This is a genomic window from Nocardia neocaledoniensis, from assembly GCF_003182135.1.
GTDB classification, from domain to species: domain Bacteria; phylum Actinomycetota; class Actinomycetes; order Mycobacteriales; family Mycobacteriaceae; genus Nocardia; species Nocardia neocaledoniensis.
Map to the genome: position 1 here is coordinate 170,208 of NZ_QGTL01000009.1, position 56,115 is coordinate 226,322.

General features: G+C 69.9%; 55 protein-coding genes and 1 tRNA gene (1 of these 56 cut by a window edge). 29 read left to right on the forward strand and 27 right to left on the reverse strand.

What is annotated here, in order from left to right:
* The 3 genes from DFR69_RS23195 to DFR69_RS23205 form a co-directional block, all read right to left on the reverse strand.
* Window positions 1-73, reverse strand: the beginning of a protein-coding gene (locus DFR69_RS23195; protein ID WP_110039729.1) for an SAF domain-containing protein. The gene continues 599 nt to the left of window position 1, outside the view; only the first 73 of its 672 coding nucleotides appear in the window; its start codon is at window positions 71-73; its stop codon lies beyond the left edge, outside the window.
* Window positions 74-161: 88 nt separating this feature from the next.
* A complete protein-coding gene (locus tag DFR69_RS23200) occupies window positions 162-443 on the reverse strand; it encodes an FmdB family zinc ribbon protein (RefSeq protein ID WP_110039730.1) in 282 nt (93 codons plus the stop codon).
* Between the two features lie 69 nt (window positions 444-512).
* Window positions 513-1,100, reverse strand: a complete 588-nt coding sequence (locus DFR69_RS23205) for a 5-formyltetrahydrofolate cyclo-ligase (RefSeq protein WP_110039849.1) — start codon at window positions 1,098-1,100, stop codon at window positions 513-515.
* An 89-nt stretch (window positions 1,101-1,189) separates the two neighbouring features.
* Here DFR69_RS23205 and DFR69_RS23210 point away from each other — a divergent pair, with 89 nt between their 5' ends.
* The 6 genes from DFR69_RS23210 (at window position 1,190) to DFR69_RS23235 (ending at window position 5,725) form a co-directional block, all read left to right on the forward strand.
* Complete coding sequence (locus DFR69_RS23210; RefSeq protein WP_110039731.1) at window positions 1,190-2,116, forward strand: UTP--glucose-1-phosphate uridylyltransferase; 927 nt, start codon at window positions 1,190-1,192, stop codon at window positions 2,114-2,116.
* A gap of 46 nt (window positions 2,117-2,162) precedes the next feature.
* A complete protein-coding gene (gene glp / locus DFR69_RS23215) occupies window positions 2,163-3,422 on the forward strand; it encodes a molybdotransferase-like divisome protein Glp (RefSeq protein ID WP_110039732.1) in 1,260 nt (419 codons plus the stop codon).
* Between the two features lie 12 nt (window positions 3,423-3,434).
* Window positions 3,435-4,085 carry a GNAT family N-acetyltransferase gene (locus tag DFR69_RS23220; protein ID WP_110039850.1) on the forward strand — a complete coding sequence of 217 codons (651 nt, stop codon included), beginning with the start codon at window positions 3,435-3,437 and terminating at the stop codon, window positions 4,083-4,085.
* A gap of 136 nt (window positions 4,086-4,221) precedes the next feature.
* Window positions 4,222-5,244, forward strand: coding sequence for a divisome protein SepX/GlpR (gene sepX / locus DFR69_RS23225; protein WP_110039851.1), 1,023 nt, complete (start codon window positions 4,222-4,224; stop codon window positions 5,242-5,244).
* A gap of 98 nt (window positions 5,245-5,342) precedes the next feature.
* Window positions 5,343-5,415: transfer RNA gene (locus DFR69_RS23230), tRNA-Ala, on the forward strand.
* A 103-nt stretch (window positions 5,416-5,518) separates the two neighbouring features.
* Entirely contained in the window at window positions 5,519-5,725 is a 207-nt protein-coding gene (locus tag DFR69_RS23235; protein WP_110039733.1) for a hypothetical protein, read from the forward strand.
* On the opposite strand, the gene DFR69_RS23240 is transcribed toward DFR69_RS23235, so the two are convergent.
* Window positions 5,726-6,472 carry a helix-turn-helix domain-containing protein gene (locus tag DFR69_RS23240; RefSeq protein WP_110039852.1) on the reverse strand — a complete coding sequence of 249 codons (747 nt, stop codon included), beginning with the start codon at window positions 6,470-6,472 and terminating at the stop codon, window positions 5,726-5,728.
* A gap of 237 nt (window positions 6,473-6,709) precedes the next feature.
* Here DFR69_RS23240 and DFR69_RS23245 point away from each other — a divergent pair, with 237 nt between their 5' ends.
* Together DFR69_RS23245 and DFR69_RS23250 are read left to right on the forward strand one after the other, a co-directional pair.
* Window positions 6,710-7,477 carry an alpha/beta fold hydrolase gene (locus DFR69_RS23245; protein WP_244198414.1) on the forward strand — a complete coding sequence of 256 codons (768 nt, stop codon included), beginning with the start codon at window positions 6,710-6,712 and terminating at the stop codon, window positions 7,475-7,477.
* Between the two features lie 111 nt (window positions 7,478-7,588).
* Window positions 7,589-8,440 (forward strand): alpha/beta fold hydrolase, encoded by an 852-nt coding sequence (locus DFR69_RS23250; protein WP_110039735.1) that lies wholly within the window; start codon window positions 7,589-7,591, stop codon window positions 8,438-8,440.
* Between the two features lie 131 nt (window positions 8,441-8,571).
* Here the strand turns inward: DFR69_RS23250 and DFR69_RS23255 are convergent, their stop codons facing one another.
* Window positions 8,572-9,195: a hypothetical protein gene (locus tag DFR69_RS23255; protein ID WP_110039736.1), complete on the reverse strand. Its 624-nt coding sequence runs from the start codon at window positions 9,193-9,195 to the stop codon at window positions 8,572-8,574.
* Window positions 9,196-9,270: 75 nt separating this feature from the next.
* Between DFR69_RS23255 and DFR69_RS23260 the strand changes: the two genes are divergently transcribed.
* Window positions 9,271-10,095, forward strand: coding sequence for a helix-turn-helix domain-containing protein (locus tag DFR69_RS23260; RefSeq protein ID WP_110039853.1), 825 nt, complete (start codon window positions 9,271-9,273; stop codon window positions 10,093-10,095).
* 46 nt (window positions 10,096-10,141) lie between these two features.
* Here the strand turns inward: DFR69_RS23260 and DFR69_RS23265 are convergent, their stop codons facing one another.
* The 7 genes from DFR69_RS23265 to DFR69_RS23300 form a co-directional block, all read right to left on the reverse strand.
* Entirely contained in the window at window positions 10,142-11,287 is a 1,146-nt protein-coding gene (locus DFR69_RS23265) for an RNA polymerase sigma factor (RefSeq protein ID WP_110039737.1), read from the reverse strand.
* Window positions 11,284-11,691, reverse strand: coding sequence for a YciI family protein (locus DFR69_RS23270; RefSeq protein WP_110039738.1), 408 nt, complete (start codon window positions 11,689-11,691; stop codon window positions 11,284-11,286). The genes DFR69_RS23265 and DFR69_RS23270 overlap by 4 nt, the downstream gene beginning before the upstream one ends.
* A gap of 116 nt (window positions 11,692-11,807) precedes the next feature.
* Complete coding sequence (locus tag DFR69_RS23275; RefSeq protein ID WP_110039739.1) at window positions 11,808-12,338, reverse strand: MarR family winged helix-turn-helix transcriptional regulator; 531 nt, start codon at window positions 12,336-12,338, stop codon at window positions 11,808-11,810.
* A gap of 62 nt (window positions 12,339-12,400) precedes the next feature.
* Window positions 12,401-13,918, reverse strand: a complete 1,518-nt coding sequence (locus tag DFR69_RS23280; protein ID WP_110039740.1) for an MFS transporter — start codon at window positions 13,916-13,918, stop codon at window positions 12,401-12,403.
* Window positions 13,919-13,927: 9 nt separating this feature from the next.
* Window positions 13,928-14,500, reverse strand: a complete 573-nt coding sequence (locus DFR69_RS23285; protein ID WP_110039741.1) for an NADPH-dependent FMN reductase — start codon at window positions 14,498-14,500, stop codon at window positions 13,928-13,930.
* Window positions 14,497-15,390: an EamA family transporter gene (locus DFR69_RS23290; protein WP_110039742.1), complete on the reverse strand. Its 894-nt coding sequence runs from the start codon at window positions 15,388-15,390 to the stop codon at window positions 14,497-14,499. The genes DFR69_RS23285 and DFR69_RS23290 overlap by 4 nt, the downstream gene beginning before the upstream one ends.
* Before the next feature lie 282 nt (window positions 15,391-15,672).
* On the reverse strand, window positions 15,673-18,807 hold the full coding sequence (locus DFR69_RS23300) for a BTAD domain-containing putative transcriptional regulator (protein WP_110039854.1): 3,135 nt from the start codon (window positions 18,805-18,807) through the stop codon (window positions 15,673-15,675).
* A gap of 168 nt (window positions 18,808-18,975) precedes the next feature.
* On the opposite strand from DFR69_RS23300, the gene DFR69_RS23305 reads away from it, so the two are divergent.
* The 3 genes from DFR69_RS23305 to DFR69_RS23315 all read left to right on the forward strand — a co-directional run bounded on the left by DFR69_RS23305 (window position 18,976) and on the right by DFR69_RS23315 (window position 21,225).
* Window positions 18,976-19,617: a DUF4097 family beta strand repeat-containing protein gene (locus DFR69_RS23305; protein ID WP_110039743.1), complete on the forward strand. Its 642-nt coding sequence runs from the start codon at window positions 18,976-18,978 to the stop codon at window positions 19,615-19,617.
* Window positions 19,618-19,804: 187 nt separating this feature from the next.
* Window positions 19,805-21,025 (forward strand): cytochrome P450, encoded by a 1,221-nt coding sequence (locus tag DFR69_RS23310; RefSeq protein WP_110039744.1) that lies wholly within the window; start codon window positions 19,805-19,807, stop codon window positions 21,023-21,025.
* Window positions 21,022-21,225: a ferredoxin gene (locus DFR69_RS23315; protein ID WP_110039745.1), complete on the forward strand. Its 204-nt coding sequence runs from the start codon at window positions 21,022-21,024 to the stop codon at window positions 21,223-21,225. The genes DFR69_RS23310 and DFR69_RS23315 overlap by 4 nt, the downstream gene beginning before the upstream one ends.
* A 251-nt stretch (window positions 21,226-21,476) precedes the next feature.
* On the opposite strand, the gene DFR69_RS23325 is transcribed toward DFR69_RS23315, so the two are convergent.
* The 9 genes from DFR69_RS23325 to DFR69_RS23360 form a co-directional block, all read right to left on the reverse strand.
* Entirely contained in the window at window positions 21,477-22,232 is a 756-nt protein-coding gene (locus tag DFR69_RS23325) for an ESX secretion-associated protein EspG (protein WP_110039746.1), read from the reverse strand.
* A gap of 24 nt (window positions 22,233-22,256) precedes the next feature.
* Window positions 22,257-23,459 carry a WXG100 family type VII secretion target gene (locus DFR69_RS23330; protein WP_110039747.1) on the reverse strand — a complete coding sequence of 401 codons (1,203 nt, stop codon included), beginning with the start codon at window positions 23,457-23,459 and terminating at the stop codon, window positions 22,257-22,259.
* A gap of 9 nt (window positions 23,460-23,468) precedes the next feature.
* Window positions 23,469-23,924, reverse strand: a complete 456-nt coding sequence (locus DFR69_RS23335) for a hypothetical protein (protein ID WP_110039748.1) — start codon at window positions 23,922-23,924, stop codon at window positions 23,469-23,471.
* 44 nt (window positions 23,925-23,968) lie between these two features.
* Window positions 23,969-24,520 (reverse strand): DUF3558 domain-containing protein, encoded by a 552-nt coding sequence (locus DFR69_RS23340; protein WP_244198415.1) that lies wholly within the window; start codon window positions 24,518-24,520, stop codon window positions 23,969-23,971.
* A 423-nt stretch (window positions 24,521-24,943) separates the two neighbouring features.
* The gene (locus DFR69_RS34170; protein ID WP_146229405.1) at window positions 24,944-25,297 is read right to left on the reverse strand and encodes a DUF6086 family protein; all 354 of its coding nucleotides are present in this window, start codon (window positions 25,295-25,297) and stop codon (window positions 24,944-24,946) included.
* Window positions 25,298-25,307: 10 nt separating this feature from the next.
* Entirely contained in the window at window positions 25,308-26,609 is a 1,302-nt protein-coding gene (locus tag DFR69_RS34175; protein ID WP_146229406.1) for a hypothetical protein, read from the reverse strand.
* A 122-nt stretch (window positions 26,610-26,731) separates the two neighbouring features.
* On the reverse strand, window positions 26,732-27,034 hold the full coding sequence (locus DFR69_RS23350; protein WP_110039751.1) for a WXG100 family type VII secretion target: 303 nt from the start codon (window positions 27,032-27,034) through the stop codon (window positions 26,732-26,734).
* Window positions 27,034-27,372: a WXG100 family type VII secretion target gene (locus DFR69_RS23355; protein ID WP_146229407.1), complete on the reverse strand. Its 339-nt coding sequence runs from the start codon at window positions 27,370-27,372 to the stop codon at window positions 27,034-27,036. The genes DFR69_RS23350 and DFR69_RS23355 overlap by 1 nt, the downstream gene beginning before the upstream one ends.
* 270 nt (window positions 27,373-27,642) lie before the next feature.
* On the reverse strand, window positions 27,643-29,115 hold the full coding sequence (locus DFR69_RS23360) for an MDR family MFS transporter (RefSeq protein ID WP_110039753.1): 1,473 nt from the start codon (window positions 29,113-29,115) through the stop codon (window positions 27,643-27,645).
* Between the two features lie 329 nt (window positions 29,116-29,444).
* Here DFR69_RS23360 and DFR69_RS23365 point away from each other — a divergent pair, with 329 nt between their 5' ends.
* Window positions 29,445-30,374, forward strand: a complete 930-nt coding sequence (locus DFR69_RS23365; protein ID WP_244198416.1) for an alpha/beta hydrolase — start codon at window positions 29,445-29,447, stop codon at window positions 30,372-30,374.
* 16 nt (window positions 30,375-30,390) lie between these two features.
* Here DFR69_RS23365 and DFR69_RS23370 read toward each other — a convergent pair whose 3' ends face one another.
* Window positions 30,391-32,616: a glycosyltransferase family protein gene (locus tag DFR69_RS23370; protein ID WP_110039755.1), complete on the reverse strand. Its 2,226-nt coding sequence runs from the start codon at window positions 32,614-32,616 to the stop codon at window positions 30,391-30,393.
* A 186-nt stretch (window positions 32,617-32,802) separates the two neighbouring features.
* Here DFR69_RS23370 and DFR69_RS23375 point away from each other — a divergent pair, with 186 nt between their 5' ends.
* From DFR69_RS23375 to DFR69_RS23400, 6 genes are all read left to right on the forward strand, one after another.
* Window positions 32,803-33,246, forward strand: coding sequence for a GyrI-like domain-containing protein (locus DFR69_RS23375; RefSeq protein ID WP_110039756.1), 444 nt, complete (start codon window positions 32,803-32,805; stop codon window positions 33,244-33,246).
* Window positions 33,243-33,683: an AraC family transcriptional regulator gene (locus tag DFR69_RS23380; protein WP_110039757.1), complete on the forward strand. Its 441-nt coding sequence runs from the start codon at window positions 33,243-33,245 to the stop codon at window positions 33,681-33,683. Before DFR69_RS23375 ends, DFR69_RS23380 begins: the two co-directional genes overlap by 4 nt.
* 308 nt (window positions 33,684-33,991) lie before the next feature.
* Complete coding sequence (locus tag DFR69_RS23385) at window positions 33,992-36,136, forward strand: Rv1355c family protein (RefSeq protein ID WP_110039758.1); 2,145 nt, start codon at window positions 33,992-33,994, stop codon at window positions 36,134-36,136.
* A gap of 68 nt (window positions 36,137-36,204) precedes the next feature.
* Window positions 36,205-38,022 (forward strand): putative bifunctional diguanylate cyclase/phosphodiesterase, encoded by a 1,818-nt coding sequence (locus DFR69_RS23390; protein WP_110039855.1) that lies wholly within the window; start codon window positions 36,205-36,207, stop codon window positions 38,020-38,022.
* A complete protein-coding gene (locus DFR69_RS23395) occupies window positions 38,019-39,017 on the forward strand; it encodes a GAF domain-containing protein (RefSeq protein ID WP_110039759.1) in 999 nt (332 codons plus the stop codon). Before DFR69_RS23390 ends, DFR69_RS23395 begins: the two co-directional genes overlap by 4 nt.
* Window positions 39,018-39,095: 78 nt before the next feature.
* Window positions 39,096-40,223 (forward strand): glycosyltransferase, encoded by a 1,128-nt coding sequence (locus tag DFR69_RS23400; protein ID WP_110039760.1) that lies wholly within the window; start codon window positions 39,096-39,098, stop codon window positions 40,221-40,223.
* Between the two features lies 1 nt (window position 40,224).
* Here the strand turns inward: DFR69_RS23400 and soxR are convergent, their stop codons facing one another.
* The gene (gene soxR / locus DFR69_RS23405; RefSeq protein WP_110039761.1) at window positions 40,225-40,710 is read right to left on the reverse strand and encodes a redox-sensitive transcriptional activator SoxR; all 486 of its coding nucleotides are present in this window, start codon (window positions 40,708-40,710) and stop codon (window positions 40,225-40,227) included.
* A 131-nt stretch (window positions 40,711-40,841) separates the two neighbouring features.
* Here soxR and arcA point away from each other — a divergent pair, with 131 nt between their 5' ends.
* Both arcA and DFR69_RS23415 read left to right on the forward strand, forming a co-directional pair.
* Complete coding sequence (gene arcA, locus DFR69_RS23410) at window positions 40,842-42,083, forward strand: arginine deiminase (RefSeq protein ID WP_110039762.1); 1,242 nt, start codon at window positions 40,842-40,844, stop codon at window positions 42,081-42,083.
* A complete protein-coding gene (locus tag DFR69_RS23415; RefSeq protein ID WP_110039763.1) occupies window positions 42,084-42,443 on the forward strand; it encodes a GntR family transcriptional regulator in 360 nt (119 codons plus the stop codon).
* Here the strand turns inward: DFR69_RS23415 and DFR69_RS23420 are convergent.
* Both DFR69_RS23420 and DFR69_RS23425 read right to left on the reverse strand, forming a co-directional pair.
* Window positions 42,440-43,990: a dolichyl-phosphate-mannose--protein mannosyltransferase gene (locus tag DFR69_RS23420; protein ID WP_110039764.1), complete on the reverse strand. Its 1,551-nt coding sequence runs from the start codon at window positions 43,988-43,990 to the stop codon at window positions 42,440-42,442. The two genes, DFR69_RS23415 and DFR69_RS23420, sit on opposite strands and share 4 nt — an antisense overlap.
* Before the next feature lie 96 nt (window positions 43,991-44,086).
* The gene (locus tag DFR69_RS23425; RefSeq protein ID WP_244198418.1) at window positions 44,087-44,653 is read right to left on the reverse strand and encodes a TetR/AcrR family transcriptional regulator; all 567 of its coding nucleotides are present in this window, start codon (window positions 44,651-44,653) and stop codon (window positions 44,087-44,089) included.
* A 109-nt stretch (window positions 44,654-44,762) separates the two neighbouring features.
* Between DFR69_RS23425 and DFR69_RS23430 the strand changes: the two genes are divergently transcribed.
* The 3 genes from DFR69_RS23430 (at window position 44,763) to DFR69_RS23440 (ending at window position 48,036) form a co-directional block, all read left to right on the forward strand.
* Entirely contained in the window at window positions 44,763-45,662 is a 900-nt protein-coding gene (locus DFR69_RS23430; protein ID WP_110039766.1) for an alpha/beta hydrolase family protein, read from the forward strand.
* Window positions 45,663-46,231: 569 nt separating this feature from the next.
* Window positions 46,232-47,059, forward strand: coding sequence for a 16S rRNA (cytidine(1402)-2'-O)-methyltransferase (rsmI, locus tag DFR69_RS23435; protein WP_110039856.1), 828 nt, complete (start codon window positions 46,232-46,234; stop codon window positions 47,057-47,059).
* Window positions 47,060-47,283: 224 nt separating this feature from the next.
* The gene (locus DFR69_RS23440) at window positions 47,284-48,036 is read left to right on the forward strand and encodes an isocitrate lyase/PEP mutase family protein (RefSeq protein ID WP_110039767.1); all 753 of its coding nucleotides are present in this window, start codon (window positions 47,284-47,286) and stop codon (window positions 48,034-48,036) included.
* 216 nt (window positions 48,037-48,252) lie between these two features.
* Here the strand turns inward: DFR69_RS23440 and metG are convergent, their stop codons facing one another.
* Window positions 48,253-49,824 (reverse strand): methionine--tRNA ligase, encoded by a 1,572-nt coding sequence (gene metG, locus DFR69_RS23445; protein WP_110039857.1) that lies wholly within the window; start codon window positions 49,822-49,824, stop codon window positions 48,253-48,255.
* Between the two features lies 1 nt (window position 49,825).
* Between metG and DFR69_RS23450 the strand changes: the two genes are divergently transcribed.
* From DFR69_RS23450 to rsmA, 5 genes are all read left to right on the forward strand, one after another.
* Window positions 49,826-50,680 carry a TatD family hydrolase gene (locus DFR69_RS23450; protein WP_110039768.1) on the forward strand — a complete coding sequence of 285 codons (855 nt, stop codon included), beginning with the start codon at window positions 49,826-49,828 and terminating at the stop codon, window positions 50,678-50,680.
* A gap of 172 nt (window positions 50,681-50,852) precedes the next feature.
* The gene (locus tag DFR69_RS23455) at window positions 50,853-51,977 is read left to right on the forward strand and encodes a resuscitation-promoting factor (protein ID WP_110039769.1); all 1,125 of its coding nucleotides are present in this window, start codon (window positions 50,853-50,855) and stop codon (window positions 51,975-51,977) included.
* Between the two features lie 126 nt (window positions 51,978-52,103).
* A complete protein-coding gene (locus DFR69_RS23460) occupies window positions 52,104-53,252 on the forward strand; it encodes an alpha/beta fold hydrolase (protein ID WP_110039770.1) in 1,149 nt (382 codons plus the stop codon).
* 182 nt (window positions 53,253-53,434) lie between these two features.
* On the forward strand, window positions 53,435-54,598 hold the full coding sequence (locus DFR69_RS23465) for a lipase family protein (RefSeq protein ID WP_110039771.1): 1,164 nt from the start codon (window positions 53,435-53,437) through the stop codon (window positions 54,596-54,598).
* A gap of 34 nt (window positions 54,599-54,632) precedes the next feature.
* On the forward strand, window positions 54,633-55,514 hold the full coding sequence (gene rsmA / locus DFR69_RS23470; protein ID WP_110039772.1) for a 16S rRNA (adenine(1518)-N(6)/adenine(1519)-N(6))-dimethyltransferase RsmA: 882 nt from the start codon (window positions 54,633-54,635) through the stop codon (window positions 55,512-55,514).
* Between the two features lie 266 nt (window positions 55,515-55,780).
* On the opposite strand, the gene DFR69_RS23475 is transcribed toward rsmA, so the two are convergent.
* Complete coding sequence (locus tag DFR69_RS23475) at window positions 55,781-55,984, reverse strand: heavy-metal-associated domain-containing protein (RefSeq protein ID WP_110039773.1); 204 nt, start codon at window positions 55,982-55,984, stop codon at window positions 55,781-55,783.
* Between the last annotated feature and the right edge of the window lie 131 nt (window positions 55,985-56,115).

Here is a 56,115-nt window from a genome sequence, read left to right on the forward strand (position 1 = left end):
CCCAGGCCGGGCGGTTACCGAGGGCGAAGCGCCAGGAGCTGCCACGCCCCAGATCGGCAAGACTGCGAGTCATGCCGCGAGCCTAGGAGCGCGGCGACGGGAGACAGCCCCGAAAGTCCTGGTTGTGGACAACTAGGGGGCTGTGGAGAACTCCGTGAGGGTCAGCTGGCGGCCGCGGGCGCGGTGCTCGCGCTCGGCGCGGGGGTGCCGCTGCTGCCGTTGGACTCCGAGGACGACTTCGCGGGCTCGCTCGCGGTGGACGCGCCACCACGGCTGTCGGTGCGGTAGAAGCCGCTTCCCTTGAAGACGATGCCGACCGAGTTGAACAGCTTCCGCAGCTTTCCGGAACACTGCGGGCATTCCGTCAGCGTGTCGTCGGAGAAGGACTGAACGATGTCGAAGCGGTTGTCACACTCGGTGCACGCGTACGAATAAGTTGGCACAGGATCCTCCGCAGGTCTCGTCGATCTAGCACTCTACCGCCGACAGTGCCAACCTCGCCAATCGCGGTTTCATTCCGGGGAAAGCCCCAGCTCGCGCAAACCGCCGCCGGGCGTCAGCGCCCAGCCCATCCGCAGGTCGTGCGGTTCCTCCGGCAGGCGCTCGACCAGCTCGGTGTCCCGGACCACCGCGATCAGGCGCGCGGCGGGATCGGCCGCGTCGAGGGTGCGGTCGTAGTAGCCCGCACCGCGCCCGAGCCGCACCCCGCGCAGATCCACCGCCAGCGCGGGAACCAGGATCGTCGTGGCCTCGGCCACAGTGGCTGGCGGCAGGGTCGGCGTGGTGGGTTCGAGCAGACCGAAGCGGGCCTTGCGCAGCGAGTCCGGCCCCTCGTAGCGCGCCCAGCTCAGCGGTCCCGGTTCGCCGGTCACCGGCAGCAACACCGTGGCTTCGCGCTCGCGCAGCGCGTCGAGCATCCGCAGATCGCCCGGTTCGCGCCGGATCGGGACGTAGGCGCACAGCACGACGTCGGGCCCGGCCAGCGCGGCGATCCGCGCGGCCAGCGCCGCCGCCTCCGCGGCGTGCTCGGCGGCCCCGAGCTGGGCACGTTCGGCCAGGATGTGATCGCGCCACGCATATTTGGTGCGCTCACCGGGCATCTCCACAGCGACCACCCTAAGCTCTTGCCGACGCCGGATCGTCGCGACAAGGCGATCGGACGCCCACGCAGAATGGATAGGGTATACGCATGACAGACAAGACTTCCGGTTTCCGCACTGCGGTGGTCCCCGCGGCCGGACTCGGAACCCGGTTTCTGCCTGCCACCAAGACGGTGCCCAAGGAATTGCTGCCGGTGGTCGACACCCCCGGCATCGAACTGGTCGCCGCCGAGGCCGCCGACTCCGGCGCCGACCGGCTGGTGATCGTCACCTCGCCGGGCAAGGACGGCGTGGTCGCGCACTTCGTCGAGGATCTGGTGCTGGAGAGCACGCTGGCCGAGCGCGGCAAGTTCGCGCTGCTGGAGAAGGTCCGCAAGGCCCCGGCCCTGCTCGATGTGACCTCGGTCGTGCAGGAGGAGCCGCTGGGCCTCGGCCACGCGGTCGCCCAGGCCGAGGCGGTCCTCGACGACGACGAGGACGCCATCGCGGTCCTGCTGCCCGACGACCTGGTGCTGCCGTGCGGCGTGCTCGAGACCATGAGCCGGGTGCGCCGGGAGCGTGGCGGCTCGGTGCTGTGCGCCATCGACGTGCCGAAGTCGCAGGTCAGCGCGTACGGCGTCTTCGATGTGGAAGACCTCACCGAGGGCGCGGAGGCCGATGTGCTGCGTGTGCGCGGCATGGTCGAGAAGCCGCAACTGGCCGACGCGCCGTCGACCCTGGCCGCCGCCGGGCGCTACCTGCTCGACCGCGTGATCTTCGACGCACTGCGCCGCATCGAGCCGGGCGCGGGCGGAGAACTGCAGATCACCGATGCCATCGCGCTGCTGATCGCCGAGGGACACCCGGTCCATGTGGTCGTGCACCGTGGGTCGCGCCATGATTTGGGCAACCCGGGCGGCTATCTTCGAGCTGCCGTGGATTTCGCCCTCGAGCGGGAGGAATACGGTCCGCAACTGCGTGAGTGGCTGAACTTCCGGTTGAGCCCGGAGTGGGACCCCCAGGCCCCGAACGCGTAGCGACAAGCACAACAGGCAGGCAGACGCCGATAGACACAGGAGCTCGATGCGCTCGGTTGAGGATCAGCTGATCAAGGTCACCGCGGCCGCGGTCGCGCCAAGGCCGGTCCGGGTCGCGATATCCGAGGCCCAGGGTTTGCTGTGCGCGGAGGACGTCGTCACCGAACGACCGCTGCCCGGCTTCGATCAGGCCGCCATCGACGGCTACGCGGTGCGCAGCGTCGACGTCGCCGCCGCGGGTACCGACGTGCGCGACGAAGAGGGCGAGCTCATCGACCTCACCCTGCCGGTCGTCGGCGAGGTGGTCGCCGGTTCGCGCCAGCCCATCCGCTTGCAGCCCCGCCAGACGGTGCGCGTCGACACCGGCGCGCCGCTGCCGACCCTCGCCGACGCCGTGCTGCCGCTGGACTTCACCGACGGCGGCCGCGCCAGGATCAAGGTCTTCGAGCCGGTTCGCTCGGGCGATTACGTGCGCCGGATCGGCGACGACGTGCAGCCCGGTGACGTGGCGGTGCGCGCGGGCACCATCATCGGCGCCGCGCAGGTGGGTTTGCTCGCCGCGGTCGGTCAGGACAAGGTGCTCGTGCATCCGCGGCCGCGGCTGTCGGTGATCTCCATCGGCGGCGAGCTCATCGACATCGATCGCACGCCGGGGCCTGGTCAGGTCTACGACGTGAACTCCTACGCGCTGGCCGCGGCCGCGCGCGACGCGGGCGCCGACGTCAACCGGGTCGGCATCGTCAGCGCCGATCCGCGCAGGCTGCGCGATGTGGTCGAGGGCCAGCTGGTGCGCTCGGAGGTCGTGGTGATCGCCGGCGCGGTCGGCGGCTGGGCCTCGGAGCAGGTGCGCGAGGCGCTCGACGGGCTCGGCGAACTCGAGGTCGACCGGGTGGCGATGCATCCCGGCTCGGTGCAGGGCTTCGGGCGGCTCGGCCGCGACGAGGTGCCCACCTTCCTGCTGCCGTCGAATCCGGTGAGCGCGCTGGTGGTCTTCGAGGTGATGGTGCGTCCGCTGATCCGGATCGCGCTGGGCCGCAGGCAGCCGATGCGCCGAATCGTCAACGCGCGCACGATCACTCCGATCACCTCGATGCCCGGCCGCAAGGGGTACCTGCGCGCGCAGCTGTTGCGCGACGAGGCCACCGGCGACTACCTGGTGCAGCCGCTGGGCAACGGCAACGGCGGGTCCTCGCACCTGCTGGCGACGCTGGCCGAGGCGAACAGCCTGATCGTGGTCGATCCCGACGACACCGAGTTCCGCACCGGCGACGAGGTCCGAGTGGCATTCCTGGCGCAGCGCGGCTGAAACGTGGAGTCGATGAACGTATTCCGGTCGGGGCAGCATCCCGGCTGGCCCGCACGGCTAGGCCCGGTGAACGTGGCGGCGGGTCAGGTGACCCTGCGCCCGGTGCGCTTTCGCGACGCCGCGGCCTGGAGCCGCATCCGGCTGCGCGACCGCGACCATCTGGAGCGCTGGGAGCCGACCGGACGCGGCAGCTGGGAGGCGCGCAACCACGCGTCGAACTGGCCCTCGCTGTGGACGAGCCTGAAGGCCGAGGCAAGGCGCGGCGCGATGATCCCCTTGGTCATCGAGGTCGACGGGCAGTTCAGCGGGCAGCTGACCATCGGCAACATCGTGCGCGGCGCGCTGCGCTCGGCCTGGATCGGCTACTGGGTGGCCAAGGATCTCGGCGGGCAGGGGGTGGCGACAGCCGCGCTCGCGCTCGGCCTCGACCACTGCTTCGGGCCGGTCGGCCTGCACCGGGTGGAGGCGACGGTGCGGCCGGAGAACCTGGCCAGCCAGGCGGTCCTGCGCAACGTCGGGTTCCGCGAAGAGGGCATGCTGCGCCGCTACCTCGATGTGGACGGCGAATGGCGCGATCACCTGCTGGTGGGCTTGACGGTTGAGGAAGTCCTGAGCACGGTGGTGGACCGCCTGGTCAGAGAGGGTAGAGCGGCGCTGCCGTGAAATTTCTGTTACTCATGTGGCAGGTGTGCACGGCGCGCCTGCCGCGCGGGCAGGCGCGCCCGAATTAACCTACGGACGTCGGTAGTGCGTCCACAGACGGACAACACGCAGGCGGGGACGGGAGGTGAAGACCGCGATGCCGAATTCGATCTTGTGGATCGGGCTTGTCGTGCTGTGGGTCTTCGTCCTGTTCCCCATCCTGGCGGACCGGCATCCCCGGATCCGCCGCACCACCGATGCCGCACTCGCCACGCGCGTGCTGCACCGTGGCGGGGCTGAACGACGAATTCGCATCGGGGCTGCGGGCGGTCACGACAGTGACCCCGACTACCGCCCCCGTGTGCTCACCAAGCGCCCCCACCGTACTGATTCGGAGGATCGGATGACGACATCGGCCGACGAGCCCGTCACCGAAGCTGACGACGAGTTGCTCACCCCCGCACCGGAACTCGAAGCCGCGTCCGAGGCGGGCCGCGACGACGCCGAGGACCGCGACGAAGAACGTTCCACGGCAGCCGATTCCGCGGTCGACGATGCCGAAGGCGCTGCGACCGAACCGGATTCGTCCGACGACGCGGAGCCCGCCGACCCCGCAGTCGCCGCCCGGATACCGCCGGCCCCGCCCGCCCGGCTCGAAGACGTCCCCGCCCCGGAGGGCGATGCCGACGACGAGGACTTCGTGCCCAACCGGCGCGGCCGCGGCGGCTACGACCCCGAAGCCGACGCCATCGCCCGCGCCGCCCGCTACAGCTTCCGGCAGCGCGCCGTGCTCGGCCTCATCATCGCCACCATCCTGTTCGCCGCGTTCGGCCTGCTGCTGAACTCGATGTTCTGGTGGGCGTGCGGCCTGTCCACGGCGGTGCTCGTCGGCTACCTGGCCTACCTGCGCAAGCAGGTCCACGTGGAAGAGGAGATCCGCCGTCGGCGCGCGGCCCGCCTCACCCGCGGCAAGCGCCGCGAGGAAACCGCCACCCCCGAAGCCGCCACCACCCGCCGCACCATGGACCGCGACACCGCGCGGGCCCTGCGCCGGCGCTCCAGCCTGCTCGACACCGACGACGAGGACCCGATGTTCGAGCACCTGGAAACCTTCGATCCAGCCACCGCGCGCGCCCTCCGCACCCGGGTCGAAGACCTCGGCAGGGCAGTCGGCGAATAACTGGTCGAACCACGCTAGAACAGCAGGTCAGAGTACCGATTCGGTATCCGGGCGCAACGCCTGATACAGTGTCACAGCGCGGTTCGCCAGAGCCGCACGGGGCTATAGCGCAGTTGGTAGCGCGTCTCGTTCGCATCGAGAAGGTCAGGGGTTCGATTCCCCTTAGCTCCACAAGAAGTACGGGTCAGGCCGGATTCCGAGAAGTCATCGGAGTCCGGCCTGATTCGTTTCCGGACGATATCTCGAACAGCGAGCAGGGTGTGATAATCGCCCGATGGACGACTACACCACCCACAAGCAGAGGGCCGAGGCGCTGCTGGAGGAGCTCACCGCCGGGGCGGAGATCAGCGAAGCGGAGCGACGGAACGTGATCGCGCAGGCGCAGGCGCACGCCGCTCTCGCGCAGGCAGAAGCCCAACGGGAGACCGCGGCGGCGATACGGGCGATCGGGGCGTTGTCGGTGCAGCGCGCGGAAGTGTAATCAGATTGTCGGCCAGGCGACTTCGTCGATCGCAAGCCATGGGGCTCTGGCCACGCCGGTGGGGGTCAGATCGACAATCGACTTGATTCGACGGTGCAGATGGGACTGGTCGGCGTAGCCCGCCTCGGCGGCCACCTCCGCGGGTGGGCGTCCGGCCGCCAGGAGACGGGCGGCGTGATCGAAGCGTACGAGTTCGCACGCACGCTTGGGCGAAACGCCGAGATGAGCGCGGAAGCGCGACCACAGGCGCTGGCGTGTCCAGCCGGTCTCCACGGAAAGGTCCTCGACGCGCAGTAGCCCTCTGGCGCTGACGGTCTGATTCCAGGCGTAGGCGACCTCGGGCGCGACACCGAATCGGCGGGTCGCCCGCCCGTGCAGGAACTCCGCGGCGAGTGCGAACCGATCGTCCCATGACGGCGTCGCACGCAGCCGTTCGCGCAGGGCCGCAGCGCAGCTGCCCCACAGTTCCCGCACCGGTGTCACCGTGCCGCCGATGACGTCGGTGTCGCGCAGAATCGCCGCGGCGACGACGGGAGACATTCGGATCTGCAAGACCTCGCCGACGCCTGCGCCGGCCACGCGTACGGCACCCGCGTCGAGGCCGACGATCGTGTCACCCGTGACCGAGCGCCCGAGCGGGTCGTAGACGACTACCTGCTCGCTGAGATCGAACAGGAGGGTGACCATCGGATGGGGAATCATCGTGATGTCGACCGAGGCATTGTCGTTGTATCGGAAGCCCGCCATCCACACTCCCGGAGCTGGGCGTCGGACCGGAACCGCGACATCGACCCGGCTCCAGTCCAATCTGCCGGTTGCGGTCATGCCTCGAGATTAGCCGGTCTTCCGGATGATCAGCAGACGTGCGGACCGCGGCCGCAAGCGTGACATTCGTTCAATACGGCGTGGCCGCCTGCGACGATGCTTTCGGGTATGACCAAATCTACTCCAGCGCAGGCACGACGCTCGACGACAGTGCGCGGGTTGCACATAGTCATGGACGGGAACCCGGCGGCGCCGCCCTTGTTGCTCATCCACGGCTCGGGCGCGACCGGTTCCACCTGGGCAGGGGTGGTGCCAACCCTGGCCAGGGAACATCGAGTGATCGCGATCGACCTCCCCGGATGCGGCCGGTCCGAGTCGGCTTCGACGTATGCCGTTGCGGAGCAGGCGGATCGGATAGCCGCCGCATTGGACGAACTCGGCATCCGAAATCTGGACGTTGTCGGTCACTCCAGCGGAGGCTATGTCGGCACCGCCCTCGTAGAGCGTCGTCCCGACCTGGTCGGCAGGTTGATCCTGGTGAGCACCGGGCCGAGCCCCGCGGCCCTTCTCCCCGAACCGGCCATCCTGCGGGTGCTCGTCGCCCCACCGCGCGGGCCGCTCATCTGGTCGATCCGTAACGACTCGATGATCCGCCGCGGACTGGCGGCGACCGCGGCGGCCCCGATCACGGTGCCCGACGAGGTGGTCGCCGACCTGCGAAGGACACCCTATCGAGCGTTCCGCGCGATTCTCGCCGCCAACATCGACTACATCACCGCCCGGTCGGTACCACAGCGCCTCATCGACGCCGGAAAGCCCGTCTTCGTGATCTTCGGCGACTCCGACCCACGTTGGGACCCGGCGTCGGCGCGCCAGTACACGGCGGTGCCGGGCGCCGAGCTCGAGTACCTCGCCGGAGTCGGACACCTCGCGATGCTCGAGGACTGCGATGCGTTGAGCCTTAGTCTCGCCCGCGCACTCGAGTAGACGTCCGAGGTCATGCCCGCGTCGCCCCGAATCGCGTTGTTCCGGGGTTGCCGATGAATTTCGGAGGAGGCTGCCGTCGGTATTCGTGGAGCCGATGGACAGGAGTACTGGATGGTTGGGGTAGCGGGTTCGGTGCGGGTGAACGGGGTCGAGCTGGGGGTCGAGAGTTTCGGGCGGGGGGATGATCCGCTGGTGTTGCTTGTCGGGGGGACCACGATGTTGTCGTGGCCCGAGGCGTTGTGTGAGCGGCTCGCGGCGGGTGGGCGGCGGGTGGTGCGGTACGACCTGCGGGACTCGGGAACGTCGACGACGGTCGATCCGGAGCACCCGGAGTACGGCCTGCGGGATCTCGCGGCGGATGCGGCGGGGCTGGTCGAGGCGCTCGGGGTGGGGAGTGCGCACCTCGGTGGGGTCGGGGTCGGGGGGATGGTGGCGCAGGTCGCCGCGCTGGATCATCCGGGGGTGGTGTCGGCGCTGACGCTGGTCGGAACCAGGGCGGTGGCGCCGGGGCCTGTCGACGCGGATCTGCCCGATCACGATCACGCGGTCCTGGGGGCGCTGTTCTCGCAGCCGATGCCGGACTGGGCCGACCGGGCGGCCGTCGCGGAGTTCGCGGCGGCGGGAGCCGAACTGCTGGGGAACGATCCGGTGGAGGCGCGGGAGAGGGCGGCGCGGATCTGGGATCGCACGCCCTCGAGCGATCCGGCGGTGCACGAGGCGAATCAGCTGGGCATGGTGTTCTCCCGGATCGACTGCGCGCCGCGCTGGCGGGAACGGCTCGGCGAACTCGACGTCCCCACGCTCGTGGTGCACGGGCGCGCCGACCCGTTCTTCCCGGTCGGCAACGGCGAGGCCCTCGCCGCCGAGATCCCGGGCGCGCGGCTGCTCGTCCTCGACGACATGGGTACCGCCCTGCGCACCACCTCAGCCGACCGAGTCGCCGCCGCCATGCTCGCCCTGTGACGCGGACGGTCACTCCGCCGAAACGGTAGGTGATCGACGATTCGATGCCGCCGCGGTGGGTGTCGAAGTCCAGGTGCGATGTCATCGCGTCCGATCGGTTCGGTAGTTCGACGGCGCGGCGCGGGCGAATGTCAGGCGACGGCCAGGTCGTGCTGGGTGGCGTAGGCGTTTCGGCAACCGCGTGAACAGAATCCGACGGTCTCGCCGGCGTGGTCGAGGGTGATCGCGTGCGGGCCGACGGTGACCGTCATGCCGCAGATCGGGTCGAGGAGTTTGCCCTCGGGGACGGTGTATTCGCCTGTGGCGAGCTGGGCCTGGAAGTCGGCGGTGAGGTAGGCCATCACGCCGTCACCGTCGGTGAGTTTGCCGTCGAGGCCGATGCGGCCGTTGGGGACGCCGACGACGTTCACCCACAGGTCGCCGCCGTCGCGGGTCCAGCCGTGGGCACGGTCGACGCGGCGGACGGCGGCGCGGACGGTGCCCATCATGTGCGCACCCGATTCGTCGCACCAGTCCTCGGGCAGGGTGATGGTGGCGAGGACGGGCGGCGCGGCCGACGCGCCGACCGGGCCGTCGCCGGTGTGCCAGTCGCGCAGTTCCCGGAACGCGACGTGGGTCATCCGCCGGGCGCGCCGCATCGTCGCCTCGGGCGCATCGTCGGTGCTGGTCATCGCCTTGACGATGGCGGCGGCGATGGTGGCGTGGTCGTCGGCGGTGTAGGTGCCGGCCGGGTGCGAGATCTCGATGAGGAACATGGTTCCATCGTGGATTCGCGCGGGCCCGCAGTCGATTACGCCGGAGGTAAGGCGGCGAACCCTAGAGTGGCCGGCATGGGTGAGCAGGCGACCGTGGGATCGCTGGTACGGCAATGGCGGGAGCGTCGGCGGCGCACCCAGCTCGACCTGTCCCTGGCCGCCGGGCTGTCGGCGCGCCATCTCAGCTTCATCGAAACCGGTCGCGCCGTGCCGAGCCGCGAGATGATCGAGCGCCTGTGCGACGAACTCGACGTGCCGTTGCGTGCCAGGAATCAGCTCTACCTTCGTGCCGGGTACGCGCCGGTACACACCGAACGACCGTTGCGCGACCTCGGCCGGGTGCGGACGGCGGTCGAGGCCGTGCTCGCCGGCCACGAGCCGAATCCCGCCGTGGTGGTCGACGCGCGCTGGGACCTGTTGTCCGCCAACCGAACCATGGCGGGCTTCCTGGCCGCCGTGCCCGCGCGGCTGCGCGCACCGCGCACGAACATGCTGCGCGCCACCCTGCATCCGGACGGTCTGGCCGGGCAGATCCGCAACCACGCGCAGTGGCGGCGGCACACCCTGCGGCGGGTACGCAGGCAGCTCGACCGCACCGCCGACCCGGCCTTGGCCGATCTGCTCGCCGAACTGGAGAGCTACCCGGCGCCCGCGGATCCGGGCGAACTCGTCGGCGACTTCGACGCCGACCTGTGCACCCCGATGCTCCTCGACACGGAGGCGGGGCCGATGTCACTGCTCTACGCGGTCACCGTCTTCGGCTCCCCGCGCGACGTGACGCTGGACGAGATCGCCGTCGAGATGTTCTTCCCCGCCGACGAGGGCACCCGCCGGATCCTGGCCGCGCTGTCCGAGGCCAACGAGGCGCAGGGACAGCGGCTTTCGCATACCGTGCCGTGACAGGGCAGGGGGCAGGTCATCTCCATCGCACCGAGACCCGGGGCGATCACGAACCTCGCGCGGACCGCACCCTGGCCGATTCCCGGGTCAGATGATCGCGTTCGGGCACGCTCGTGGCCTCCCCGGCCGCCACCGCGTACAACTCGGCGGCCCGGTCCAGGTCACCCGCGCGTTCGAGGAGATAGGCGCGAACGGCATTGTGGCGCGGAATGTTCGGGTCCACCTTGTTCAGTTCGGCGAGACCCGCCTGTGGCCCGTCGGCCTCGCCGACCGCCACCGCGCGATTGAGGCGGACCACCGGGCTGTCGGTGCGGGCGAGGAGTTCGTCGTACCACTCCACGATCTGGACCCAGTCGGTGTCGGCGGCGGTCGGTGCGTCGGCGTGCAGGGCGGCGATCGCGGCCTGTGCCTGGTATTCGCCCAGGCGGTCGCGGGCAAGGGCCGCTTGCAGGATCGCCACGCCCTCGGCGATCAGCCCTGTGTCCCAGCGGGATCGGTCCTGCTCGGCGAGGGGGATCAGGCGCCCACCCGGTCCGGTGCGGGACGCGCGACGGGCGTGGTGCAGCAGCATCAGGGCGAGCAGGCCGGCGACTTCGGGATCGTCGCTCGCGGAGGCCAATTGGCGGGTGAGCCGGATCGCCTCGGCCGCCAGGTCGAGATCGCCACCGTAGCCCTCGTTGAAGACCAGGTAGAGCACGCGCAGGACCGTGGACAGGTCGCCGGGCCGATCGAGCGGGAGTCCCTCGATGCGGCGCTTGGCCCGGCTGATGCGTTGCGCCATGGTCGCTTCGGGCACCAGGTACGCCGTCGCGATCTGGCGGGTGGTCAAGCCGCCGACCGCGCGCAGGGTCAGCGCCACCGCCGAACCGGGCGAGAGCGAGGGGTGCGCGCACAGGAAGAACAGCCACAGCGAATCGTCGGTGCCGGGCACCGGGCCGCGTGGTGGTTCGTACTCGACGGTGAGTTCCCTGCCCCTTCGGGCACTCTCGGCCCGCGCGGCGTCGACGAACTTGTGCCACGCGGCCGCGACGAGCCAGGCCTTCGGGTCGCGGGGCGGTTCGTCGGGCCAGCTCTCCAAGGCGCGGATCAGGGCCTCCTGCACGGCATCCTCGGCCGCCGCGAACTCCGCTCCGCGCCGGACGAGGATGCCGATCACCGCGGGCACGAGCTCCCGCAGCAGTGACTCGTTCACTCGGTGGTCGTCGGCGTCGCCGTGAGGAACGGGCGCAGCTCCAGCCATTCCTGCACCGGCTTCCCGCCCGCGCCGGGCGCGGCCGACAGCTCCGCGGCCAGTTCGAGCGCGCGCTCGTAGGTGTCGACGTCGATGATCATCCACCCGGCGATCAGGTCCTTGGTCTCGGCGAACGGACCGTCGGTGACCGGCGGGCGGCCCGCGCCGTCCGAGCGGACGAAGGTGCCCTGCGGCGAGAGTGCCTGGCTGTCGACGTACTCGCCGGTGGACTCCAGCTTGTCGGCGAAGTCCTGCATGTACTGCACGTGCGCGGTGACCTCCTCGGGGGTCCACCGGTCCATCGGCACGTCGTTGACCGACGCCGGTGCGCCGCGGTAGTGCTTGAGCAGCAGATATTTGGCCATGATCGTCGCCTTTCGACTGTGGTCGGTGTGTGCGAGCGGGCCGTTCCCGGCGGCTCGTACCCCTGGGACGGAGCCGCGTCGCCGTTCTCGACATCCACGATGACAATTCTCGAGAATTATTTCTGGCGGCCCGTGGCGCGGTCGCGGTCGAGGCGGTCGCCGAAGTGCTCGAGCAGCCTGCGGAGCTCGCCGGTGAGGCGCTGGTAGTCCTCGGGCGAGTACTCCGGGAGCAGCTGGGCCTCCTTCGCGAGGTGCTCCCGGAACACCCGGTCGACCACGTCGAGACCGTGCGGAGTGAGCCGCACGCGGATCGAGCGTCGGTCGCTGGTGTCGCGGACCCGTTCGACCAGGTCCTTGGCCTCCATCCGGTCGATGCGATTGGTGACCGTGCTCGAGGTGATCATCGCCGCCTCGAGCAGCGCGCCGGGGGTGAGCTCGTACGGCGGGCCGGACCGGCGCAGCGTGGTGAGGACGTCGAACTCCCACACCTCGAGGCCGTGCGCGGCGTAGACCTCCTTGAGCGCGCGGTCCAGCAGCCGCGAGAGCCGCTGCACCCGGCCGACGATCGCGACCGGCCACAGATCCTCGCCCAGCTCGGGCGCCTCCTGCCGCCACAGCTCCATGATCACATCGACGGTATCGGTCATCTGTCCTCCCTCGGTCTGCCGCCGAGCGTATCTCGATGTCGAGAATTCGCCCGGATCCGTGCTCAGCGACGAGCGCGCAGGACCGTCAGCGCGATGACGGTGCTGAGCGCGGCGGCTACGGCGCAGGCCAGGCCGACGGCGTTGAGGCCGCTGGTATAGGCCTGGCGCGCGGCGTCGAGGACAGCACCCGCCATGTCGGCGGGCAGGGATCGCGCGGCGACACCGGCATTCTCGATGCTGGCGGCCGCCGTCCCCGCGACCTCGGCCGACAGACCGGCCGGTGGGGCGAAGGCGCCGGTGTAGACCGCCGAGCCGAGGCTGCCCAGGGTGGCGATGCCGAGCGCGATGCCGAGATCGCCGCTGATCGAGGCGAGCGCGGCCGCCGAACCGCTGCGTTCGGGCGGCACCGCTGCGACGACGAGGTTCGTGCCCAGTGCGCTGAAGGCGCCGACGCTGGTGAAGATCAGGACGAAACCCGTGATCAGGATCGGCAGCCCGCCCACCGGATCGACCAGGGTGAGCAGCAGGTACCCCACCATGCCGACCAGCAGCGCGCCACCGAGCACCGCGCCCGTGGGAAACCGCCTGGTCAGGATGGGCGCCAACTGGGCGGCGAGAATCGAGGCGAGCACCGCGGGGATCATCCACAGCCCGGCGGTCAGTGGCGGGAGGCCGTGGACGAACTGGAGGAATCCGGTGATGAACAGATACGCGCCGCCGTTGCCGAACATCGAGACGAGCTGGATCACCAGCGCCGCGGTGAAGGCGGCGACGCCGAACAGCCGCAGGTCGAGCAGCGGGTCGGCCAGCCGCCGCTGCCTGCGCACGAACACTGCGCCGAGGCCGAGACCGAGCACGACGGCCAGGACCGGCCCGGCGCCGAGACCGTATCTGGCGGCCTCCTTCACGCCGAAGACCAGCGCGAGCACCGCGACCAGAGACAGCGCCGCGCTGGGCAGGTCGAGGCGCCCGGCGTCCGGATCACGGTATTCGGGCAGCACCAGCGGCCCCGCGAGGAGCAGCACGAGCATCACCGGAACGCCGAGCAGGAACACCGAACCCCACCAGAAGTGTTCCAGGAGCGCGCCACCGACGACCGGCCCCAGCGCGGTGCCGCCCATGAAACAGCCCGCCCACACCGCGATGGCGCCTGCCCGCTGCCGCGGGTCGCGGAACAAGGTGCTGATCAGGGCGAGGGTCGAGGGCATCAGCGTGGCCGCCGCGATCCCGAGCAGGGCCCTGGCCAGGATCAACGCCTCCGCGCTCGGCGCGAAGGCGGCCGCGACCGAGGTGAGGACGACGGCGACGGCGCCGATGTGCAGCAGTTTGCGGCGCCCGATCCGGTCACCGAGGGTGCCCATCGTGATGAGGAAGACGGCGATCATGAAGCCGTAGATGTCCATGATCCACAGCGTCTGGGTTCCGGTGGGCCGCAATCCTTCCGCGAGGTGCGGGAGCGCGAGGTACAGCACGCTCTGGTCGATCGCGATCAGCAGGGTCGGCAGGGCGAGGACGGCGAGGCCGAGCCACTGCCTGGCGCCGGCCCTGGCCGGGCTGGGTTCGATGATGCTGGTGGACATGGCGATTCCTCACTGGCGCCGGGAGGCGATCCGGCGGGTCAGCGCGCCGGTCAGCTCGATCAGCAGGGTTTCGGTGTAGTCGTCGGTCAGGGTGCCCGCGTCGTCGAAGCGCTCGTGCGCCTGGAAGACGATGACCTCCGGCTTGGCGAGCACGTCGGCGCCCACGCTCGCGAGGATCTGGCGCAGCGCGAGCTGCGCGCGGACCGATCCGAGCGGGCCGGGCGAGGCGCCGACGACGGCGGTGGGCTTGCCCGCGATCTCGGCGCCGTCGGGCATCCGGCTCATCCAGTCGATCGCGTTCTTCAACGCGGCCGGGATCGAGGCATTGTGCTCGGGAGTTGCGATCAGCAGCGCGTCGGCACGCAGCACGCGCTGATGCAGCTCGCGTACCGCCGCGGGCAGCCCGCCCGCCTCGAGATCCTGGTTGTAGAGCGGCAATTCGCCGAGGCCGGGATGCAGGTCGATGCGCACCGTGCCCGTGCTCAGCTTGGCGGCGGCCCGCAGCAACGCGGTGTTGTAGGAGTCGGCGCGCAGGCTGCCCGAGAGGGCGAGGACGCGGAATTCCGGTGCGGTGGTGCTCATGTGGTGCTCCTGTTCATGGACTGGCCGACGACGAGGGCGACGAGGGCGATGGCGAAACCCGTGCTCTGCCACGGGCCGAGGGTCTGGTGGAAGAGCAGAAGGCCTGCGACGGTGGCCACCAGCGGATTGACGGCGGTCAGCAGCGACACCGAGGTGGCGGGCAGTCGCTGCACGCCGCGGAACCACAGCGCGTAGGCGAGAACGGTGGCGACGAGCCCGATGTAGGCGTAGCCGAGCAGGTTGGTCGCGGTGATGGTGGGCGGTCGGCCTTCGACGACGAGGGTCAGCGGCAGCAGCATCAGCCCGCCGAGGGCGAGTTGCCAGCCCGCCATGGTCAGCGCGGGGACCGGCGAGCCCCACTTCTTGCCGAGCACGATCGCGGTGCCGATCAGCGCGGTCGCGGCCAGCATGGCGGCGATGCCGAGCGGGTCGGGCAGGACCGGCCCCGCACCGGCCATCACTGTCACCCCGAGGGCGACGGCCACACCGGCCAGCACGACAGCGCGCGGCGTGCGGACCCCCAGCAGCGGCACCGACAGAGCCGCGACGAGGAGCGGCTGCACCGAGCCGAGCGCGGCGGCGATCCCGCCCGGCAGCCGGTAGGCCGCCACGAACACCAGCGGGAAGAACGCGCCGAAGTTGAGCACGGCCAGCACGGTGGTCTTCCACCACCACGCGCCGCGGGGCAGTGTTCTGGCGAACGCCACGATCAGCAATCCCGCGGGCAGCGACCGTACGGTCGCCGCGAGCAGCGGCCGATCGGGCGGCAGCAAAGTCGTTGCGGCGTAGACGGTTCCGAAACTCGCCGGGGCGACGGCGGTGAGCAGCGCGTCGCGCACCCGCCCGGCCCGGACGACCGGAGCGACCGGCTTCATAGCGATGGTCGACATGTCCCTCCCTTCATCAATCTCGACATCGAGATAGTTGCAGAGCAATAATGACGATGTCAAGTATCTCGATGTCGAGATTGATGAGATGCGGGCATGCCAGGTGCCCGCCGAGAAGAGGGGTCCCGGCGGGCGTCAGTTCGCCGAGTGCCGGTCGTTCGCGCCGATCATCGGAGACGGTGCGCGGGTTTCTGGCAGGCAGTCCGTCCGGTGGTCACACGGCGGCGGCGCCGGCCTGGGGCGCCGGGTTCGCCGTCGTCGGTTACGTGTGGTCGCGCGCCACGTTCACCCGGCGAGCGTGAGTGCGGCCAGTTCCGGTCCGTTCGCCCGCGTCCCCGTCCGCAGCGCCTCGGTGAAGCCCGCTTCGCCGAGGTGCTCTCGCGTCCGCGACTCGATGCGGGTCGCGTCCGGGAGCGAGTGGTCGGGCAGCCCGCGGGTCGCGGTGCCCGCCCCGAGCAGGCCCGCGGCCCGCTCGTACTGCTCGGCGCGCAGAGCCAGATCGGCGATGCCGACGAGGATCTGGGCGAGCAGGGGTGCGTGACCCGCGGTCGAGGCCGCGCGGAGGGCGAGCGCGTGGTGTTCGCGCGCCGCGTCGAGATCGTCGGCGAGATAGCCGAGCAGGTCGTGCACCATGGCGGTGACGGTCGGTTGGTCGGCGTCGGCGCCCAGGAGCGTGCGGGCGAGTTCGATCCGCTCGCGGGCCACGTCGGTGTCGCCCTGCCAGCGGGCCAGTTCCGCGCCGACCAGCGCGACCTCGGCCAGCGAGGTGGGCCAGCCCGACTGGTCCGCGCACCGCTGCGCCCGCGCCAGGGCCGCCGCGCTGGCTTCCGGATCGTCGAGCAGCCAGTACAGCTGAGCCTGCCGCGCATGCATGCGGACCAGGTCCTCCAGCGCGCCGACCTGGGTGACCACGGCGATGCCCTCGTCGAAAAGCTTCACCGCCGTGGCGAATTCGCCACGCATGGCGGTCCGGTTCGCCAGTTCGGTGAGCGCGAAGGACATACCCCAGCGTTCGCCGATCGCGCGGAATTCGGTGAGCGCCTGCTCGAAGTACTCGTCGGCCGCCGACCCTTCGTGGCCGAGCACGGTGCGCAGCTTGCCCAGTTGCAGCCGGGCCAGCGCCCGCACCCACGGATCCTCGTCGGCGAGCAGCGATTCGAACGCGGGCAGGTATTCGTCGGGGCCACGCAGCATCCGCTCCAGCGCGCCGCTGAATCGCAGCGCCGGATGGCCGCCCGTGGTCCGGCTGCCGTGGTGATACGCCTGATGGATCCAGTCCTCCACGCGGTGCTCGTCGTTGCGGCCCGCCGTGAGGAAGTGCACGACCAATCCGTACACCGTCGCTCTGGTCTCGTCGTCCACCTCGCCGGGCACCGCGGCGGCCGCGAGCACGAATTCGGTGCCCTCGGCCTTGTATCCGGCCAGCCACCAGTACCAGCCCGCGGCGGCCGCCAGCCGCATCGCCGCGGCGGCGTCGGCCTTCGCGAGCGCCCCCCGCATGGCCGTGGCGATGTTGTCGTGCTCGGCGCCGAGCACGCCCAGCCAGGTCAGCTGCTCGGCCCGGCGCAGGTGCGGTTCGGCGGTGGCGGCCAGTTCGGTGAAGTACGTCAGGTGCGCGCGGCGCGTGGCGTCGGTCTCGCCCGCCTCGTCGAGCCGGGCGGCCGCGTACTGCTTGATGGTCTCGAGCATGCGATAGCGTGGGTTCTCGTCCTCGGTCACCACCAGCAGCGACTTCTCGGCCAGCGCGGTGAGCAGGTCGAGCACCTCCCACTCCTCGACCTCGGTGCCGTCGGCGCAGATCTGTTCGGCCGCTTCGAGGTTCGCGCCGCCCGCGCACACCGAGAGTCGGCGCAGCACCGCTTTCTCGGCGTCGGTGAGCAGTTCCCAGCTCCAGTCGACCACCGCGCGCAGCGTGCGATGCTGGGCGATCGCGGTGCGGCTGCCGCCGGTGAGCAGGCGGAACCGGTCGTCGAGGCGGTGCGCGAGCTGATCCGGCGACAGCGTGCGCAGGCGGGCCGCGGCCAGTTCGATCGCCAGCGGAATCCCGTCCAGCGCCCGGCAGATCCGGGCCATGGTCGCCAGTGTGGCCGCGTCGGTCGCGAGATCCTTGCGGACCGCGCCCGCCCGGTCGCGCAGCAGGGCGACGGCGGGGGAGGACTCGATCGCGGCGGAGTCGGCGTCCGCGGCGGGCACCGCCAACGGTTCGACCTGCCACAGCGCCTCCCCGGTGATGCCGAGCGGCTCCCGGCTGGTGGCGAGGATCCGCAGGCGTCTGCACTCGCCGAGCAGGCGGTGGGCGAAGGCGGCCACGGTGTCGATGACGTGCTCGCAGTTGTCGAGGATCAGCAGCGTCTCGCGGTCGCGGATCGCGGCGACGAGCCGGTCCATCGGATCGGTGTTCGGGGCGTCGCCGAGCAGCGCGTCGCGCAGGCCGAGCGCGGCGAAGGCGGTCTGGGCCAGGTCGCCACCGCTGTCGGTGGCCGCCAGCTCCACCAGCCAGGCGCCGTCGGGCAGGTCGGCGAGCATGGTCCGGGCGGTCTCCACCGCGAGGCGGGTCTTGCCGGAGCCGCCGGGCCCGGTGACGGTGGTGAGCCGGTGCGCGGCGATGAGTTCGCGCACGGCGGCGATGTCGGCGTGCTTGCCGACATAACTGGTCAGTTCCGCGCGCAGGTTCGTCGTGCGCTCGGTCGGGCGCGCGCCGATCTCCCCGCGCAGCAGCGCCACGTGCAGCTCGGACAGCTCCGGTGACGGGTCGACGCCCAGTTCGTCGGCCAGTGCCTCCCGCGCGTTCTGGTACACGACCAGCGCCTCCGCACCGCGCCCCGCGGCGCCCAGCGCCCGCATCAGGGCGCCGACCAGCCGTTCCCGCACCGGGTGCGCGGCCACGAGATCGGTGAGCTCGGCGACCAGCCCGGCGCCGCGGCCGAGGCGGATCTCGGCCTCGTAGCAGTCCTCGGTGGCGGCCAGGCGCAGTGCGTCGAAGCGCGCGATGACCGCGTCGAAGGTCTCGTTCTCGCCCACGTCCTGCAGGGGCGCGCCGCGCCACAGCCCGATGGCCTCGCGCAACAGCTCGGCCTGGCGTGCGTCGTCACCGCCGCGGGCCCGGTCCAGCAGCTGTTCGAAGCGCACCGCGTCGACCGCGTCGGGCGCGACGGCCAGCTGGTAGCCGCCCGCCCGCACTTCGATCGCGCCGTCGGGCAGCAGCCTGCGCAGCCGGGAGACCAGGGCCTGCAGGGCATTCGCCGCGTCGGCGGGTGGCTGTTCGCCCCAGATCAGGTCGACCAGTCGCGACTTCGCGATCGCGCGGCCCGGCTCGAGCGCCAGGGCGATCAGCAGCGTGCGCAGGCGAGCGCCCGGTATCGCTGTCGACCCACCGTCCTGCGTCCGGATCTCCAGCGGTCCAAGCATTCCGATCTGCACCCGGCCCATTGTGCCCTGCACGTCAACGGCTCGCGCGCCGTGGTGGACAGCTGTCCGAGTCGGGCCGAACCGGTGTCAGCGGAGGCGTCAGGTTCGTGTCAGGCCGGTATCAGCGGGGGCCGCGACAGTAGTGCCATCAACCGAACAGCACCCACCGAGGAGCCCACGATGTACACCTTCCCGACCGCCGCCCCGATCACCGTCGCCATCGATGTCCTGTCCGCGGGCATCACTGTGATCGCCTCCGATCGGGCCGACGCCGTCGTCCAGGTCGCGCCCGCCGACCCCGCCAAGAAGGCCGACGTGCGCGCCGCCGAACAGACCGTGGTCGACTTCGCCGACGGCGTCCTCACGGTGGTGACCCCGAAGTCCTGGCGCACCAGCACCCCGTTCGGCGGCAATCCGTCGATCGAGGTCAGCATCGCCGTCCCCACCGGCTCCCGGCTGACCGGCACGGCCGGCGTCGGCCAGGTGCTCGGCATGGGCGAGCTCGGCGCGTGCGACCTGTCGGTCTCCCTCGGCGACATCGTCATCGAGCGCCCGCTCGGCTCGGTGACCGCCAAGACCGCCAAGGGCGACATCCGTATCGGCGAGGCGGCGCGCGGCGAACTGCGGCTGGAAGCGGCCGCGGGCGAGCTCGAGGTGGGGATCCGCCCCGGCAGCTCGGTGCGCCTGGAGACCACCACCGCGCTGGGCACCGTGCGCAATCTGATGGACGCGGTCGTCGCCGCGCCCACCGACGACCTGGTCCGCGTCATCGCGCGCACCTCCTCCGGCGACATCACCATCCGGCACACCGTCGCCGCGTGAGCCCCGCCGCCCGACCGACACCGGGCCGCGCCGGACCTCGCGCGGCCCGTGTGCTCGCCTGGCCCGCGCCGGACCTCGCGCGGCCCGTGTGCTCGCCCGGCCCGCGCCGTGTCAGCGCCGTATCAGGTCGGTGTCAGTCCCGCGGCCCACAGTTCTCGACAACACTCCACTCGGCAAAGGATCGCTCATGAACGCCACCCACCCTGTCCCGCACGGCCTTCCGCAGGATCGCGATGCCGGGCCGTTCGACCCGCCCAGCGCGATCACCGCATTGCGCGCGGCCCGCCCCGTCAGCCCGCTGCGTTTCCCCGACGGCCACGAGGGCTGGCTCGTCACCGGTTACGAGGCGGTGCGCGCACTGATGGCCGACACCCGGTTCAGTTCGCGCCAGGACCTCGGCATCGTCCACGTGCCCTACGAGACGCCGGGCATGCCCGCGCAGACCGAGCCGTCGCCGCAGATCCCCGGTCTGTTCATCGCCATGGACCCGCCGGACCACACCCGGCTGCGGCGCAAGCTCACCGGCACCTTCACCGTCCGGCGGATGCGCCAGCTCGAGGAACACATCGCCGAGATCGTGGAACGCCAGCTCGACGAGATGGCCGCGATGGCACCGCCGGTCGACCTGGTAACCGCGTTCGCGCTGCCGGTGCCCTCGCTGGTGATCTGCGAATTGCTCGGTGTCCCTTACGAAGACCGCGCCACCTTCCAGGACAACACCGCCAAGTTCCTCGTCCGCGACCAGGAGCTGGGCGAGAAGATGGCCGCCTACGGCGCGATGACCACCTATCTGGCCGGCCTGGTGACCCGCAAACGCGCCGAACCGACCGAGGACATCCTGTCCGACCTGGCCCGTGACGAGGACCTGGGCATCGAGGAACTGGTCGGCATCGCCTTCCTGCTGTTGCTCGCCGGCCACGAGACCACCGCGAACATGTTGGCGCTCGGCACTTTCGCGCTGCTAGAGCATCCCGACCAGCTGGCCGCACTGCGCGCCGACGCCGAGCTGATGCCGGGCGCCGTCGAGGAGCTCATGCGCTACCTCTCGGTCGCCGACATCTTCTACCGCTACGCCACCGAGGACATCGAACTGTGCGGGGAGACGATCCCCGCGGGCTCGACCGTCGTCGTCTCACTGCTGGCCGCGAACCGCGATCCGCTGCGCTTCGACGACCCCGACGCCCTCGATGTGCGCCGCACCGCCCGCGGTCACGTCTCGTTCGGCCACGGGGTGCACCAGTGCCTGGGCCAGCAGCTGGCCCGCATCGAGATGCGCGCCGGTTTCGCCGGCCTGCTGCGCCGCTTCCCGACCCTGGCACTGGCCGTTCCCGCCGACGAGGTGCCGCTGCGCTCCGACATGAACATCTACGGCGTCCACGAACTTCCGGTCACCTGGGACAGGTCATGAGCGGGCTCCGCATCGCGGCCGACCGGGACCGCTGCATCGCCGCGGGCATGTGCGCCCTGCTCGCGGGGGCGGTCTTCGATCAGGACGACACCGACGGCAGAGTGCTCCTCCTGGACCCCACCCCGGGCACGAACCACACCGCGGTCCGCGAAGCGGTGGAAACGTGCCCGTCGGGCGCCCTCACCGTCGACGAATCCTGACTCTCACCAATCCCGGTGCAGCCGACTCGGTCAGCGCGAGTCGGCGGCCACCTGGGTAGCGGGCACGGTTATTCGAGCTGTGCGATCCCCTGAGCGAGGCGCGCGGCGTTGGCAGGCGAGCGCATCAAATACAGCGTCTCCCGGAGTGAGTCATCGGTTGCTCCTCTCCACCCCTGCAATCAATGGTGTGGGATTGCTGTACCAGTGTCGATCGTGAGGCACTCCGTCGGGCCGCGTGCCTTCGCCGAGGTTCACCAGTCGGCCGGTTCGGCTTCGCGGAGGCGGCGGTGGGTGCGGTCGATCCAGCCGGTGAAGCCGGCGGTGAGGTCGGGGGTGGTGGCGGGGCGGACGGTGACCCGTTCGGGGGTGCGGACCACCAGGTAGCGGCCGTCGGCGGTGACGTCGATCCACTGGGTGGTGTACCAGGGCGCGGGCCGGTCCAGGATGTGGCCGACGAACAGGCTCGCGTGGCCGCTGCCGTCGATCGGGCGGCGGGCCAGCGCCTCGAACTGTTCGCGGGGAGTGCGCTTGGCGTAGGACTGCGGGCCCGGCGGTGCCTGGAGCTCCGCGGCGGGCACCGCGAGCACCGGGTGCGTGCCCGGCTTACAGGTCGGGATACGGGCCGAAAGACGCTGGGGGAGTTGGTCGGCGGGGAACAGGCGGGCGTGGATCGGACCGTCGACCTCGTCGACCGTGGCCTGGGCCAGCACCACCGCATGCTGATGATGCTGCGCCCCGACGATGCGGTACTGGCGCAGCGCACCCTGATCCGTCGCGGTCGACGCGCCCTTGATCTCGACCCGGAACTGCCCGAACGTCAAGGTGTGCAGGGCCAATCGGATCAGCTCGTCCTGGCCGAGGGTGGCGCGGACCCGCGCGCGGTTGGCCTCGTACTCCTCCAGCGTGCGGAACTTGCTCAGCAGATGCAGCGGACGAGGGAATCGGTCGATCCCCTCGCTGTACCACAGTGCCGCGAAATCGTCTGGCTCCCAGACCCATTCGGTCATGGTCGGGCGGTTCTCCTACTTCGGTCAGTGCTGCTGCGGTGGCGTCGTCGCGGCGGGCGCGTCGCCACCGATCACTCCGCCCGCGATGGTTCGGGGCTGCTCGCCGAGCAACTCGTCGGTGTTCTCGGCGGTGATCAGATAGTCCGGGATCTTGTGCTCGTCGTCGCCCTCACCCTTGCCGCGACCGGCACCGGGGGCGCCCATCATGCCCGGCATGCCCGCGCGTCCGGTGCCGCCACGGTTGGCGGCCGCCGCGGCCGCCGCCGAAGCGGGCGTTCCGGTGGTCGGCGCGCCCGCCACGCTGCGGCCGGGGTTGGGGGAGAGCAGGCCGGTGCCCGGCGCGCCCGAACCGCCTCCGCCGCCACCGGTTCCGCCGCCGCCCGTGCCGCCGCCGGGCGCGCCGGTCGAGGGCGATCCGGTGGTCGGCGTGGTCGCGGCCGGGGTGGTGTCGGTCGGCGTGGCGCTGGTGGGAGTGGTGTCGTCGTCGCTGGCGTCGTCGGTGGACTCGTCGTCGTCGGTCGTGTCGTCGGTCGACTCGTCCTCGGTCGTCGGGTCCTGCTCCTCCGTCGGCGTCTCCGTGGTGGCGGCGGGATCGGTGGCGCTGCCCTGGTCGTCGCCGCCACCGTCGCTGGTGCCGTCGGAACCCCCGTTGTCGGTGTCGTTGCCGCCGCCGGTGCCCTCGTCGGTGTCGCCGTAGAGCGGATTGGTCGGGCTCACGGGCGTGGACAGCCGCGGCACCGCCTGGTCGGTGGCGACGAACGGGTTGAGGTAGTTGGTGTCCATCACCTCCCTGGCCTTCTCCTCCGCCTCTTCGCGGTCGTCGTCCTTCCAGCCGAACCAGGTGCTCGGCGACGTCCAGCTGAAACTCTCGACGTTCTCGGGCAGGTTCTGCTTGGTCAGGGTGATCGCCTGTGCGGTCTCGGCGACCCGGTTGGCCAGCGCGTCCAGCTCCGGGGTCAGATCCGTCGCGCGCTGGGTGTAGTTGGTGATCGCCGTGCGCGACTTCTCCGCCGCCGGGCCCTCCCACGCCGCGGCGCTGGCGCGATTCATCCGCGCCGCGAACGTGGTGACGCCCTCGCGCCACTTCTGCGCGATCTGCGAATACTGCGCGGCCGCCGCCGTCGCATTGTCGGTGGGCTGCAACGGATCGAACGCGTTGAGGATCTGGTCGAGCTTGAACTCCTTGGTGAGTTCTCTCGTGACGATCTGCGGATCTTCGAAAGCCATGTCGCGTCCTCAGGCTCGGTCGTCTCGGGGGGCGCCCGGGGTGCCGGGTTGCGGTGCCTGGGCCATCAATTCGTTGTAGCGGGAGGCGAATTCGGAGTCGGTCTCCTGGTACTTCTGCGCGATCGTGCGATGCAGGACCTGGAGGTCGTCGACGATCTGGTAGTGCTGTTCGAGGACGGCGTGGACGCTGTTCTCCGAACCCTGGCCCTTCTCGCGGAAGCGGCGGACCAGGGTTTGCGCCGAGGTCAGCTCGGCGACCGCCTCGCCGATGCCCCAGACTTCGCGTAGCGAGATGTCGCGTGCGGTTCGCTGGAGCTCGATGATCAGATCTTTGAAGGTCTGGCATTCCCGTTCGATGTTGACGAACTCCTCGGCATCGACACGTATCGAGCCGCCGAAGCTCATCGACAGCTGGCCCGCTTGGGCCTCATCGAGCAGGTCCTGCAACGGACGTTCCCCGGTCACAGCCTATTTCCCCCTGTTTCTCCCGCTGAGCAGATATGTCCCGGTCACGCGCCTGCGGGGATCAACGGAACGATCTTCTCCGCGAGGCCGCGGGCCAGCGCGCACGTGTCCATATGGCCGGTCTTCCGGCGGGAATCCGGATTGTCCAGCGAGAACTCGATGCTCCCGCCCTGCATGTCGACGTTCAGCGTGCAGACCGACCGTGGGTTCTTCTCATCAGCTCGGCTGGTGGCCAAGGCGGCTCGGCCATTGACGGAATAGTCTTCGCGCACAGTCAGCTTCGTATTGGCGCGCACCTTGTCGACAGTCAGGTTCGTGGTGGTGATCCCGACCCCGTATCCATCGGACACGACCCAACTGCACCCGCGCCACTTGATCCCGCCCGCACCGTCGTAGTCGGCGTTGTTGTTCGAGCTGCCCGCATGCAACCCCTCCGAGTCCAGCACCGACTTCGGAATGTCCTTGCACGGATCGAACCCGGCGGGCACCTCGGAAGCCGTCGCCTGCCCACTCGCCGTGCTGGTCCCCGTCGAACCTTCCCCGTCCGTGGTCCCGCACCCCGTCGCCAGGATCAGCACACCGATCGCGCTCGACACCACCAGACTGCACCGCATCGCGGCCCCTCCTCGACCTCGTCCTGCCCTCGCGCCGGGGAGTCCCCCGCCCCTTCGGCCTGTCACGATACCCATCCCCGGTGCCCGATTCCATCCCGGAACGCGGACAGATGTGCTCGGGGCATGTCCGAGCTACGCTGGCCCTCGAGCCTGTTCGTCCGAGTAGCGGGCTGCTGCCCGTTCAAAGCAGGGCTGATCGTGCGAGCGATCCACGTACTCCACGAACGAGAGCTTCAAGCCACCACCTGACGATGAAAGACGCTCACTGGACCGAACGTGTCAGGAGCCAGAGAGCGTACGACATGCGGGAGGATGTCGCCGCAAGCAGTTTGGTCGCGATGAGCAGTATGATTTCGCAGACGATCTTGCCCACCGCCTGGATTAGGCTGGCCGGGCGTGCGAGCGTTACCGCGGCATCCCGATACTAGCCGCCCAGGAGATGAAGGCTTGTTCGTCATTCGATCTCGGCGTCGGTGGACGCCCGCAGTAATTGAGGATATTCACAGCCGGGCCAAGTGTTGCGCCCAGCATCGCTTTAAAAGCGGTGTTCTGAGATGAGAAATATTCGTTGAAAACGATCAGTGTGGTTTCCTCGAACATATCTATGTCTATTTCGTACATGTCGCTGGCAATCGCTGTAATTCCGGTCGTCAAGTTCAAGACCGAGCAGATGTCAGTGTGTATGCGTACGAACAGATCGCCCACGCGCAGAGACGGGCTCCATACCGTCCGGTCATCGACATCGAATACGTAGCTCATTATGCCCACTCTACCAGAATCTGGACGCCGGGATTTTTGGCACGCATGTTCTCGACCGCAGCCTCCACAGCTGACCGGAACTCGGGATCAGCGCCAGGTGAGGTGAACCGAGCCCGATTGGCGCCTGTTCATAGCCATCGATGTATTGGCGAGCGTCGATATAAGATCCCAGCTTCTTCTCCACCTGTTTTGCGATCCATTTATCAACATCGGCGGCATTGGTGGCAGACTTCTCCTCCCAAAGTACTCCGTTCTTGACCTCATCGATATCCGTAATGGTTCTGGAAGTGTCATTGGGGTCGTCAATCTGTACTTCGCGATCCCCGTCAGACACGTGGTACTTTCCGTCGCCGCCGAGGTGTGGCCGGCGTGGGTCAGTGAACGTGACATCGTTCTCGGGCTTCGCGGTGGCGATCACTATCGGCAGCTCGACGATGGTCAGAAGATCGCCGTTTGCCAGCGTAGCGGTGCTGAAAGAGAGGGTGCTGAGGGTGGTGAGGAATGTGTTGGCGGGTCCGGCGATGGCCCAGGCGGCGTCGTTGAGAAAGTCGATATCTATGTCGACTTTGTTGTCGTTGGGCGACTGTTGTTGCTTGCTCGGCGCCTTTTCCTTCGCCGGTTGCTCCTTGACATTCACCATCGAACGCCCGATCGATATCGCTGTGACAGTGACTACCGCTGCGAATTGGGTATTGATGTCTGCGCGCATTTTTGCCAACGCTGTGTTGTGGGTCTCGGCTGCAGTGGCGATGTCGTGCGCAGCGGTGCGGATTTCGCGGAGTTTGTCCGCGAGCTTGCGGAGATTGGCCGCGTGGTTCGGGATGTCGTCCGGGACGTCGGTTCCGAAGCCTTTTTCCAGTCCGGAAGCGACGGTTTGTAGTCGTGCCACGCCGTATTCGAGAGGGTCTGAGTTGGCGAAGGTACGCCACATGGTTGCGGCGCGTGCGAGTTTGTCGGTATCCCCGTCGGGGACTTGGCCGCCAGTGACAAGTGTGGTGACCTTGTCCTGTAGTTCGGTCCAGTCTGTTTGAAGACCATTGGTATAGGCTCCCGACGATGCTATACCGACGACTGCACCCGCGCCGTAGGGCAGCTCGGACGGGATTCCGGTAGGCAATGCCGGTGGGTCGCCCTTATTGGGATTGCGGTTCGCTGTGTATTCGGAGGACTTCCAGTTGTAGCTGGACGCCTTCAGTATGTCCCCATAGTGTTGCAGGGCCCGTGCGAAGTTGGTTGCAACCATTGTCAATGCGGCGGCGCGGTCATCGTAGGATTTCGACCACGGCTTGACTGCTTCGTAGCCACCTGCCATTGCGCTTGTTTCCAAAAGTACGGTTTACGGCGTTTCGTAGACGGTTTGAAATTTTTCCGACAAGTCGTAGCACGCCGTGGCCGCACTTTCATAGGACTGCGGCGAGATTGCGGCCATGGAAGTCAGCCACCGCTCATTCTCAAATTGGCTTCCTGTGCCGCACTGTATGCGTTGCGCGCGGTGACGGCGGCGTTGTACATCTGGGTGAGTCCTTCGATTACCGTGGCAGCCCCGGTGGCCCATTCTCGGTAGGCTTCCTCTTGGGCGTCAGCGGCGACCCCCTGCCAGTTTTCCTGAATAGAGGCGATTCGGTTGTTGATGCCGTCGAGGCTTTCGGTGAGGAAGCCGATGAAACCATTGGCGCGGCTGATGAGCTGTTCCAGCTCATCGATGTCGAAGGTGAAGTCGTGGGAGTCGTCGGCCATCACATGTTCAATTGTGGTAGGTCGAGCGAACTCAAAGCATCGGAGTTCGAGATGTCTTGGCTGGCAACGGCGTTACTTGCGATGCCCAGCAGTTCGCCCATCGTCGTGAGGGCGTTCAGTACGTCTGCGGCACCCTTCTTGGTTTCAGTCCAGCCGTCCCCGAATGCCTCTGCTGCCGCACCAGTCCAACTGTCCAGGACAGTCGATACCTCGCGGTCGAGCGTGCCGAGCCCGTTGATCAGGGACTCCGCGACCTGCTGGATATAGACACCGGCATCAGTCACATCGTCCGGCACCATCGCGAAAGCTGCCCCGGGTGTTTCGTCTTCCCCCGCCACGCGTGTCCCCTCCCCAAGCCTTCAGCGCCAGCCTAGTAGCGGCACTCTGGGGCCGCAACAGACGAGGATTCAGCCGACGGAATCGCCCCTACGCTGTAGGTATGGCCCCTGCTTCCGCGATATCACGGTGAAGTTTTCCGAGTTCCGTCGGTTGCTCCGGACAACTACGGCTTGCGGAGTTTGGTGAAGCTGAGTTCCGCGCTGCTCGATGGTAGGTGCGGAAAATCCCCTGGCCACCGACAGCGACCAGGGGATCTTTCGATCTGGGCGTCAGTTCTTGACGAGCTCGGGTGCCGCCGGTTCCTCGGCGTCCTGCGCGCCGTGTGCTCCGTGCGGGTTGGCGGAGCGGTTGGGGAGCAGGACGGCCATCGCGATGACGACCAGGGCCAGGACGGCCGAGACGAGGAAGGCCAGGCGCATGCCGTCGAGGGCGGCGGTGGTCGGGTCGGTGCCCTCGTCGATGAGCGAGGTGCTGCGGGCGGACATGACCGTCACCACCAGCGCGGTGCCGAAGGCGGCCGCGACCTGCTGGAGGGTGCCCAGCATCGAGCTGCCGTGCGAGTACAGGTGCATCGGCAGGGCGCCGAGGCCGAGGGTGAACACCGGGGTGAACGCCGCGGCCAGCGAGACCATCAGCAGGATGTGCAGGCCGAGCAGCTGCCAGTACGGCATGGACAGCGAGATCTGGGTGAACCCGGCCAGCGAGACCGCGATGCCGATCGAACCGGGGATCACCAGCACGCGGCCGCCGAACTTGTCGAACAGCTTGCCGACGGTCGGGCCGAGCAGACCCATGGCCAGACCACCCGGCATCACGAGCAGGCCGGTCTCCAGCGGGCTCAGGTGCCGCAGGTTCTGCAGGTACAGCGGCAGCAGGATCATCGATCCCATCATCGCCAGGAACGCGACGGCCATCAGCACCAGCGCCTTGGCGTAGGTGCCCGACAGGAACACCCGCAGGTCCAGCAGCGGAGTGCCGTTGCGCTGCAACTGCAGCTGGCGCAGCGCGAACGCGGCCACCAGCACCACGCCGCCCGCGACGATCAGGCCCGCGGTGGTGTAGCTGCCGCCGTGGAACTGGCTCAGGCCGTAGACGAGTCCGCCGAAGCCGAGCGCGGCCAGCGCGACGCTGAGCACGTCGATCGAACCGGCCTCCGGCTCACCGACGTTCTCCAGCTGCCGCAGACCCAGCCAGGTGACCACGCCGGCGATCGGCAGCATGATCACGAACAGCCAGCGCCACGAGGCGACCTGCAGGATCAGGCCGGAGATGACCGGACCCATCGCCGGGGCGACCGAGATGGCCAGGGTGACGTTGCCCATCACCTTGCCGCGGTCCTGCTCGGCGACCACGGTCATCAGCGTGGTCATCAGCAGCGGCATCATCACCGCGGTGCCGCCGGCCTGGATGATCCGGCCGATCAGCAGCACGGCGAAGGTCGGGGCCAGCGCCGAGATGACGGTGCCCGCGATGAACACGCCCATCGCGGTCGCGTAGGCCTGCCTGGTGCTGACCCGCTGCAGGAACCAGCCGGTGGTGGGGATGATGGCGGCCATCGTGAGCATGAACGCGGTGGAGACCCACTGCGCGGCCACCTCGGTGACGTGCAGATCGGCCATCAACCGGGGGATGGCGTTGATCATGATGGTCTCGTTGAGGATCACCACGAAGGTCGCGAGGACGAGTACCCGGATGACGAGCGGTGTCCCACCCTTCTTCGGTGTGGCGAGATCGGCTGGCATCGGGGGTACCTCCATGGGCAACGAATGGGGCGGGGCGCGTGGCGGCCCGATGCCGAGTCACGGACGGTGGGTCCTCGGCACCTCATGAGCAGAGACGGGGTTCGTCGTTCCAACTCATCGGGCGCGGGCCAGTATTCCGGTCCCCACCGACAGGAATCACCTCATTTTCGGTCCGGGTATCTGTGACGCATGACGGATATCCGCAGGTGGTGAACGCCATTGTCCGTGTCTGAAAGTTCTCGGTGACCCTGGTCACCCTCGGGTATCGAAGCCGTCGAGCCGGGGCGTGGCAGGGTGTCTTCGCCCATGTCGCGGGGTATACCGGGGTGGTGACTGCATCGAGACTGTGGCTTGCTGTGGTGTGTGCTCTCGTCGCCGTGCTCGGCGGCGCCAACGCGAATGCCGATCCCGGCGCGCGGGTGGCGGGCGAGGTGCCGTTAGGGGGCAGGGCGGTCCAGCTCGATGTGTACTCCCCGGCGATGGGCCGGGTCATCCAGAACCGCGTGATCAAGGCCGCGGGTGCGGGCGCGCCGACGGTGTATCTGCTCACCGGCGCCGGCGGCGGCGCCGACGGGATCTCCTGGTGGGACGACACCGATGTGCGCGGCTTCTTCGCCGACAAGTTCGTCAACGTGGTGATGCCGGTGGGCGGCGCGTTCACCCTCTACACCGACTGGATCTCCGAGGACCCGAGCCTGGGCCGCCCGCGCTGGGAGACCTACCTGACCCAGGAACTGCCCGAGGTGATCGACGGCGCGCTCGGCGCCAGCGGCCGCAACGCCATCGTCGGGGTGTCGATGAGCGCGGCCTCCGCCCTGGACCTGACGATCCAGGGCGGCCCGCGCTTCGACGCGGTCGCGGCGCTGAGCGGCTGCCCCTGGTCGGCGGATCCGGCCGGGATCGGGCTGGCCAGCGCCGTCGCTGTTCGCGGCGGCGGCAACCCGGGCAACATGTGGGGCCTGCCCGGCGGACCGGGCTGGCGCGCCCACGACGTGTTCGCCAACGCGGGCAGGCTCGCGGGCAAGACGATCTTCCTCGCCGCGGCCACCGGCATTCCCGGCCCCAACGATCACGGCCTGCCGATGCCGCCGGTGGAGGCCATCGCTGGCGCCTGCACCGCCGCCTTCGCCGGCCGCCTCGCCCAGCTCGGCATCCCCGCCACGCACGTCCACCGGCCCACCGGCTCGCACACCTGGGGGCAGTTCGAGACCGACCTGCACGAGGCGTGGCCGCACCTGGCCGCGCGCATCGGCGCCTGAATCAGGCCGCGCGCGTTCAGGATTCGACGGCGACCGGCGCGGGCTGAGCCACCGGCTCGGCGCCGCGCCGTTCGTCGCGTCCGCTGCGCCGGAACCACCACTGCAGCAGGGCGATTCCGACGAGCGCGAGCACCGCGCTCGGCAGGCTGATCGACAGACCGGGCGGGCGCCAGGTGACGACCAGCTCGGCGTTGCGCTTGCCCGGCGGGATGTCGACCGCGACGAAGGTCCCGGCGACGGCGCGCACCGGGATCTCCTGGCCGCCGAGTGTCGCGTGGTAGCCCGGCCAGGCCAAGCGGGACAGCACGATTCGGCCGCCGGTCCCCGAGGAGACCGTCGCGCGGTTGGTCAGCCCGTCCTCGGCCATCACGGTGGCGTGCACGCCCGACTCGTGGGCGATCAGGTCCCCGGGCGAGGGCAGCGGGTTCACCCGCTCCAGCACCCAGATCTGGTGTTCGTGGCCCGGATAGTCGACGAACTTCCAGCCCGCGGGCGCGGGCTGGTGGCCGGCGTCGGGGTACTGGGCGCGTTGCAGGACAACACGATCCAGGCGCATCAGGTCGACGATCGGCGTATCGGTCGACGGCTCGACGGCGAAGACCCTGCGGTAGGCGTCGGGGCAGGTGCCGCCGTCCCACGCCATGCAGAGCAGGCCGGCGAAGGCCGCGTGGCCGACCGGGGTGTAGCCGTTCACGTATTGCAGGCCGAGGTTCTTGGCGTAGCTGCCGAGGGCGATCGACCCGTAGGTGCCCGCCAGCGTGCGCTCCTCGTCGCGCACCGCGATCCGGTCCGCCAATTGCAGTGTGCGACCGCCGAAATCGGGGAAGGCGGCGGTCATCTCCGAACGGCGTTCCGGGAACCCGTAGGACAGGGGGGTCGTCGGCGCCGCCGCCACCTGGGCGAAGGCGATGGGTCCGGTGGCGAGGATCGTCAGCGCGGCGGCCGCGGCGAGGCCCCGCGTGCGTGCCAGCCACAGCGCGGCGGCCCCGAGCGCGACCACGGCCGCCACTCCGAGGACGTGCCGCTCGACGAGTTTCGGTGCGGCGGAGAAGGATCGCAGGAACAGCAGGCCGATCAGCACACCCGCCGCCGCGTACCGCCGCCGCGAGGAATCGAACGCCCCGTAGCGGCTGAGCAGCACGCACACCAGCACCAGCAGCGCGATCGCCAGCATCGGCAGCACCCGCGCGGGCCAGCGCAGCGGGCCGATCGCGCCCGGGCCGGCCGTCCACATCAGGGTGGCGACGGCGAACAGCGCGATCCCGCTCCATTCGGCGGCCGCGCGGGCGGCGGCCTTCCAGTCGATGAAGGCCAGCGCCGGGATCACGAACCAGGCGATGTAGACCATCGGCAGCGGCTGAACGTGGCCCCACCAGGCGGTGAACGCGGGCACCGTGCTGGGCAGGCTGGCATTGAGCGACTCCGACCACGGCACGGTCAGGAACGGGTCGTTGTGAATGGTCGACACGTCACCGCGCCAGGTGGCCTGGGAGGACAGCAGGATCGGCAGATTGGCGACCAGCGAGGCGAGCACCGCGAGACCGGACGCGGTGAGCACCCGCAGCACCGGCGCCCACCGGCGCTGGTACAGGTACTCACCCGCCGCGACGGCCGCGATCATCAGCCCGGATTCCACAGCGGGGAAGGCGTATTGGATGGTCAGTGCCAGGTACAGGAACACGAACAGCGGGATCGGGCCGCTGCGTCCGCGCGCGTACAGCACGGCCGAGGCCCAGGCGTGCACGAGCCAGGCGGTGCCGGTCTGGGAGGTGAACCAGCTCGCCTCGTCGAAGAACAGGAACCAGCCGCTGAACGGGAAGGCCACGCCCGCCACCGCGGCCAGCGGCGCCTTGGCGCCATAGGCCAGGCAGATGCGGAACACGCCGAGCGCGGCGATGGCGGAGAACACGAACTTCACCGCGGTCGCGTACAGGGCGAGATCGTCGAACGAGGGGGCCAGCAGGTAGACGAGCAGCTGTGCCGGGTTGTAGAGCCCGGCCTCCTCGAGGCTGTAGTTGCCCGCCATCCATTCCCACGGCACCATCGCCGGGAAGCGGCCCGCCCGCAGTTCGTTGCCGAGCAGCTGCCACATCGGCACGTACTGCGCCTCGGTGTCGTCGGTGTAGAAGTGCCGAGGGTCGCCGAGCAGCACCGCGAGATACCCGGCCAGGACGGCGATCACGACGATGACCGCCCACCGCACCACTTCTTTTCGCGGCTCCAGTACCGCGCGTATCCACACGAGCGCGGGAGCCTAGGGCATGGAGGTGAATCGGACAATACCCAGCGGTGTCGCCGCGTGGTGGTGGACGTTTGTCCAGCTCAGATGTGGTTAGGTGGGACTCAGTACAACTCGGTGTGTCACCACTGTCGGGGATCGTGATTGATAACATGGCGCAACCGAGCCGACCCTTCGAGAGAGTCATCAATGCAGTTCGAAATCGTCGAGCGGGACGAAACCTGGGTGGCCGGTCTGCCGGTCCGCAGTCCCAAGCGCGCGCTCGGTGAGCTGCGCGACCGAGATCTCGAGGCCGCCTGGTCCGCGGTGCTCCACCAGGACCTCGGCGGCCGCCTCGCCAGCGCATACACCGATTTCTCCGGGGACCTCGGTACCTACAACACGCAGATCGTCGGCTACCAGTGCGACTCGCTCGAACAGGTCACCCGGGGACACCTGGCGGCTCGCCTGCCGCGCGGCACCTACGCCAGATTCTCCTCGGTCGGTAATTTTCCGCAGGTGATGACGGACCTGTGGACGCAGATCGCCTACGCGGAAGAACACAACCAGATCAAGCGCACCCACACCGGCGATTTCGAGTGCTACCCGCACGCCTACAAGATCGATCTGTACCTGGCGGTAGATCCGCGATGAGTTACACGATCGTCGTGCGCGCCGGCGCACTCTACGGTGGCCTGGCGGTACCGCGCGTGCATCCGAGCTTCAAGGTGAGCAACAGCGACCTGATCGAGTTCCTCAAGGACCGCCTGCGCGACCGGCCCGAGGGCGGCGAGCCGCTGCACACGGTCTACGTGCCGGACCCGGCGGGCAACTGGAACGCGCTGGTCGCGCGGGAATTCGCGTCGCCGGACGAGGTGCCGGTCGGTGATCTCATGGTGTATGTCCCCAAGGGCATCTACGCCCGCTTCGCGCCCAACGGCGACTACCACGACCCGGTGGAGGACGTCTGGGCGCAGGTCGACGACGCCACGGCCTCGGCGGAGATCTCGCGCGCCTATCGCGAGGAGATCGAGGTCTGGCACGGCCCCGACACCGTCGAACTCTTCGTCTCCATCACCGTCGATAGCTAATTATTAGCTGATTTCGAACCGTCCGGTCTGGATTTTCGGACTACCCACTGGCTTACCTGTTCTGACCTGCGAATACTCCACATCGCCCTAGATGTTTCCGGAAAATTAGCCACTCCTGTGGTGCAAACCCATCGCATAGCGGATACTGCACCTGTCGGCATCGGTAGGACGCGGACCGCGCGCGGGCGCGTAGCACGGAGTAGGAACACGATGGCTGTCGAAGCAGCGCGCGACGGCGCGGGGTTGCGGTGGGTTCACCCGACCGGCGGATGGGTCGCGGTGGCGCGGTTCCTTGGTCGGGCCCGTCGATGATCGAACTGGATTCACCGGACAACGCCTATCGCCCTCTCGTGCTCGATCCGGCCGATCGGGCCGACGCGGCAACCTTGCGGCAGCTGACCGACGCGGTCGGCGTCCGCGTCGTCGACCTGCGCACCGGACTCCGCGCGGAGCTGTCCGAACTCACGGGCCCGCCGCCGGGCCTGGACCCGGACGAGGAACGCTGGGTCTACTACCCGTGGCGGCACACGCTGGTCGCCGTCCTCGGGCCCGCCGCCTTCCACGCGATCCGGCTCGACCGCAACCGCAACAAGCTCACCCGCGACGAACAGCGGCGGCTGGCCGGGCTCACGGTCGGCGTCGTCGGGCAGAGCGTCGGCCATTCGGTGGCCTTCACCCTCGCGCTCGAGGCCTCCTGCGGACGGCTGCGGCTGGCCGACTTCGACACCATCGAGCTGTCGAATCTGAATCGGGTGCCCGGCGGGCTGTTCGACGTGGGCGTCAACAAATCGGTGGTGACCGCCCGCCGGATCGCCGAGCTCGATCCGTACCTGCCCGTCGAGATCTGGACTGCGGGCGTGCTCAGCGAAACCGTCGACGCGTTCGTGGACGGACTCTCGATCGTGGTCGAGGAATGCGATTCGCTCGACATCAAGTTCGCCGTACGCGAGGCGGCACAGCGGCACCGCATCCCGCTGCTCATGGACACCAGTGACCGCGGCCTTTTCGACGTCGAACGCTACGACCTCGAACCCGGTCGCCCGGCCTTCCACGGCCTGCTCGGCGACACCACCGGCGCCGACCTGGCCGACCTCGACACCAGGGCGAAGGCGCCGCACGTGGTGCGCATCCTGGACCCGGGCCAGCTCTCCGCGCGGATGGCGGCGAGCCTGGCCGAGGTCGGCGAAACCGTCACCACGTGGCCGCAATTGGGTAGCGACGTGCAACTGGGCGCGGCCATCGTGGCCGCCGCCGTACGCCGGATCGGGCTCGGCGCCAAGCTGTCCTCCGGCCGCACCAGGGTCGATCTCGAGGCGGCGCTGGACTCCCTCGCCGAGCCGGGCCACCTCGAGGAGTGCGTGGACGCGGCCGAGGACCCGGACGAGGCGCCGCCCACCGAGCCGCTGGCGGCCATCCTGTCCTGCGCGCAGCGGGCACCCTCCGGCGGCAACACGCAGCCGTGGCGGCTGCGCGGCACGGACCGGCTGGTGGAGATCGCGCTCGATCCCAGCGCGACGACCGCGCTGGACGTCCAGCTGCGCGGCAGTGCCGTGGCCGTCGGTGCCGCGCTGCACAACGCCAGGGTCGCCGCGGCGGCCTTCGGGCTGCTCGGGACGCCCGAACTGCGCGTCGACGATCCCGCGACGCCGCTGCTCGCCCGCCTGCGGCTCGCCGAGGGCACCGACAACGACCTGGCCGCAGACTACCCGCTCGCGCTGGACCGTCAGACCAACCGCCGACTCGGTTCGGCGGCACCGCTGCCGGGGACCGTGCTGCCCGCGCTGCGCTCCGCCGCGGGGGCCGAGGACGCCACCGTGCGCGCTGTCACCGGGGTCGACGGGTTGGCCGAGGCGGCCGAACTGCTCGGGTCCAGCGACCGCGTCCGGTATCTCACCCCGCAGTTGCACGAACAGCTCTACGCCGAATTGCGCTGGCCCGGGGAGGATCCGCGCACCGGAATCGATGTGCGCACCCTCGACCCGGCCCCGGACGAACTGGCCAAGCTACAGGTCGGCCGCCGCACCGATGTGATGGACCGGTTGCGCGAGTGGTCGGCGGGTTCGGCGCTGGGCGAATTCACCGTCGACCGGGTGCGCTCCAGTTCCGCGCTGGTCGCGGTCTGCGTCCGGGCGCGGGCCGGTGGAGCCCCGGATCTGGCCGATTACGCCCGCGCCGGCGCCGCGGTGGAACGGGTCTGGTTGCGGGCGCAACTGCTGGGGCTCGCGGTGCAGCCGGTGTCTCCGGTGTTCCTCTACGCGCGCGGGTGGGAGGATTTGCGCAGCGTTTCTCCCGAGTTCACAGATACACTTGCCGGGATTCAGAGGCATTTCCACAACCTGCTGGGGATACCCGATGATGAGAACGTGGCATTGGTTCTTCGTCTGAGCTACGCCGCGGCTGCGAGTGTTCGCAGTCGACGGTTGCCGGTGCCCGGCAGTAGGAACGACGGATAGCGCGGATCGGAGACAATGTGCCTCGGCGAACGCTCGACTCACTGGTGACCCAGGTCGCCTCCGAGTTGATGGGTGTCGACGCCACGACCATGGTGGCGGCGAGCGAGCGGGTGCTCGCCGAGCTGGTCGATCACTTCGACGTCGACTTCAGCTACCTGCGCCACACCGACCGCGTCAAGCGGGCGACGGTGCTGGTCGCCGAATGGCCGCATCGCGACGACGCCCCCGACCCCGACCCGCTGCACACGGTCGAGTTCGAGCATGCCGACTCCGTCTTCGCCGCCCTCGAGTACGCCACCGAGCCGCTGATCGTGCGGCCGAGCCGCGACAGCGCCGACTATCAGGAGACGATCCGCAAGTCCTCGGGCATCCCCGAGGTGGCCATGGCCTGCGTGCCGCTGGTCTCGCGGGGCGAGTCGACCGGGGTCCTCGGGTTCGTGAAGATGGGCGACCGCGAGTGGACCAAGCGCGAACTCAACGTGCTCAAGGCCATCGCCGCGCTGTTCGCCCAGTTACAGGCGCGCGTGGTGGCCGAGGAACGGTTGCGCTACATCGCGTTACACGACGACCTCACCGGCCTGGCCAACCGCCGCGCGCTGCTCGAATACATGGAGGAGCGGCTGCGCCCCGGCGAGGCGGGCCCGGTCGCCACCTTCTTCCTCGATCTCGACCGGCTCAAGGCGCTCAACGACTTCCTCGGCCACAGCGCGGGGGACAACTTCATCCGCACGCTGGCGCGCAGGCTCGAACAGAACCTCGAACCCGGCGACATGATCGCCCGCCTCGGCGGCGACGAATTCGTCATCGTGCCCGCGGCGACCATGGACGCGGTCGCGGCCGAACTGGAGGCCACCCGGATCCAGCAGGTCATCGGCCGCCGCGTCTCGGTCGGCCAGGAATCGGTGAGCCGGGGTGTGAGTGTCGGCGTCGCGCTCGGCATTCCGGGCGAGACCTCGGTGTCGGACGTGCTGCGCCGCGCCGACCACGCGCTGCTGTCGGCGAAGTCCGGCGGCGGCAACGGCGTCGCGGTGTTCACCGACGCCATGCGCGCGCAGTTCGAACTCCAGGACGACGTGGAGCTCAACCTGCGCAGCGCGGTGTCGGACGGTTCGCTGATCCTGCACTACCAGCCCGAGGTCGACCTGCGCACCGGCCGGATCGTGGCGCTGGAGGCGCTGGTGCGCTGGCAGCATCCCACGCGCGGGCTGTTGCCGCCCGGCGCGTTCGTCTCGGTGGCCGAGGCCACCAATCTGGCCGGTGAGCTCGGCCGCTGGGTCATCCGCTCGGCCTGCTCCCAGTTCGCCGACTGGCGGCGGCGCGGGCTGGCCGCCAATGTGGTGATGCGGATCAACGTGTCGCCGGTGCAGCTGGTGAGCGCCGACTTCGTGGAGCGGATCGACGACATCCTGCGCCTGTTCGGCATCGACGGCAGCTCGGTCTGCCTCGAGATCACCGAGCACGTGGTCGTGCAGGACCTCGTGCGCACCCGGCTCACCCTGCGCGGGCTCAAGCGGATGGGCGTGCAGATCGCCATCGACGACTTCGGCACCGGCTACAGCTCGCTGTCGCACCTCAAGGCTCTGCCCGTCGACGCGGTGAAGATCGACCGCGGCTTCGTGCAGCGCCTCGGCGACAGCAACGACGACCTGGCGATCGTGAAATCCATCATCGGCCTCGCCGGCTCGTTCGGGCTCGGCGTCGTCGGCGAGGGGGTCGAGACCCCGATGGCGGCCAGGACACTGGTCGGGCTGGGCTGCTACCGCGCGCAGGGCTTCCTCATCGCGCGGCCGATGCCCGCCGAGGAGGTCGAAGCCCAGCTGCGGCAGGGGCGGATCCCGCTCGACCTCGATCTTCCACGCGCGGGTCGCGGCGTGGCCCCGAGTTGACCGCACGGGCGACGGGCGACTGGCTGCTGCTGGAAACCCTCGTCGACGACCTCCCGCCGACCGTCGTCGCGGAGGGCGCGCTGACACGGCAGTGGGCTGGGCCTGTCTGGCTGCACCGCAGGTTCGGAAAACAGCGCGCGGAGCTCGCGCTCGCCGCGGTGCGCCGGTGCCGGGCGGAGCAGGTGTCGGTGCGCGAGGTGGTCGACGGGCAGCTCGTCGTCGCCGAGCCGGTCCGCTGCGCGTTCGACGGGGTCCACGGCGTGCAGCTGTGGATCGGCGACGCCGAGGCCCCGGTGCCGCCGCGCCGTCGCGTCGGCGCGTGGGACTGGGCCGCCGACTCCGAGCTCGCCTATCACGGGCCCGGGCTCGAGGAGCTGATCTTCGCCCGCGATCCGGCCGAGGTCAAAGTGGTGCGCACGCCGCCGGATGCCTTCGGCCGGATGGTCGGCTTCGACGGTCGGGTCGAGTACTTCGCCATGGCCACCGCGCTCGAGCCGGGCGGCTGCTGGCAGGGCGTGGTCGACATGCTCGGCGACGACGACGTGCTGCGCGGCTTCCAGATGGTCGCCAGGGCCGCGCCGCGGGTGTGCCGGGTGAGCGGATTGATGCACGCGCTGCCCGAACACGGCTGGGAGACGACGGTCTCGGATCCCGAACTGGCGATGCTGCGCGCGGTGTCCCAGCGCGTGGACGTCGGGGTCGGCGTCATCACCCTGTCCAGCGCCATCATCTACGAGTGGGTCGTCGAGCCGCCGCCTCCGCTGGCGCCGTGGGCGGTGGAGCGACCGATCATCGACGCGGGCGACCTGGCCGCGTTGCGCGCCGCCTGCGCGCGGGTCGCGCGCGATCCCGGCGTGATCGAGCGGCTGACGCTGCGGGTGCGTTTCGCGGGCGGCGAGTGGATTCTCGCCATGGCCGAACTCGTGTCGCTGGCCACGGCGGCCTCCGGGCACGGCCTGCTGCGCGTGTGGACCGAGGATCCCGAAGCCGGTTAGCCGCATCTTTCTTCGCTGTTCACCCCGTGTTGTCCCGGCCGGTTCCGGGGTGCACCCGCGTCGTTGAAGCATCGGGGAGTGCGCATCGTGCAGCTCGCCAACTTCTACGGCCCGCGCTCGGGTGGCCTGCGCACCGCGCTGCATCACCTCGGCGAGGGGTATGTCGCCGCCGGACACGAGGTGGTGCTGATCGTCCCCGGCCCGCGCCGCAGCGAGGAAGTGCTGCCCACCGGCGCGCTGCGGATCACCCTGCCCGCGCTGGCGATCCCGTGCACCGGTGGCTACCGGGCCGCCGACCCGCGCCGCGTCGCCGACGTGCTCGGCGGCCTGCGGCCCGACGTGCTCGAGGTCTCCGACCGGCTCACCCTGCGCGGCTTCGGGCGCTGGGCAGGCCGGCGCGGGGTCGCCAGCGTGATGATCTCGCACGAACGCCTCGACCGGCTGCTCGGCCAGTTCCTGCCCGGCCCGGCCGCGCGCCGCTGCGCCGACGTCGCCAATCGGCGCACCGCCGACGATTACGACATGGTCGTGTGCACCACCGATTTCGCGCGCGAGGAATTCCAGCGGATCGGCGCGCCCAATGTGGAACTGGTACCGCTGGGCGTCGATCTCGATCTGTTCAGCCCGCGCCGCCGCGATCAGCGTCTGCGGGCGGACCTCGGCGTCGCCGGGCATCCGATGCTGGTGCACTGTGGGCGGTTGTCGGTGGAGAAGCGGGTCGACCGGAGCATCGAGGCGGTCGGGGCGCTGCATCGGGCCGGGGTGCCCGCGCGCCTGGTCGTCGCCGGTGACGGGCCCCGCCGCGAATCGCTGGAGCGCAGGGCCCGCACCCTGCCCGCCCTGCCCGGCGGCGCGCCCGCGGTCCACTTCACCGGGTTCATCAGCGACCGCGCCATGGTCGCGAAACTCCTTGCCACCGCGGATGTCTCGCTCGCGCCGGGCCCGCACGAGACCTTCGGCCTTGCCGCGCTGGAGGCCCTCGCCGCCGGGACTCCGGTGGTCGCCAGCCGCTCCTCCGCGCTGGCCGACATCGTCACCGCCGAGTGCGGCGCCATCGCCGCCGACCGCCCCCGCGCCTTCGCCCGCGCCGTCACCGATGTCCTGGCCATGCCCACCTCGGGCAGACGTCGCGCCGCCCGCACCCGCGCCGAACAGTTCACCTGGCCCCGCGCGGTCGCGGGCATGCTCGCCGTCCTCGACCGCTGAGCTACTCGCAGACCTGGCGGGTGGGGCAGTTGAGCTGCACGTCGAGGACCCGGGCGCCGGGGCCCTCCGCGCCGAGGCGGTCGTGCTCGTTGACGAGCTTGCAGGAGCCGAGCGACAGGCAGCCGCAGCCGATGCAGCCGGTGAGGTTGTCGCGCAGGCGGGTGAGCTGGACGATGCGGTCGTCGAGGTCCTCGCGCCAGGTCGTCGACAGGGTCTCCCAGTCGCGGCGGGTGGGCGTGCGGCCCTCGGGGAGGCGGTCCAGGGCCGAGCGGATCTCGCTCAGCGGGATGCCCACGCGCTGGCTGATGCGGATGAAGGCCACGCGGCGCAGGGTCTCGCGCGCGTAGCGGCGTTGATTACCGCTGGTCCGACGGCTCGATATGAGACCTTCCCGTTCGTAGAAGTGCAACGCGGACACTGCAACTCCACTACGCTCGGAGAGCTGCCCGGGGGTCAGCTCCTTCGTTTGCCAATCGGCCGTCGTCATCTGCGCTCCTCCCGTTTTCGCCCTCAACAATACTTGAGGTTTTTTCGGCACGGACGAAAACGGCTCGACTGCCCCCGGCGGGTCTGCGGGTCTTCCGTGCCGAGGGGCGCTCCGCGGATTACGGTTTTCGCATGGGAACCGCCCCCGAATCGCGTCTGGCCGTCACCTCCGAGGTCGGCACCCTGCGGACGGTGCTGCTGCACCGGCCCGGCGACGAGCTGCGCAGGCTCACCCCGAGCAACAACGATCAACTGCTCTTCGACGGCATCCCGTGGGTGGAACGCGCCCAGGCCGAGCACGACGCCTTCGCCGCGCTGCTGCGCGAACGCGGGGTGGAGGTGCTGTTGCTGTCGGATCTGCTCGCCGAGACGCTCGAGGTGAGCGGCGCGGCCAGGATCCAGGGTATCTCCGCCGCCGTCGACGCCCGTCGGCTCGGGCACGGCCTGGCCGACCAGCTCGCCGCCGAACTGCGCAAGGTCGAGGCGCCCGCGCTGGCCGACATCCTGATGACCGGGATGACCTTCGACGAGCTGCCCTTCGGGCCCGACACCACCTCCCTGGTGCGCCGGATGCACCACGGCGGCGATTTCGTCATCGACCCGCTGCCGAACCTGCTGTTCACCCGCGACTCGTCGTTCTGGGTCGGCCCGAAGGTCGCGATCACCTCGCTGGCCCTGCCCGCCCGCATCCGCGAGACCTCGATCACCGATCTCGTCTACGCCTTCCACCCGCGCTTCCTCGGCGTGCGCCGGGCCTACGAATCGCACACCGCGCCGATCGAGGGCGGTGACGTGCTGCTCCTCGCGCCCGGTGTCGTCGCGGTCGGCGTCGGCGAGCGGACGACTCCGGCGGGCGCGGAAGCGCTGGCGCGCAGCCTCTTCGACGACGACCTGGCCCACACCGTCCTGGTGGTGCCGATCGCGCAGAACCGGGCCACCATGCACCTGGACACCGTGTGCACCATGGTCGACACCGACGCGGTGGTGATGTATCCGGGCGTGCGGGACACCTTGCGGGCGTTCACCATCCGCCGCGAGGACGGCTTCTCCGGGCGCGGCGACCTGGACCGCATCAGCATCAGCGGACCGGAACCGTTCCTGCCCGCCGCCGCGGCCGCCATGGGCATCCCGCGCCTGCGGGTGATCGACACCGGCCGCGACGGGCCCACCGCCGAACGCGAGCAGTGGGACGACGGCAACAACACTCTGGCGCTGGCGCCGGGCGTCGTCGTGGCGTACGAACGCAACGAGATGACCAATTCACGGCTCACCGACGCCGGGGTGGAGGTCCTCACCATCCAGGGTTCCGAACTCGGTTCGGGTCGTGGTGGTCCGCGCTGCATGTCCTGTCCGCTGGCCCGAGACGAGGTGTGAGTGTTCCACGTCGAGCTGTCCACCGATTCCACCCAGCCGCCCTACGAGCAGCTGCGCATGGCCGTGATCGAGCAGGTCCGCGCGGGCACGCTCACCGCGGGCACCAAGATCCCCACCGTCCGCGCCCTGGCCGCCGATCTCGGCATCGCCCCGAACACCGTCGCCCGGGCCTACCGCGAACTGGAGGCCGACGGCGTGCTCGAAACCCGGGGCCGCCAGGGCTCTTTCATCGCCTCCTCCGGCGATCCGACGCGCGACATCGCGGGCCGCGCCGCCGTCGACTACGTGGCGACCGTCCGGCGCCTCGGCCTCCCCGACTCCGACGCGCTCGAGTTCGTGCGTCGCGCGCTGGACAGCTAACGCCAGCTCGGTAGCCAGAGGTGGTCCTGCCAGCTGGCCGGGGTGATGGGCTGGGCGGTGAGAATGGGCCAGAGCCAGACGAAGTTGGCGATGACCACGCCCAGATAGATGCTCACGATCAGCAGGCCGAGGGCATAGCGCTCGTTCACGGGCGCAGGTAGGTAGGTGCCGGTCGGGCTGCGCGGTATCCCCGCGGGTCTGGCCGAGCCGAGGATGTCGCCGAGGACCAGCGCGACACCCATCGCGAGGAAGGGCGCGAGCACGACCGCGTAGAAGAAATACATCTGCCGGTCCAGGGTGAGGAACCAGGGCAGCAGGCCCGCGCCGTAGCCGACCAGGACCGCGGCGTAGCGCCAGTCCTTGCGCACCACCGAGCGCCACAGCATCCACCCGAGGGCGGGCAGCGCGAGCCACCACAGCGCAGGCGTGCCGACGGCCATCATGGCCTTCACGCACTGCGCTTCGCCGCAGCCGGTCACGGTGCCTTCGGCGTAGTAGTAGAGCATCGGGCGCAGACCCATCGGCCAGGTCCACGGCTTGGATTCCCACGGATGGTGATTGCCCGCCGAATTGGTGAGACTCGAATGGAAGTCCAGGGTTTCGCCCTGGTAGTACCAGAGCGAGCGCAGCGCGTCGGGCAGGAACGAGAACGCCCCGCCCGCGCCGACCTGGTTGCCCACCGCGTACCGGTACACGCCGGTCTCGCTGGCGAACCACGCCCAGTACGAGGACAGATACACCACCAGCGGGATCGCCACCAGCGCGTACAGGGCAGGCCCCACGTCCCGGACCAGCGTGCCCAGCCACGGCTTGCGCACCCCGTACGCGCGCCGCGCGCTCACGTCGAAAGCCACGCTGAGCAGGCCGAAGAACATGATGTAGTAGATGCCCGACCACTTGGTGCCGCACGCCAGCCCGAGCAGCACGCCCGCGCCGAAGCGCCACCAGCGCACGCCGAGTCGCGGTCCCCAGTCGGTGATGCCGATGCGCCCGGCCAGGTCGGCGGCGGCCATGCGCTCGCGGACCTCGTCACGGTCGACGATGAGACAGCCGAACGCGGCCGTCACCAGCAGGGCCATGAAGATGTCGAGCATGCCGATGCGGGAGGAGACGAAGGTCAGCCCGTCGGCGATGAGCAGGATGCCCGCGAAGGCGCCGATCAGGGTCGAGCGCGCCATGCGCCGCACGATCCGGATCACCAGGAGGACGAGCACCGTGCCCGCCAGTGCCGCCGTGCCGCGCCAGCCCCAGGCGTTGTAGCCGAACAGGGCCTCGCTGATCGCGATGAACTGCTTGCCGACCGGCGGATGCACGACCAGACCGTAGGCCGGGTTGTCCTCTACGCCGCCGCCGGTGACCATCTGCCAGGCCTGTGGCGCGTAGTGCTTCTCGTCGAAGACGGGCGTGCGGGCGTCGGTGGGGTAGTTCAGATTCACGAACCGGGTGATCGCCGCGATCAGGGTGAGCACGCCGGTGACGGCCCAGCCGCGCGCGGTGTCGAGCGGCCCGAAATCGGGGGAGGGGCGCAGCGGCGCCGGGGAGACCACTGCCGACACATGGCGCGTCGCGCGAGTTTCGCTCACCGGGATCACGCCCCGATCGTAGGCGGTGGCCCCGCCGATGTCCGAGCCGACACCATCGGGTCAGCTCGGCCGGGCCAGCCCGGCGATGAGCAGGGCGACCAGTGGGCGCGGGTCGTAGCGGGTGTCGGACTCGGCACCGATGCACAGGTTTCCGATGCCGCGCAGCAGTTGATAGGGGCCGAGGCCGGAGTCGATCTCGCCCGCCGCGACGGCCGCGTCGAGGAGCTCGGCGCAGACCGGGAGCAGGCGGTCCAGGAAGTAGGCGTGCAGGGTCTCGAAGCTGCCGGTGTCGTTGTGCAGGGCGGCGGCGAGGCCGTGCTTGGTGACCAGGAAGTCGACGAACAGGTCGACCCAGCGGCCCAGGGCGGCGTGCGGGGTCGGGCCTTCTTCCAGCAGCGCGGGCCCGGCCGCGGCGCAGGCGTCGACCTGGTGGCGGTAGACCGCGATGACGAGATCGGCCCTGGTCGGGAAGTGGCGGTAGATCGTGCCCATTCCCACGCCCGCCTCGGCGGCGATCTCGCGGACGGGTGCGTCGACGCCGGCGCGGACGAAGACCGCCGCGGCGGCGTCGAGCAGGGCCTGCTGGTTGCGGCGGGCGTCCTTGCGTTTGGGTGCGGGGTCGGTCACCACGGTCCTTTCGGTTGCAAAGCGGAACAGTGCTCCGTATCGTTAACGGAGCGTTGTTCCGGTTTGTTCATCATGGCAGATCCGGTGGCGCCCGACGAAAGGCACACCCATGTCCTCCACGGTCATCTCCGTCAAACCCGTCGTCCTCGCCGCGCCCGGTCGCGGCACCGATCTCGCGGTGCGGGTCAGCGCGCCCGCGACCGGTACCGGACTGCCGGTCGTCGTGTTCTCGCACGGCTACGGCTGGTCGATGGACGGGTACGCGCCGCTGGCCGACCACTGGGCGGCCGGCGGTTTCGTCGTCGTCCAGCCGACGCACCTGGATTCGCGGCGGCTCGGGATTCCGGCGGAAGACCCGCGCACACCGCACATCTGGCGCCTCCGCGTCGACGATCTGCGCCGGGTGCTCGACGGACTCGCCGAGGTCGAAGCCGCCGTCCCCGGCCTGCGCGGGCGGGTCGACCACGAGCGCGTCGCTGTCGCGGGCCACTCCTGGGGCGCGCAAACGGCGAGTACCCTGCTCGGCGCGCGGGTCCTCGACGCCGACGGCGAGCCCGGCGAGGACCTGTCCGATCCCCGCGTCCGCGCCGGCGTCCTCCTCGCGGTGACCGGCCTCGGCGACCAGCTCACCCCCTTCGCCGCCGAGCACTTCCCCTTCCTGCGACCGTTTTTCGCCCGCATGACCACGCCGGCGCTCGTTGTCGCCGGCGACAACGACCACTCCCACCTCTCCACCCGCGGCCCCGACTGGTTCACCGACGCCTACACCCACAGTCCCGGCGAGAAGTCCCTGCTCACGGTCTTCGGCGGCGAGCACTCCCTAGGTGGCATCGTCGGCTACGAGGTCGCCGAAACCACCGACGAGAATCCGGCCCGCGTCGCGATGATCCAGGCCCTGACCACCGCTTATCTGCGCGGCGCGCTCGGCGTGGACGACACGGCCTGGAAGGAAGCGCGGGCCGCCCTCGACCAGGACCCAGCTGCGCTCGGTGCGGTGCGCAGCAAGTAAGCGGGCTCAGGTTCACTGGGACCTCGGGTGGTCGGCCGAGCTCGAGTGGGTCCGGCTGCGCTGGGTGCGATGCGCGGCAAGTAACTTGCGGGGGGAGTTGCGTTGGCAGCCTTGGGGTGGTCCGTGCTGTGATGTGTGGGCAGGGCTTGAACGAGAACTGGCCTCGCTGGGTGCGGCGCGGCAAGGTGGCGGGCGCGACGAGTCTCGTTGGGCCATGGTGTGACCGGTATGGGCTGCGACGTGCGCGCCTGACACGAACGAGACCGGCCGTGCGGTGTCCGCCAATTAGCAGGCGGAGATGACTCGCGCTGCTCGCGCTGGAGCGACCGGGATGTTCCGCCGGTGCGGGCCGATGCGCCTTTGGGCGGAGTGTGGTGGCGCGGGCGTGCGGGCGCGGCCGTGTTCGGCGTCGATGGCGCGCGGCGGGGCTGGGCGCGCGGTGATCCGGGGTGGGCGGGTGGTGGGCGGGGTGGTGTTGGCTGGTGCTGACAGAATGGGTGGGCGCCACCATTTGGCATCGCGCCGCACGCTTCGGTGCGGCCGAACTTCCGGAGAGGCGGGATTCCACCGTGTTGGTCCTGGCGGCAACCCCGATGGGCGATGTCGGCGACGCGTCCCAGCGTCTGCGTGATGCGCTCGGCTCGGCCGATGTGGTCGCCGCGGAGGACACCCGGCGGACCAAGTCGCTCGCCAAGGCGCTCGGAGTCGAGATCACCGGCCGGGTCGTGAGTTTCTACGACCACGTCGAGACCGCGCGGATTCCGGCCCTGCTCGACGACATCGCCGCCGGGCTGACCGTGCTCCTGGTGACCGACGCGGGCATGCCGTCGGTCAGCGACCCCGGCTATCGCCTGGTCGCGGCGGCCGTCGAGCGCGATCTCCCGGTCACCTGCCTGCCCGGCCCCTCGGCCGTCACCACCGCGCTCGCCCTGTCCGGCCTGCCGGTCGAACGCTTCTGCTTCGACGGCTTCGCCCCGCGCAAGGGCGGCCCGCGCCGGGAATGGTTGCGCACCTTGGCCTCCGAGCAGCGCGCCTGCGTCTTCTTCGAGGCGCCGCACCGCCTGGCCGACTGCCTCGCCGACGCGGTCACCGTGCTCGGCCCCGATCGCCGCGCCGCCGTCTGCCGCGAACTCACCAAGACCTATGAGGAGGTCGTGCGCGGCACCCTCGCCGAACTCGCCGCCTGGTCCGTCGAGGGAGCGAGAGGCGAGATCACCGTGGTCCTCGAAGGCGCCCAACCGGTTTCGGCCGACGCCGAAGACCTCGTCGGCGAGGTCGAAGCCCTGGTGTCCAGCGGCATGCGCCTCAAGGACGCCTGCGCCGAAGTCTCCGCCGCCCGAGGCGCCTCCCGCAAAGATCTCTACGAAGCAGTCCTCGCCGCCCGCTCGGCCGAGTAGCGCGGCTGCGGCCCCCACGAAACGAGGGAGACCTCCCCAAGCGCACGTCGTCCATCGTCGTATTCGGCGTCACCGCGGCCGTGCTGGCCGTCGTCGGCGCCTCGGCCGTCTACTGGATCATCTGGGCCGCTGTCGTCTGCCTCGCGGCCGGCCTCTGGATCGTGCGGCGCTGATGCTCGAAGCGTTCATGGCATGGACCCGCGCGGTGGGGCATCATCGCGGGTATGACCTCTTTGGACGCGAAGGCGAAGACTCTGCTCGAACTGCATCGGCCGGGGGACCCGGTGGTGCTGCCGACCGTGTGGGACGCTTGGTCGGCGAATCTCGCTGTGGCCGCTGGCTTTTCGGGGCTGACCATGGGGTCGCACCCGGTCGCCGATTCCGTGGGGCGTAGTGACGGGGAGGGGATGACGTTCGAGGAGTTGCTCGCTCGCGTCACCCAGGTGACCGGGGCCGTGGATGTGCCGGTGTCGGTCGACATCGAGTCCGGTTACGGGCAGGAGCCGGCGCGGCTCATCGAGGGCCTTCTCGAGGCCGGCGCGGTCGGACTCAATATCGAGGACACCGTGCACCTCGAGGGAAAGCGGCTTCGCAGTGCCGAGGAGCACGCCGACCTCGTGCGCGGTCTGCGCGCGGCGGCCGACGCGGCGGGCGTGCACGTGGTCGTCAACGCGCGCACCGACCTGTTCCTGCGCCAGGACGGCGACGAAGCCGATCGCGTGGATCGCGCGATCGCCCGGCTCACCCTTGCCGCCGAGGCGGGCGCCGACGTCCTGTACCCGGTGGGTCGGCACACCGACGAGGTCCAGCGCAGGCTCACCGCCGAACTGCCGCTGCCGGTCAACGCCATCGGCCAGCCGGGCACGCCGGCCAAGGAGCACTTCGCCGGCCTCGGCGTCGCCCGGATCAGCTTCGGTCCGTTCCTGCAGGCCGCCCTGGCCGCCGAGGCGACCAAGCTGCTCGAAGCCTGGAAGTAACGAAAACGACGGCGGGCGCCCCACGAAGGGACGCCCGCCGTTCGCATCGTCCGGCATCCCGACGTACACGAGCACCGGCGAGCCGTCGGTGGTGGGCAGCCGCAACGGCAACCCCTTGTCGGCGTGCGCGTTCGTGTGGAGCCTCCACCACCCTGCTGCCGCGCTCTGTCGGCCTGTCCGTTGGGGCGCACGCGCGAACAGCCGTGCGCCGCAGCGCTATTCCTTGGGCTCGACGTAGCGCGGGAACACCGGCTCCGGCGCGGGGAGCGCGATGCCGGGCACCAGCGGAGTCGCGATATCGGCGAACGTCCGGCCCTCCTGCGCGAGCAGGTCCAGGATCTTGGCGGCCGAACCCGGCATCACCGGCTGCACCAGGATCGCGACGATGCGCACCACCTCGAGCGTGACGTACAGGACCGTGGCCATCCGGGCCAGGTCTTCCTCGGTGCCTGACTTGCGCAGCGCCCACGGCGCGTTGGCGGAGAAGTACCGGTTCGTCTCGCCGAGGGTCAGCCAGATGGCTTCCAGCGCGAGGTGCATCTGCTGGGTGTCGAACTCGGCGCGGCACTTGTCGAGCAGGGCGTTGGCGCGGTCGAGCAGGGCGCGGTCGTCCTCGGTGAACTCGCCCGGCGTCGGCGCCTTGGCCTCGCAGTTCTTGTTCACCATGGTGAGGCTGCGCTGCACCAGGTTGCCGAACTCGTTGGCCAGGTCGGCGTTGATCCGGCCGGCGATCGCGTCGTTGCTGTAGCTGCCGTCCTGGCCGTAGGAGATCTCCCGGAGCAGGAAGAAGCGCACCTGGTCGAGGCCGTAGGTGGACACCAGCGCGAGCGGGTCGACGACATTGCCCGTCGACTTCGACATCTTCTCGCCCTTGTTGTACAGGAACCCGTGCACGAACACGCGCTGCGGCAGTTCGATGCCCGCCGACATCAGGAACGCGGGCCAGTACACGGTGTGGAACCGGGTGATGTCCTTGCCGATGATGTGCACGTTCGCCGGCCAGAACTTCTGGAACTTCGCCGAATCGGTGTCGGGGAAGCCCACACCGGTCAGGTAGTTGGTGAGCGCGTCGACCCACACGTACATGACGTGATCGGGGTGGCCGGGTACCGGCACGCCCCAGTCGAAGGTGGTGCGCGAGATCGACAGGTCCTTCAGCCCGGCCTTGACGTAGCTGACGATCTCGTTGCGCCGCGTCGCGGGCGCGATGAAATCGGGGTGCTCCTCGTAGAGGGCGAGCAGCTTGTCCTGGTACTCCGAGAGCTTGAAGAAGTAGTTCGACTCCTCGGTCCAGGTGACCGGGGTCTGTGACTCGGTGGACACGCGGGTGCCGTCGTCGAGGAGGGTGGTCTCCTCCTCGGTGTAGAACGCCTCGTCGCGCACCGAGTACCAGCCCGAGTAGTTGCCCAGGTAGATGTCGCCGTTGGCGAGCATCCGCTCCCAAATGGCGACGCTGGCGGCCTTGTGGTCCTCGTCGGTGGTGCGGATGAAGCGGTCGAAGGAGATGTCGAGCGCCTTGTCCATCGCCTCGAACACGTCGGAGTTGCGCGCCGCGAGCTCCTGCACCGGAATGCCCTCGGTGGCCGCGGTCTGCTGCATCTTCTGACCGTGCTCGTCGGTGCCGGTCATGAAGAACACGTCGTAGCCGTCGAGCCGCTTGAACCGGGCCAGCGCGTCGGTGGAGATGTACTCGTACGCGTGACCGATGTGCGGCGCACCGTTGGGGTACGCGATGGCCGTCGTGATGTAGAAGGCGGGCGCCTCGGCGCCGTCAGGTCGCTCGCTCATGATGGTCACTACTGTAATCCGCGTGGCAAACCAGAATCGTCCGGCTCCACCCCTTCCGTCGCCGCTCACGCCGCTGATCGACGCGCACACCCATCTCGACGCCTGCGGCGCGACCGACGCCGCCTCGACCACCGCGATCGTGGATCGCGCCGCGTCGGTGGGCGTGGGACACGTGGTGACCGTGGCCGACGACCTCGCCGCCGCGCAGTGGGCGGTCGAGGCCGCGCACTGGGATCCGCGCGTCTACGCGGCCGTCGCGCTGCACCCCACCAGGGCGAACGCGCTGGACGACAAGGCGAAGGACGAGCTGGAGCGCCTGGCCGCCGATCCGCGCGTGGTCGCGGTCGGCGAGACCGGTCTCGACTACTACTGGCCCGGCAAGCTCGACGGCTGCGCGGATGTCGAAACCCAGATCGAGGGCTTCCGCTGGCACATCGACCTGGCCAAACGCGTCCGCAAGCCGCTGATGATCCACAACCGCGAGGCCGACCACGACCTGCTCACGGTCCTGCTCGACGAGGGCGCGCCGGACACGGTGATCTTCCACTGCTTCTCCTCCGACGCGACCATGGCGCAGGCGTGCGTCGCGGAGGGCTACGTGCTCAGCTTCTCCGGCACGGTGAGTTTCAAGAACGCGCACGAACTGCGCGAGGCGGCCCAGCTCGTGCCCGACGACCAGATCCTGGTGGAGACGGACGCGCCGTACCTGACCCCGCACCCGTATCGGGGCGCGCCCAACGAGTCGTACTGCCTGCCGTACACGGTGCGGGCGCTGGCCGAAGCGCGCGAGCAGGACCCGGTGGAGCTGGCCGAGATCACGACAGCCAACGCGCGGCGGCTGTACCGCATCCGGTAGTCCGTTTCGTCCGGTCGGCAGGGGGCTGGACGCTAAACGTGTTTCGGCTCACATTCGGCCGCTCGGTCCGTTATCTACCAGCGATGTCTATATCGAATCGTGACCTGCGATCCCGCTGATCGGGCGCATCGGTGTTGTCTGGCGCAAACCTTGTCGTTATCGTTCTGTAACCATGTCGGCTTTCGCGCGGATCAACTCGTCTCGCTCGCCGCTGCTGTACGCGGCGGTGGCGGCCATGCTGCTGATTCTCCTGGTCGGTGCCTCGCTGGCGATCACGAACCACAAGACGGTCGCGCTGGTCGTCGACGGTGAGCGGATCGAGCACAGCACCATGTCCCTCGACGTGCGCGCCATCCTGGCCGACGCGGGCTACGAGCTCTCCGAGCACGACGAGGTGAGCCCGGCCGCGGGCGCCAAGGTCGGCGACGGCGCGACCATCACCCTCAACCGCGGGCGCGAGATCACGATCACCGTCGACGGCCAGGAGCGCAAGGTGTGGACCACCGGCATCACCGCCGGCGACGCCCTCGCGCAGATGCAGATCCCGGCCGACACCCACGTGGTGCCGACCCGCACCGAGAAGCTGCCGCTGGCAGGCGCCGCGCTCAGTGTCTACACCCCGCGCACCATCACCCTGGTCGACGGCGGCGCCGCCCCCGTCGACGTGCGGCTCGCCGCGCCGACCGTCGGTGAATTCCTCGCCGCGGCGGGTGTTGCGCTGAAGGATCAGGACTTCGCCGAGCCCGCCGCGAGCACGCCGCTGACCGGCGACATGCAGGTCACCGTGACTCGGCAGCGGATCGAGCAGCGCACCGAGACGCTCCCGCTCGAGCCCACCGAGCAGGTGATCGAAGACGTCACCATGAACATGAGCCGCACCGTGGTCGAGAACCCGGGAGAGCCCGGCCTGCACGAGGCCACCTTCGCCGTCACCATCACCAACGGTGTCGAGTCGAGCCGGGTGCAGACCAACTCCAACGTGATCACCCCCGCCCAGCCCAAGACCATCCGCAAGGGCGCCAAGCCCGGCACCGAGGTGCCGCCCGTCCGCGACGGCGCGATCTGGGACGCCCTGGCCAAGTGCGAATCGACCGGCAACTGGTCCATCAATACCGGCAACGGCTACTACGGCGGTATCCAGTTCGACCAGAGCACCTGGGAACGGCAGGGCGGCCTGAAGTACGCGCCCCGCGCCGATCTGGCCACCCGCGAGGAGCAGATCGCCATCGCCGAGGTCACCCGCGCCCGGCAGGGCTGGGGCGCCTGGCCCGCCTGCACCGGCCGCCTCGGGCTCTAGAGTTCGGGCCCGCCTCGGCGGGTTCCGGCCGTCGGCGCGGGTTCGCGCGGTAGTTTGCTCTCGTTTCGCCGAGTCCGCTGTGCTCGTGCGGTCTCGGCTCGGTGACGAGTCGACGGGTGGTACTCGATGCGTGCGGTTTCGGCCTGGCGGATAGTGGCCGCGGCGGTGGCGGTGTCGGCGGGGATCGGCGGCGCGACGCCGGTGGCGGCGACAGCACAGGACCCGGCGCCGGGCGCGGTGATCTCGGTGATACCGCAGGCCGACGGCTTCCACGGCATGTCCGGCGCGCAGGTCATCGAGTACTGGACGCGCGGTGTCGGCGGTGTCACCCAGCCCGCCAGCGGCGCGCTGTACCTGCCGAGCGGGGAGGCGCCGGCGGGCGGCTGGCCGGTGATCACCTACGACCACGGGACGACCGGACTCGGCGCCGGGTGCGGCGGGCAGTCCGATCCGGCGGGCGCGCCCTGGCCCGAATCGCAGGCGCCGCAGGACGTGTTCCTGCGCCACCTCGTGTCGAAGGGCTTCGCCGTCGTCGCCCCGGACTACCTGGGGCTCGGCCGTTTCGACACCGGCCCGCATCCGTATCTCGACATCGACACCGAGGCCACCGCCACGCTGGACATGCTGCGTGCGGCGCGCTCGGTGCGCGACGATCTGTCCCCGGTGTGGCTGGCGGCGGGTATGTCCCAGGGCGGGCACGCCGCGCTCGCCACGGCGCACCGGCAGCCGGGTTACGCGCCGGAGCTGGACTTCCGTGGCACCATCGCGATCGACCCCGCCTCGGATGTGGAGAAGGTGGCGCCGCTGCTCGGCCCCGGCAATCCCGATCGGGTCCGCGGTGGCGTGCTCGGCTTCTCGTCGAGCATCCTGGCCGGTCTGCGGGCGGCCAGGCCCGAGGCGCGGGTCGACTCTTATCTGACGCCTGTCGGCCGCGCTGTCCTCGACGACATCGGCACCCTGTGCCAGGACGCGATCGACGAGCGGGTCGCCGACCTCACCCTGGGCGCCATGCTCACCCGCTCGCTCGGCGAGGAGCCGCTGCGCACGGCCATGGCCGACTACATGACGGTGCCCACCAGCGGCTACGACGCCCCGATCCTGCTGCTGGTCAACGCGACCGACCGCACGGTGCCCTCGCCCCTGCACGCGGCGCTGGCCGCGCAGTTCGCCGCGGGTGGGGTGGGCTTCGAGCCGGTCGTCGGCACCGGCAGCCACTGCGAGCTGAATCCGGCGATGTGGGCGGCGATCGACGAGTTCCTCGATCGGTCCGTCTGACTCATCCGCGATTAGCTGGGCGGACCTGCGCCCGGCGTGGCATATGCCGAATCGGCCGTTACACCCGGTGAGAAGAACCACGAATCGGGTTGCCGGTCGGTTGCGGATACCTGTCGAGCGATCGGCCTACTGTACGTTTGTCCAGGAACAAGCGCCGATCGGCCCGAAAGGTAATCCCCGCAATGCCGAAGACCATGAGCCGCGCTGCGATCGCAGCCGCCGTCACCGCCGCCGCCCTGGTGGCCGCCACCCACGCCCCCGCGGGCGCGGCGCCCGGCGAGGTGATCACGACCGAGACCCGGCCGTCGGGCTGGCACGGGATGGCCGGCGGCGGCTCGGTCGTGGAGTACACGACGCTGGACTCGGCAGGCGTCGAACGCCCGGTCAGCGGCGCACTGTTCGTCCCGGCAGGCGAGGCTCCGGCGGGTGGCTGGCCGATCATTGCCTACGACCACGGCACCCTCGGCAGCGGACCGAGCTGTGGCGGCCAGGCCGACCCGGAGCTGGCCCCGCTGCCGGTGAATCGCGAGGCCGAGGACGCGCTCATGGCCCGGCTGGTCGACCAGGGCTTCGCCGTCGTCGCCCCCGACTACCTCGGCCTCGGTCGCTTCGACACCGGCCCGCACCCGTATCTCGAGGTGCGCAGCGAGGCGACCGCCACCATCGACCTCGTCCGCGCCGCCCGCGCCGCCAACCCCGACCTCTCGCGCACCTGGAGTGTCATCGGCGCCTCGCAGGGCGGGCACGCCGCGCTCAGCGCCGCGCACGTCCAGGCCGAGTACGCCCCCGAACTCGATTTCCGCGGTACCGTCGCGCTCGACCCGGCCTCCGACGTGGAGAAGGTGCTGCCGCTGCTGCTCGGCCCCGGTTTCCCCGCGCTCGACGGCACAGCGGGCATCACCAGCTTCACCCTGAGCATTCTCGCCGGCCTGCGCGCCACCCATCCCGAGGCCGAGGTGGATTCCTACCTCTCGCCGCTGGGCAAGGAGCTGGTCGACGCGGTCGGTTCCGAGTGCATCGACGAGACGGTCCGCGACGTGAAGGGCCTGGCCATGGGCGACCTGTTCGTCCGCCCGCTCTCGGAGGGCCCGCTGCGGCCCGCGCTCACCGCGTACATGACCCTGCCCACCAGCGGCTACGACGCGCCGATCCTGTTGCTGCTCAACGCGACCGACATGGTCGTGCCCTCGCCGCTGCACGCGGCGCTGGTCGGCCAGTTCGCCGCGGGTGGCGTCGACTTCCAGACCGTCACCGGCTTCGGGCAGCACACGGTGATGACCCAGCAGATGCGTGACGCGCTCGACGCCTTCGTCGCCCGCGTGCACGCCGCCCCGCCGCAGCGCTGAGCTGCTCGATCGGCGCGGTTGGTAGGTTCTAGCGGTGCCCGAACCTGAGATTCCCGCTCGCGGTAGCGCCGCGCTGCTCGGTCCCGCCGAAGTGCGGACCCTGGCCGAACGCTTCGGCGTGCGGCCGACCAAGCAGCTCGGGCAGAACTTCGTGCACGACGCGAACACGGTGCGCCGCATCGTCGCGGCGGCCGGTGTCGGCGCCGAGGACATCGTGCTCGAGGTCGGGCCGGGTCTCGGCTCGCTGACGCTGGCCCTGCTCGACGTGGTCGACCGGGTCGTCGCCGTGGAGATCGATCCGGTGCTGGCCAACTATCTGCCGGAGACCGTCGCGGATCGAGCCCCCGGACTGGTCGATCGGTTGCAGGTGGTCGAGGCCGACGCCCTGCGGGTGCGCCCCGAACAGTTGCCCGCCGTACCCACGGCGCTGGTGGCGAACCTGCCGTACAACGTGGCCGTGCCGGTGCTGCTGCATCTGCTCGCGATCCTGCCGAGCATCTCGGTGTCGCTGGTGATGGTGCAGGCCGAGGTGGCCGACCGGCTCGCCGCCGAACCGGGCAGCCGGGTATACGGGGTGCCGAGCGTCAAGGCGGGGTTCTTCGGCAAGGTGCGGCGCGCGGGCGCGGTGGGCACGCAGGTGTTCTGGCCGGTGCCGCGCGTCGAATCGGGCCTGGTGCGGATCGACCGGTACGCCGAGCCGCCGTGGCCGATGGACGAGGCGCATCGCCGCCGCGTGTTCGAGGTGATCGATGCCGCGTTCGCGCAGCGGCGAAAGACGTTGCGCGCGGCCCTGTCCGGCTGGGCCGGCTCGCCCGCCGAAGCCGAGCGCAGGCTGGTGGCGGCCGGTATCGATCCGACCGCGCGCGGAGAGACGCTGGAGACGGCGGCTTTCGTGCGCCTCGCCGCCCAGGGCTGAACCCCGCGGTACACGCGCCGTTCACCGGGCGGTCCCTGTGAAAGCAATTGTGGACAACCGGTTTTCGCAGGTCGCGGAGTTGATCATGAGGCGCGATCCGCGAACCCGGCTGCTTGGGAAAACCCGGTCGCGAGTCGCGCCGATCACGGATGTGGATGACGCTGTGGATGATTCTCCGCGCGCACGCGGTGAATGAATTGCCGGTGAACGCGATCCGGTACCACCACGCTGGTTGCCGCAGCGGTGGTGGTACCGGTCGCCGGGCCTCACTTCAGGGCGTAGCCCGCCTCGTCGACGGCGGCCGCGACATCGGCGTCGGCCAGCTCGCCCGCGCTGTCGACGCGCACGAGACCGCTCGCGAGGTCGACGTCCACGCCGGTGACGCCGTCGATCTTGCCGATCTCCTGCTTGACCGAGCTCACGCAGTGTCCGCAGGTCATCCCCGTGACGGTGTAGGTGGTGGTGGCCATGGCCGACTCCTTCGCTGTTGGCTCATACGGTCCTGGGGTATGTCCCCGACACGAACGAACATACCCCCCACGGGTACCTGGCGCAAGCCCTCGACCGGACCGGGGCTGGAGCAGGCGATTCGACATGCGTA

Coding starts and splice junctions, on each gene's coding strand:
- DFR69_RS23205 (WP_110039849.1), bottom strand. CDS start 1,100: ATGCCCGGTGAGCGCACCAAATATGCGTGGCGCGATCACATCCTGGCC.
- DFR69_RS23210 (WP_110039731.1), top strand. CDS start 1,190: ATGACAGACAAGACTTCCGGTTTCCGCACTGCGGTGGTCCCCGCGGCC.
- glp (WP_110039732.1), top strand. CDS start 2,163: ATGCGCTCGGTTGAGGATCAGCTGATCAAGGTCACCGCGGCCGCGGTC.
- DFR69_RS23220 (WP_110039850.1), top strand. CDS start 3,435: ATGAACGTATTCCGGTCGGGGCAGCATCCCGGCTGGCCCGCACGGCTA.
- sepX (WP_110039851.1), top strand. CDS start 4,222: ATGCCGAATTCGATCTTGTGGATCGGGCTTGTCGTGCTGTGGGTCTTC.
- DFR69_RS23235 (WP_110039733.1), top strand. CDS start 5,519: ATGGACGACTACACCACCCACAAGCAGAGGGCCGAGGCGCTGCTGGAG.
- DFR69_RS23240 (WP_110039852.1), bottom strand. CDS start 6,472: ATGGCGGGCTTCCGATACAACGACAATGCCTCGGTCGACATCACGATG.
- DFR69_RS23250 (WP_110039735.1), top strand. CDS start 7,589: ATGGTTGGGGTAGCGGGTTCGGTGCGGGTGAACGGGGTCGAGCTGGGG.
- DFR69_RS23255 (WP_110039736.1), bottom strand. CDS start 9,195: ATGTTCCTCATCGAGATCTCGCACCCGGCCGGCACCTACACCGCCGAC.
- DFR69_RS23260 (WP_110039853.1), top strand. CDS start 9,271: ATGGGTGAGCAGGCGACCGTGGGATCGCTGGTACGGCAATGGCGGGAG.
- DFR69_RS23270 (WP_110039738.1), bottom strand. CDS start 11,691: ATGGCCAAATATCTGCTGCTCAAGCACTACCGCGGCGCACCGGCGTCG.
- DFR69_RS23275 (WP_110039739.1), bottom strand. CDS start 12,338: ATGACCGATACCGTCGATGTGATCATGGAGCTGTGGCGGCAGGAGGCG.
- DFR69_RS23280 (WP_110039740.1), bottom strand. CDS start 13,918: ATGTCCACCAGCATCATCGAACCCAGCCCGGCCAGGGCCGGCGCCAGG.
- DFR69_RS23285 (WP_110039741.1), bottom strand. CDS start 14,500: ATGAGCACCACCGCACCGGAATTCCGCGTCCTCGCCCTCTCGGGCAGC.
- DFR69_RS23290 (WP_110039742.1), bottom strand. CDS start 15,390: ATGTCGACCATCGCTATGAAGCCGGTCGCTCCGGTCGTCCGGGCCGGG.
- DFR69_RS23305 (WP_110039743.1), top strand. CDS start 18,976: ATGTACACCTTCCCGACCGCCGCCCCGATCACCGTCGCCATCGATGTC.
- DFR69_RS23310 (WP_110039744.1), top strand. CDS start 19,805: ATGAACGCCACCCACCCTGTCCCGCACGGCCTTCCGCAGGATCGCGAT.
- DFR69_RS23315 (WP_110039745.1), top strand. CDS start 21,022: ATGAGCGGGCTCCGCATCGCGGCCGACCGGGACCGCTGCATCGCCGCG.
- DFR69_RS23325 (WP_110039746.1), bottom strand. CDS start 22,232: ATGACCGAATGGGTCTGGGAGCCAGACGATTTCGCGGCACTGTGGTAC.
- DFR69_RS23330 (WP_110039747.1), bottom strand. CDS start 23,459: ATGGCTTTCGAAGATCCGCAGATCGTCACGAGAGAACTCACCAAGGAG.
- DFR69_RS34170 (WP_146229405.1), bottom strand. CDS start 25,297: ATGAGCTACGTATTCGATGTCGATGACCGGACGGTATGGAGCCCGTCT.
- DFR69_RS34175 (WP_146229406.1), bottom strand. CDS start 26,609: ATGGCAGGTGGCTACGAAGCAGTCAAGCCGTGGTCGAAATCCTACGAT.
- DFR69_RS23350 (WP_110039751.1), bottom strand. CDS start 27,034: ATGGCCGACGACTCCCACGACTTCACCTTCGACATCGATGAGCTGGAA.
- DFR69_RS23360 (WP_110039753.1), bottom strand. CDS start 29,115: ATGCCAGCCGATCTCGCCACACCGAAGAAGGGTGGGACACCGCTCGTC.
- DFR69_RS23375 (WP_110039756.1), top strand. CDS start 32,803: ATGCAGTTCGAAATCGTCGAGCGGGACGAAACCTGGGTGGCCGGTCTG.
- DFR69_RS23380 (WP_110039757.1), top strand. CDS start 33,243: ATGAGTTACACGATCGTCGTGCGCGCCGGCGCACTCTACGGTGGCCTG.
- DFR69_RS23385 (WP_110039758.1), top strand. CDS start 33,992: ATGATCGAACTGGATTCACCGGACAACGCCTATCGCCCTCTCGTGCTC.
- DFR69_RS23390 (WP_110039855.1), top strand. CDS start 36,205: ATGGGTGTCGACGCCACGACCATGGTGGCGGCGAGCGAGCGGGTGCTC.
- soxR (WP_110039761.1), bottom strand. CDS start 40,710: ATGACGACGGCCGATTGGCAAACGAAGGAGCTGACCCCCGGGCAGCTC.
- arcA (WP_110039762.1), top strand. CDS start 40,842: ATGGGAACCGCCCCCGAATCGCGTCTGGCCGTCACCTCCGAGGTCGGC.
- DFR69_RS23430 (WP_110039766.1), top strand. CDS start 44,763: ATGTCCTCCACGGTCATCTCCGTCAAACCCGTCGTCCTCGCCGCGCCC.
- DFR69_RS23440 (WP_110039767.1), top strand. CDS start 47,284: ATGACCTCTTTGGACGCGAAGGCGAAGACTCTGCTCGAACTGCATCGG.
- metG (WP_110039857.1), bottom strand. CDS start 49,824: ATGAGCGAGCGACCTGACGGCGCCGAGGCGCCCGCCTTCTACATCACG.
- DFR69_RS23450 (WP_110039768.1), top strand. CDS start 49,826: ATGGTCACTACTGTAATCCGCGTGGCAAACCAGAATCGTCCGGCTCCA.
- DFR69_RS23455 (WP_110039769.1), top strand. CDS start 50,853: ATGTCGGCTTTCGCGCGGATCAACTCGTCTCGCTCGCCGCTGCTGTAC.
- DFR69_RS23460 (WP_110039770.1), top strand. CDS start 52,104: ATGCGTGCGGTTTCGGCCTGGCGGATAGTGGCCGCGGCGGTGGCGGTG.
- DFR69_RS23465 (WP_110039771.1), top strand. CDS start 53,435: ATGCCGAAGACCATGAGCCGCGCTGCGATCGCAGCCGCCGTCACCGCC.
- DFR69_RS23475 (WP_110039773.1), bottom strand. CDS start 55,984: ATGGCCACCACCACCTACACCGTCACGGGGATGACCTGCGGACACTGC.